General features: G+C 54.0%; 52 protein-coding genes and 4 tRNA genes. 20 read left to right on the top strand and 36 right to left on the bottom strand.

Annotated features, from left to right (window positions below):
• The first annotated feature begins 220 nt into the window (after positions 1-220).
• The 3 genes from AUQ43_RS05790 (at position 221) to AUQ43_RS05780 (ending at position 3,447) form a co-directional block, all read left to right on the top strand.
• Positions 221-1,015: a motility protein A gene (locus AUQ43_RS05790; protein ID WP_062955325.1), complete on the top strand. Its 795-nt coding sequence runs from the start codon at positions 221-223 to the stop codon at positions 1,013-1,015.
• 12 nt (positions 1,016-1,027) lie between these two features.
• A complete protein-coding gene (locus AUQ43_RS05785) occupies positions 1,028-1,720 on the top strand; it encodes a flagellar motor protein MotB (protein WP_062955324.1) in 693 nt (230 codons plus the stop codon).
• Between the two features lie 188 nt (positions 1,721-1,908).
• On the top strand, positions 1,909-3,447 hold the full coding sequence (locus AUQ43_RS05780) for an arylsulfatase (RefSeq protein WP_198157152.1): 1,539 nt from the start codon (positions 1,909-1,911) through the stop codon (positions 3,445-3,447).
• Between the two features lie 66 nt (positions 3,448-3,513).
• Here the strand turns inward: AUQ43_RS05780 and AUQ43_RS05775 are convergent, their stop codons facing one another.
• From AUQ43_RS05775 to AUQ43_RS05765, 3 genes are all read right to left on the bottom strand, one after another.
• A complete protein-coding gene (locus tag AUQ43_RS05775) occupies positions 3,514-4,338 on the bottom strand; it encodes an MBL fold metallo-hydrolase (protein WP_062955323.1) in 825 nt (274 codons plus the stop codon).
• 110 nt (positions 4,339-4,448) lie between these two features.
• On the bottom strand, positions 4,449-5,174 hold the full coding sequence (locus AUQ43_RS05770; RefSeq protein WP_062955322.1) for an S-adenosyl-l-methionine hydroxide adenosyltransferase family protein: 726 nt from the start codon (positions 5,172-5,174) through the stop codon (positions 4,449-4,451).
• A 119-nt stretch (positions 5,175-5,293) separates the two neighbouring features.
• The gene (locus AUQ43_RS05765; protein WP_062955321.1) at positions 5,294-6,682 is read right to left on the bottom strand and encodes an SPOR domain-containing protein; all 1,389 of its coding nucleotides are present in this window, start codon (positions 6,680-6,682) and stop codon (positions 5,294-5,296) included.
• Between the two features lie 334 nt (positions 6,683-7,016).
• Here AUQ43_RS05765 and AUQ43_RS05760 point away from each other — a divergent pair, with 334 nt between their 5' ends.
• The 3 genes from AUQ43_RS05760 (at position 7,017) to AUQ43_RS05750 (ending at position 11,297) form a co-directional block, all read left to right on the top strand.
• Positions 7,017-8,303 carry an EAL domain-containing protein gene (locus tag AUQ43_RS05760; protein ID WP_062955320.1) on the top strand — a complete coding sequence of 429 codons (1,287 nt, stop codon included), beginning with the start codon at positions 7,017-7,019 and terminating at the stop codon, positions 8,301-8,303.
• A gap of 110 nt (positions 8,304-8,413) precedes the next feature.
• A complete protein-coding gene (locus AUQ43_RS05755; RefSeq protein ID WP_062955319.1) occupies positions 8,414-9,781 on the top strand; it encodes a DNA polymerase IV in 1,368 nt (455 codons plus the stop codon).
• 139 nt (positions 9,782-9,920) lie between these two features.
• The gene (locus AUQ43_RS05750; protein WP_062955318.1) at positions 9,921-11,297 is read left to right on the top strand and encodes a sensor histidine kinase KdpD; all 1,377 of its coding nucleotides are present in this window, start codon (positions 9,921-9,923) and stop codon (positions 11,295-11,297) included.
• A 69-nt stretch (positions 11,298-11,366) separates the two neighbouring features.
• Here the strand turns inward: AUQ43_RS05750 and AUQ43_RS05745 are convergent.
• The 15 genes from AUQ43_RS05745 to AUQ43_RS05675 all read right to left on the bottom strand — a co-directional run bounded on the left by AUQ43_RS05745 (position 11,367) and on the right by AUQ43_RS05675 (position 26,913).
• Positions 11,367-11,442 (bottom strand) — tRNA-Glu (locus tag AUQ43_RS05745).
• A 44-nt stretch (positions 11,443-11,486) separates the two neighbouring features.
• Positions 11,487-11,562 (bottom strand) — tRNA-Glu (locus tag AUQ43_RS05740).
• A gap of 37 nt (positions 11,563-11,599) precedes the next feature.
• Positions 11,600-11,675, bottom strand: a tRNA-Glu gene (locus AUQ43_RS05735).
• A 230-nt stretch (positions 11,676-11,905) separates the two neighbouring features.
• Positions 11,906-13,156 carry an MFS transporter gene (locus tag AUQ43_RS05730; RefSeq protein ID WP_062955394.1) on the bottom strand — a complete coding sequence of 417 codons (1,251 nt, stop codon included), beginning with the start codon at positions 13,154-13,156 and terminating at the stop codon, positions 11,906-11,908.
• Between the two features lie 130 nt (positions 13,157-13,286).
• Positions 13,287-14,180, bottom strand: coding sequence for an ABC transporter substrate-binding protein (locus AUQ43_RS05725; RefSeq protein ID WP_181838547.1), 894 nt, complete (start codon positions 14,178-14,180; stop codon positions 13,287-13,289).
• A 150-nt stretch (positions 14,181-14,330) separates the two neighbouring features.
• Positions 14,331-16,121, bottom strand: a complete 1,791-nt coding sequence (recJ, locus tag AUQ43_RS05720) for a single-stranded-DNA-specific exonuclease RecJ (protein ID WP_062955316.1) — start codon at positions 16,119-16,121, stop codon at positions 14,331-14,333.
• An 83-nt stretch (positions 16,122-16,204) separates the two neighbouring features.
• On the bottom strand, positions 16,205-16,741 hold the full coding sequence (locus tag AUQ43_RS05715; protein ID WP_062955315.1) for a peroxiredoxin: 537 nt from the start codon (positions 16,739-16,741) through the stop codon (positions 16,205-16,207).
• A 164-nt stretch (positions 16,742-16,905) separates the two neighbouring features.
• Positions 16,906-17,811 carry a hypothetical protein gene (locus tag AUQ43_RS05710; protein WP_114129826.1) on the bottom strand — a complete coding sequence of 302 codons (906 nt, stop codon included), beginning with the start codon at positions 17,809-17,811 and terminating at the stop codon, positions 16,906-16,908.
• On the bottom strand, positions 17,786-19,333 hold the full coding sequence (locus AUQ43_RS05705) for an MBOAT family protein (RefSeq protein WP_062955313.1): 1,548 nt from the start codon (positions 19,331-19,333) through the stop codon (positions 17,786-17,788). The genes AUQ43_RS05710 and AUQ43_RS05705 overlap by 26 nt, the downstream gene beginning before the upstream one ends.
• A gap of 109 nt (positions 19,334-19,442) precedes the next feature.
• Positions 19,443-20,735, bottom strand: a complete 1,293-nt coding sequence (locus tag AUQ43_RS05700; protein WP_062955312.1) for an Hsp70 family protein — start codon at positions 20,733-20,735, stop codon at positions 19,443-19,445.
• Between the two features lie 78 nt (positions 20,736-20,813).
• Positions 20,814-21,206 carry a hypothetical protein gene (locus AUQ43_RS05695; RefSeq protein WP_062955311.1) on the bottom strand — a complete coding sequence of 131 codons (393 nt, stop codon included), beginning with the start codon at positions 21,204-21,206 and terminating at the stop codon, positions 20,814-20,816.
• 86 nt (positions 21,207-21,292) lie between these two features.
• Positions 21,293-22,252 carry a class II fructose-bisphosphatase gene (glpX, locus tag AUQ43_RS05690; protein WP_062955310.1) on the bottom strand — a complete coding sequence of 320 codons (960 nt, stop codon included), beginning with the start codon at positions 22,250-22,252 and terminating at the stop codon, positions 21,293-21,295.
• 406 nt (positions 22,253-22,658) lie between these two features.
• Positions 22,659-23,963 carry a homoserine dehydrogenase gene (locus AUQ43_RS05685; RefSeq protein ID WP_062955393.1) on the bottom strand — a complete coding sequence of 435 codons (1,305 nt, stop codon included), beginning with the start codon at positions 23,961-23,963 and terminating at the stop codon, positions 22,659-22,661.
• A 122-nt stretch (positions 23,964-24,085) separates the two neighbouring features.
• Positions 24,086-25,327, bottom strand: coding sequence for an LL-diaminopimelate aminotransferase (locus AUQ43_RS05680; protein WP_062955309.1), 1,242 nt, complete (start codon positions 25,325-25,327; stop codon positions 24,086-24,088).
• A 320-nt stretch (positions 25,328-25,647) separates the two neighbouring features.
• Entirely contained in the window at positions 25,648-26,913 is a 1,266-nt protein-coding gene (locus AUQ43_RS05675; protein WP_232310598.1) for an OmpA family protein, read from the bottom strand.
• A gap of 322 nt (positions 26,914-27,235) precedes the next feature.
• Between AUQ43_RS05675 and AUQ43_RS05670 the strand changes: the two genes are divergently transcribed.
• Together AUQ43_RS05670 and AUQ43_RS05665 are read left to right on the top strand one after the other, a co-directional pair.
• Complete coding sequence (locus AUQ43_RS05670) at positions 27,236-29,038, top strand: alpha/beta hydrolase (RefSeq protein ID WP_062955307.1); 1,803 nt, start codon at positions 27,236-27,238, stop codon at positions 29,036-29,038.
• Positions 29,039-29,151: 113 nt separating this feature from the next.
• Positions 29,152-30,024 carry an NAD(P)-dependent oxidoreductase gene (locus AUQ43_RS05665; RefSeq protein WP_062955306.1) on the top strand — a complete coding sequence of 291 codons (873 nt, stop codon included), beginning with the start codon at positions 29,152-29,154 and terminating at the stop codon, positions 30,022-30,024.
• Positions 30,025-30,027: 3 nt separating this feature from the next.
• On the opposite strand, the gene AUQ43_RS05660 is transcribed toward AUQ43_RS05665, so the two are convergent.
• From AUQ43_RS05660 to AUQ43_RS05650, 3 genes are all read right to left on the bottom strand, one after another.
• A complete protein-coding gene (locus AUQ43_RS05660) occupies positions 30,028-31,299 on the bottom strand; it encodes a cytochrome-c peroxidase (protein WP_232310597.1) in 1,272 nt (423 codons plus the stop codon).
• 154 nt (positions 31,300-31,453) lie between these two features.
• Positions 31,454-32,263 carry an ABC transporter substrate-binding protein gene (locus AUQ43_RS05655; RefSeq protein WP_062955305.1) on the bottom strand — a complete coding sequence of 270 codons (810 nt, stop codon included), beginning with the start codon at positions 32,261-32,263 and terminating at the stop codon, positions 31,454-31,456.
• A gap of 212 nt (positions 32,264-32,475) precedes the next feature.
• Positions 32,476-33,003: a gamma carbonic anhydrase family protein gene (locus tag AUQ43_RS05650; RefSeq protein WP_114129847.1), complete on the bottom strand. Its 528-nt coding sequence runs from the start codon at positions 33,001-33,003 to the stop codon at positions 32,476-32,478.
• Positions 33,004-33,122: 119 nt separating this feature from the next.
• On the opposite strand from AUQ43_RS05650, the gene AUQ43_RS05645 reads away from it, so the two are divergent.
• Entirely contained in the window at positions 33,123-33,992 is an 870-nt protein-coding gene (locus AUQ43_RS05645) for an ABC transporter substrate-binding protein (protein WP_062955304.1), read from the top strand.
• A gap of 102 nt (positions 33,993-34,094) precedes the next feature.
• Here the strand turns inward: AUQ43_RS05645 and argC are convergent, their stop codons facing one another.
• From argC to AUQ43_RS05625, 4 genes are all read right to left on the bottom strand, one after another.
• A complete protein-coding gene (gene argC, locus AUQ43_RS05640) occupies positions 34,095-35,141 on the bottom strand; it encodes an N-acetyl-gamma-glutamyl-phosphate reductase (RefSeq protein WP_062955303.1) in 1,047 nt (348 codons plus the stop codon).
• Positions 35,142-35,302: 161 nt separating this feature from the next.
• Positions 35,303-36,580, bottom strand: a complete 1,278-nt coding sequence (locus AUQ43_RS05635) for a hypothetical protein (protein WP_232310596.1) — start codon at positions 36,578-36,580, stop codon at positions 35,303-35,305.
• A 165-nt stretch (positions 36,581-36,745) separates the two neighbouring features.
• On the bottom strand, positions 36,746-37,519 hold the full coding sequence (locus tag AUQ43_RS05630; RefSeq protein ID WP_062955302.1) for a hypothetical protein: 774 nt from the start codon (positions 37,517-37,519) through the stop codon (positions 36,746-36,748).
• Between the two features lie 87 nt (positions 37,520-37,606).
• Positions 37,607-38,506: a GNAT family N-acetyltransferase gene (locus AUQ43_RS05625; RefSeq protein WP_062955301.1), complete on the bottom strand. Its 900-nt coding sequence runs from the start codon at positions 38,504-38,506 to the stop codon at positions 37,607-37,609.
• A gap of 381 nt (positions 38,507-38,887) precedes the next feature.
• Here AUQ43_RS05625 and AUQ43_RS05620 point away from each other — a divergent pair, with 381 nt between their 5' ends.
• Positions 38,888-40,051 (top strand): alpha-hydroxy acid oxidase, encoded by a 1,164-nt coding sequence (locus AUQ43_RS05620; protein ID WP_062955300.1) that lies wholly within the window; start codon positions 38,888-38,890, stop codon positions 40,049-40,051.
• Between the two features lie 174 nt (positions 40,052-40,225).
• On the opposite strand, the gene rpsI is transcribed toward AUQ43_RS05620, so the two are convergent.
• From rpsI to AUQ43_RS05595, 5 genes are all read right to left on the bottom strand, one after another.
• Complete coding sequence (gene rpsI / locus AUQ43_RS05615; RefSeq protein WP_114129829.1) at positions 40,226-40,717, bottom strand: 30S ribosomal protein S9; 492 nt, start codon at positions 40,715-40,717, stop codon at positions 40,226-40,228.
• Entirely contained in the window at positions 40,714-41,181 is a 468-nt protein-coding gene (gene rplM, locus AUQ43_RS05610) for a 50S ribosomal protein L13 (protein ID WP_062955298.1), read from the bottom strand. The genes rpsI and rplM overlap by 4 nt, the downstream gene beginning before the upstream one ends.
• A gap of 155 nt (positions 41,182-41,336) precedes the next feature.
• Positions 41,337-41,777 carry a PaaI family thioesterase gene (locus AUQ43_RS05605; protein WP_062955297.1) on the bottom strand — a complete coding sequence of 147 codons (441 nt, stop codon included), beginning with the start codon at positions 41,775-41,777 and terminating at the stop codon, positions 41,337-41,339.
• A 136-nt stretch (positions 41,778-41,913) separates the two neighbouring features.
• Positions 41,914-42,201: a hypothetical protein gene (locus AUQ43_RS05600; RefSeq protein ID WP_062955296.1), complete on the bottom strand. Its 288-nt coding sequence runs from the start codon at positions 42,199-42,201 to the stop codon at positions 41,914-41,916.
• A 255-nt stretch (positions 42,202-42,456) separates the two neighbouring features.
• Positions 42,457-43,419 carry a hypothetical protein gene (locus tag AUQ43_RS05595; protein ID WP_062955295.1) on the bottom strand — a complete coding sequence of 321 codons (963 nt, stop codon included), beginning with the start codon at positions 43,417-43,419 and terminating at the stop codon, positions 42,457-42,459.
• 170 nt (positions 43,420-43,589) lie between these two features.
• Here AUQ43_RS05595 and AUQ43_RS05590 point away from each other — a divergent pair, with 170 nt between their 5' ends.
• Positions 43,590-44,384, top strand: a complete 795-nt coding sequence (locus AUQ43_RS05590) for an enoyl-CoA hydratase (protein ID WP_062955294.1) — start codon at positions 43,590-43,592, stop codon at positions 44,382-44,384.
• Between the two features lie 97 nt (positions 44,385-44,481).
• Positions 44,482-45,117: a LysE family translocator gene (locus tag AUQ43_RS05585; RefSeq protein WP_062955293.1), complete on the top strand. Its 636-nt coding sequence runs from the start codon at positions 44,482-44,484 to the stop codon at positions 45,115-45,117.
• Here AUQ43_RS05585 and AUQ43_RS05580 read toward each other — a convergent pair.
• Positions 45,089-45,970: a sulfite oxidase heme-binding subunit YedZ gene (locus tag AUQ43_RS05580; RefSeq protein ID WP_062955292.1), complete on the bottom strand. Its 882-nt coding sequence runs from the start codon at positions 45,968-45,970 to the stop codon at positions 45,089-45,091. The two genes, AUQ43_RS05585 and AUQ43_RS05580, sit on opposite strands and share 29 nt — an antisense overlap.
• A gap of 213 nt (positions 45,971-46,183) precedes the next feature.
• Here AUQ43_RS05580 and AUQ43_RS05575 point away from each other — a divergent pair, with 213 nt between their 5' ends.
• A complete protein-coding gene (locus tag AUQ43_RS05575; protein ID WP_062955291.1) occupies positions 46,184-46,606 on the top strand; it encodes a CoA-binding protein in 423 nt (140 codons plus the stop codon).
• Between the two features lie 82 nt (positions 46,607-46,688).
• On the opposite strand, the gene AUQ43_RS05570 is transcribed toward AUQ43_RS05575, so the two are convergent.
• Both AUQ43_RS05570 and AUQ43_RS05565 read right to left on the bottom strand, forming a co-directional pair.
• Entirely contained in the window at positions 46,689-47,342 is a 654-nt protein-coding gene (locus AUQ43_RS05570; RefSeq protein ID WP_062955290.1) for a hypothetical protein, read from the bottom strand.
• Positions 47,343-47,512: 170 nt separating this feature from the next.
• Positions 47,513-48,412: an OmpA family protein gene (locus AUQ43_RS05565; RefSeq protein ID WP_062955289.1), complete on the bottom strand. Its 900-nt coding sequence runs from the start codon at positions 48,410-48,412 to the stop codon at positions 47,513-47,515.
• A 225-nt stretch (positions 48,413-48,637) separates the two neighbouring features.
• Between AUQ43_RS05565 and AUQ43_RS05560 the strand changes: the two genes are divergently transcribed.
• From AUQ43_RS05560 to AUQ43_RS05550, 3 genes are all read left to right on the top strand, one after another.
• Positions 48,638-49,606 carry a mechanosensitive ion channel family protein gene (locus AUQ43_RS05560; protein ID WP_062955288.1) on the top strand — a complete coding sequence of 323 codons (969 nt, stop codon included), beginning with the start codon at positions 48,638-48,640 and terminating at the stop codon, positions 49,604-49,606.
• Between the two features lie 194 nt (positions 49,607-49,800).
• Complete coding sequence (locus tag AUQ43_RS05555) at positions 49,801-50,382, top strand: DJ-1/PfpI family protein (protein WP_062955287.1); 582 nt, start codon at positions 49,801-49,803, stop codon at positions 50,380-50,382.
• 119 nt (positions 50,383-50,501) lie between these two features.
• Positions 50,502-50,816: a ribbon-helix-helix domain-containing protein gene (locus AUQ43_RS05550; protein WP_062955286.1), complete on the top strand. Its 315-nt coding sequence runs from the start codon at positions 50,502-50,504 to the stop codon at positions 50,814-50,816.
• Positions 50,817-50,852: 36 nt separating this feature from the next.
• On the opposite strand, the gene AUQ43_RS05545 is transcribed toward AUQ43_RS05550, so the two are convergent.
• The 3 genes from AUQ43_RS05545 to pyk all read right to left on the bottom strand — a co-directional run bounded on the left by AUQ43_RS05545 (position 50,853) and on the right by pyk (position 55,151).
• Positions 50,853-51,836, bottom strand: coding sequence for a hypothetical protein (locus AUQ43_RS05545; RefSeq protein ID WP_062955285.1), 984 nt, complete (start codon positions 51,834-51,836; stop codon positions 50,853-50,855).
• 5 nt (positions 51,837-51,841) lie between these two features.
• A complete protein-coding gene (locus tag AUQ43_RS05540) occupies positions 51,842-53,365 on the bottom strand; it encodes a DUF2336 domain-containing protein (protein ID WP_062955284.1) in 1,524 nt (507 codons plus the stop codon).
• 364 nt (positions 53,366-53,729) lie between these two features.
• On the bottom strand, positions 53,730-55,151 hold the full coding sequence (pyk, locus tag AUQ43_RS05535; RefSeq protein ID WP_062955283.1) for a pyruvate kinase: 1,422 nt from the start codon (positions 55,149-55,151) through the stop codon (positions 53,730-53,732).
• Positions 55,152-55,437: 286 nt separating this feature from the next.
• Here pyk and AUQ43_RS05530 point away from each other — a divergent pair, with 286 nt between their 5' ends.
• The 4 genes from AUQ43_RS05530 to AUQ43_RS05515 all read left to right on the top strand — a co-directional run bounded on the left by AUQ43_RS05530 (position 55,438) and on the right by AUQ43_RS05515 (position 57,666).
• Positions 55,438-55,911, top strand: a complete 474-nt coding sequence (locus tag AUQ43_RS05530) for a dCMP deaminase family protein (RefSeq protein WP_062955389.1) — start codon at positions 55,438-55,440, stop codon at positions 55,909-55,911.
• 285 nt (positions 55,912-56,196) lie between these two features.
• Positions 56,197-56,691, top strand: a complete 495-nt coding sequence (locus tag AUQ43_RS05525) for a response regulator (protein ID WP_062955282.1) — start codon at positions 56,197-56,199, stop codon at positions 56,689-56,691.
• Positions 56,688-57,242, top strand: a complete 555-nt coding sequence (locus AUQ43_RS05520) for a hypothetical protein (RefSeq protein WP_062955281.1) — start codon at positions 56,688-56,690, stop codon at positions 57,240-57,242. The genes AUQ43_RS05525 and AUQ43_RS05520 overlap by 4 nt, the downstream gene beginning before the upstream one ends.
• Before the next feature lie 347 nt (positions 57,243-57,589).
• Positions 57,590-57,666, top strand: a tRNA-Asp gene (locus tag AUQ43_RS05515).
• Positions 57,667-57,671: the final 5 nt, after the last annotated feature.

Below are 57,671 nucleotides of genomic sequence, written 5' to 3'. Positions count from 1 at the left end.
CAGGTCGAGATAAAAAATGAAGCCCTATAGCTTTATGGCTACAGATCGCTGTAAGTGTCCGCATTCAAGACATTTGATTACGTGGCAATTGAACAAAATTAGCTTCAAAACAACTGATAACATGCCTATTCTTACGTAAAAAATAATACGATTACGTCTAATATTTGGTAGTTCTACTGCTACAAGCGCCGTTTTGGCGCCCCGGGGGATTGTGGGGACAATGTCGTTTACGACGATTTTAGGCATTATGGTCGGCCTTGGCCTGTTTATTGGGTCAATCTTTATCTCGACTGATAACTATCTGGTATTCTTAAGCCTTTCGAGCGCGCTGATGGTGGTTGGTGGCACTCTGGCTGCAACCTTTATCGCCTATGAGGCGCGCTATGTGCTGCTTGCACTCAAACTGATTTTCAAGATTTTTCGTGCCCCGCAAATGGGCCGTGGCCAGCTGACTGGCGAGGTTGGCCGTGTGGTTAAATGGGGCTATCTGCTGCAGAAAAAGGGCATCAACGCCTTGGAACAGGAAGCCGAACGGGTTGGCAAGGACGAACCGTTTCTTGGCTGGGCGATGGAAGTCATCATAACCGGCTATGACGGCGAGGAAACCGCCGAAATGCTTCATAATGCCATCGACAATGCCTTTAGCCGCAACCTTGTCCCGGTCGCTATCCTCAAGAGTATGGCTGCTGCTGCACCTGCCTTCGGGATGATCGGTACGCTTGTCGGGCTTGTCATCATGCTTGATAAAATGGCGGATGACCCGACGTCCCTTGGTGCCGGTCTTGCCATCGCGCTGATCACCACCCTTTACGGAATTGTCGCGGCCCGGTTCTTTTTCCTGCCCGCAGCCAGCAAAATCCAGCAGCGTGAAGAAATCATGCGTTTTCGCAATTACCTGATTGCCGAAGGCTTGATCATGCTAGCCGACCGCAAAGGCCCGCGCGCCATTCAGGACCGGATGAATTCCTTCCTCGATCCGGCAATTCACTTTAATATCGATAAATCTTCGAAATAAGGGATATCCGAAATGGCCCGCGGCAAAAGACGCATGCAGCACATAGAGGAAGAACCAGTCAACGAAGATTGGCTTGCGACCTATGCCGATGCCATCACGCTTTTGATGGCCTTCTTTGTCATGCTGGTCAGCTTTTCCAAAGTTGAAATCCCGATCTTCGAAAAGGTACAGGCCGGTATTGCGGAAGAAATCGGCAAGCGCGAAGTCGTTCGCCCTACCCAGGTACTTGAAACCGATCTGCGTGATGTCGTTTTCAACATGGCAATGGACAGCGCGGTCAGTGTTTCGACCGACGACGAAGGCATTTTGATGGAAATGGGCAGCGGGTCCTTCTTCCAACCCGGCTCTGCGAACCTCACCAACGATGCGGTTCTGTTCCTCAAGGATGTGGGTGATCTGCTACAGGAGCCCCGCTATCTTGGTTTTCAGGTCGAAGTCGCCGGTCATACCGATGACAGCCCAATCGGCTCCCCGCGCTTTCCGACAAACTGGGACCTTGCCGCTGGTCGGGCCATTGCTGTTGTCCGCTTCTTTGGTGCCCTTGGTGTTGATCCCGACAGCAAGCGCATGCGTGCGATCTCCTATGGTGATACCAAACCAAAACTGCCCAACCGCGATGATTTCGGAAACCCAATCCCCGAAAACCGTCAAGCCAACCGCCGGATCGAAATTCGCATCTTCCCGAAGTATTCACGCGTGTTCTAATCTCGGCCCCAATGCGTTGCCATAACTCTATAACTTGACCGCAAAACCGCGCAGCAATACCATTTCCGGGTGCGCAACCAGGAAATATGTTCTCCTGCTGGTTTTCTCCGGGCTCAGTCTTCTTTCCTTTTGGCTCGGTCAGACGCCCAAGTGGTTTGCGCTGACACGACAAACAGGAAGGTAGCAAAATGAAACTGCCCCGAATTCTTCAAACGCTTGCCGCCGTGATGGCCCTGCCCTGCGCTGCTGTTGCGCAGACCTCGGAAACGGCTGATCGCCCCAACATCCTTGTCATCTGGGGTGACGATATCGGCATGTGGAATATCAGCGCCTATCACCGCGGCATGATGGGGGGCAGCACCCCCAACATCGACCGTATCGCCAATGACGGCATGCTGTTCATGGATCACTACGCGCAGGCATCCTGCACGGCTGGTCGGGCGGCATTCCTGACAGGTCAATATCCGATGCGTCTCGGACTAAGCACCGTTGGTATTCCAGGATCCCCCATTGGCTTGCAGGAAGAAGACCCTACCCTTGCAGAAATGCTAAAAGAACACGGCTATGCCAACGGACAATTCGGCAAGAACCACCTTGGCGACCGGGACGAACACCTGCCGACCAACCACGGGTTCGACGAATTCTATGGCATTTTGTATCACCTCAATGCCGGGGAATATGTGGAACAATATGACTATCCCACCGGCAGCAAAGTCGCCGAACAAATAGCCCAACGTGGCGTTATCCATTCCGTGCATCAGGAAGACGGTTCGCAGGCGATTGAAGACCTTGGTGATTTCGGGCGCGAACGCCAAAGGACACTTGATCAGGAAGTCCTTGAGAAATCAAAACGCTTCATCCGCGATGCTGTCTCAGAGGACAAACCGTTCTTTGTCTGGCACAACACCACGCGCATGCATTACCGAACCAACCTGAGCGACGAATATGAAGGTGTCACCGGTTACGGCCTTTATGCTGATGGCATGAAGGAACTTGATGACGATGTTGGCGAACTTCTTGACCTTCTTGATGAACTTGGTGTGGCAGACAACACCATGGTCATGTTCTCGACCGATAATGGGGCCGCGTCCAACAGCTGGCCGGATGGCGGCAACCAGCCGTTCCGCGGTGAAAAAGGTGTTGGCGGTTATGAAGGCGGGTTCAGGGTTCCAATGGCAGTCAAATGGCCCGGCGTTGTGCCCCCCGGCACCACTACCGGCGAATTCATGACCATGGAAGACTGGGTACCAACCATCATGTCGCAGTTGGGTGAGAAGGATCTCAAGGAAAAGCTGCTTGATGGTCACAAGATTGGAGATCGCAAATACCGTGTCCATCTGGACGGTTATGATCAAACCGATATTCTGACCCAGGATGGCCCAACCAAACGCAAGGAGTTCTTCTATTTCACGGAAACGAAGTTCCACGGCTTGCGCTATGGCGATTGGAAATTCCTGTTTACCGAACAGGACCAATGGTTCAATGGGGTTACCAACAACCTGACCACGCCATTGATCACCAACCTGAAACTTGATCCGTTCGAACGGTTCCACGACGCACGCGGTTTTGATGAATGGCAGGAAAACCGTTCATGGACCCTTGCGCCGGCCATTGGTGTGGTAAACAAGTTCTTCCAGTCGTTTGAGGAATATCCCCCACGTCAGGCCAGCTTCACGGTCGATGTTGATGAAATTGTCCAGGACATGCAAAGGGGCAATTCGCGCTAAAAACAAAGCGTCCCCGAAAACCAACCCTTCGGGGACGCGTTCTTATCTTGCTTCCACACAAGTCGCCTATTCGATCTGCAGCACCATTTCATCACGCGCCGCAAAGGCGCCTGACCAGGTGGCGCGTGCCTTTTGTTCAATGACGGTCATTGTCGCATCGTCATGGTCCGGGTCATGATGGAAAAGTGCCAACTGTCTGGCATTGGCGGCCCGGCAAAGCCGAATGCCTTCCTGCCATGTCGAATGCCCCCACCCGACTTTCTGCGGGAATTCCTCGTCAGTGTAGGTACTGTCATAGATCACCAGATCAGCATCCTTGATAAAATCAAGAATGACCTGATCGGGTTTGCCAAGTTCATGTTCGGTATCGGTGACATAACAAACTGAATGGCCACCATATTCCACGCGAAACGCTGTCGCCCCATTGGGATGACGCAGTGGTGCAGTCTTGATCAAGATATCCGCCGCCGGGCGGAGTTCGTCACCGACATTGAAATCCTCGAATGTCAGCTTTGATTTCATGGCCGAAAGTGGCACAGGGAAAGTCGGGTCTGCCATCTGGGCCGAAAACACCCGTTCCACACCCCCCTGATTGGTCAGATGCCCCGCCATAACCCGAAAGGACGCGTTCGGGTTATAGGCCGGAACAAAGAATGGAAAGCCGTTAATGTGATCCCAATGTGTATGGGTCAGAAAGATATTGGCCTCGGTGACATTTCGCCGGATCAGGTCCTTGCCCAGATTTCGGATGCCGGTACCCGCATCAAAGATCAGAACCGTGTCGCCGACCGTCATCTCAACGCAACTGGTATTGCCACCGTAAACAACATGATCCGGTGATGGACAGGCAATGCTGCCTCGAACGCCCCAGAATTTAACCTTGATTGCCATTCACCAAATCCTGTCCAAGGATTGCCTGTTGATCGTCATACCCGGTTTTCACACTTTGAAACGATAACATCACACCACCATAAACCAATCATTGATTGCATCAGTTGCTGTCAATTCGCGTCGACCCTGGTGCCGATTGCAGCCCCCATCATCTGATCGGCACGCCCGCAATTAACCGCGACTTCACATAACCCGACCGAGTTATCGTAATGAAACGCCGTTCCTGACGGCACATCTGAAAATGTCCGGGCACCCGACAGTACATGTTTATTGATCGTGATTTTTTCATCCTTTGATCGTGCGAAAAGTCCGGTCATCAGATTGCCGTAAGGATCGACATAGATCACCTCGGCAAGTTCATCTGGCCATTCCTTTGCCGGGCCGAACCGTTGATCAAGCGGAATGCCGTGCGCGTCAAATTCCTGATTTGTTGCCAGCCACGATGCCACAGGGCCGAATATATCGCGCCCATGAAAACTTGCCGATGCACCATCGGGCATCCAGTCGATCACCTTGAGCGTCACGTTTTTCGCCCGGCGGATCACCATCTCAAACAACCCGTTATCCGGCCCGACAAAACAAACGCCATCCGCTTCGACAACAACCCCGTTGCGCGCGCTGCCCACACCGGGATCAACAACGGCCAAAACCACGTCGCCTTCCTGGAATTCGCGGCACAGCGCCGCAAGCAGGTAACTTGCCGCCTTTGGGTTTCGGTCCGGGGCATCGCACATCAGATCGCATACAGGCACATCAGGCGCATGTCGCATCACCACCGAACGCATTGTCCCGCTATATGGCCCATTCACACCAAAATCACTAAAGACAAAGATCATGGCTGATACTCAGGTCGTCGGTTGAAATTCAGATTTCCGGAAATGACAACGCCGGTGGCAACGTTTTGATCCCACCGGCGTTGTCATTAATTCGAATATGGGTCGAACAACGTGATCTGCTACTTAACTTCGCAGAATTGACCGCGTCGTTTCAGCTCCGCACAAAGCGAGTTGGCCGCACTGTCACTCAGGCCCGTGGCCATCAGACGATAATACGTACCTTTGCCCGGAATATTGGCGCGCGTGACGCCATGCTGCATCGAGGCAAGCTGCCGATAGCGCCCAGTCAGAATCTGCCAGCCACGTTCGGCCTGCGCTTCATTGCGATAAGATGCCAGATGCACCGATTTCGAACCGGTTGCAGCGGGTGCGGCTTTGGACATTTCCTCGCCGGCCTGAACCGGGCGGCTGTCCCCGGTTGCGACCCGGCGGACCGGTTCACCGGAGTTAAGCGTCATCGCCGTACCCTGTGCCGGTTCGACAATGGCGGCCTCAATCGCATCACGTTCACGTTTGAATTCATCAGGTGTGACCAGTTTCATCTGCTGCAGGTCTTCAATGCGCGCGATTTGGCGCGCAGCATCCATCAACCCTTGCGGTGCCGGTGGCGGTGTAGCGCGCTGACGCGGCTGGGCCGGCAACAACGCATCAAGAATGGCGGTGCGTTCCGCAACATGTTCCTGCACGGTGATTGCCCCGATCTGAAGCGCACGGTTTAGCTGGTTAAGACGCTGTTCGACCTGCGCACCTTCGGGCGGCGGATTATTCAAGAACGCAGATGGTGCCGGCTGGCTCATCGGCAACAGCGCACCAAGGTTGGCTGAACGGCGTGCGGAATATTCTTCGGGCGTGACAAGTCCGGTTGCCTGCAGGTTACGCAAGATGGCAAACCGCTTGGCAATCGCTTCGTCACCTGCCGACAATGCCGCCCCTGCCGGAATATCCATCGGCTTTGTCGCGCCGCTGGTCATTGTCGGAGACGGGCTTACAGGACGCCCGGCCGCAACCGCGGCGGCCCCATTGCCAAGTCCCGAAGGCCCACTGATGATTTGATCATTGATGCTAAGCGACCCTGGAAGACCACGTTCGAGCCGCGACAAATTGAACTCTGCCGCATCACGCAAGGGGCGCGGCTGTGTACCCGTCGCCGACGACATCAGGACCGTACCGGGCGGGTTCATCGCAATCAGCGTTTCATAGCCATCCTGCGCCCGATCCGGACGGTTGGTGTTTTGATAAAGGACCGATCGCCACAGCATTGCGTGACCATCCTGGGGATTCTTGCGCAATGCTTCGTCAAACAGTTTTTCCGCAGAAGCATAATCACCACTTGCCAGTTGCTGCAGACCAAGTGCGGTATAATTGTCATCTGCAAAGGACGTTGCTTCGTCCCAGAAATCCTGATCCAGCAGCGGCGCACAGGCCGACACCCATGAAACCATACCGATCACAGCAATGCTTTTGCCGATCTTCAGCCAGTTCCCGGTCCGCTTTGCAGATACCTGCATGGCGCCAATCCCCTATTCCTTAAATCCCGTTATCAGAAACCATGCTGTATTGCCGTAGAATATTCCAGCAAAACCCAGCATGAACTTCCCCCATACAGCATTGATTTTGCACCCTGCTTGCCAACAATTCGTTAAAGCATTTTCGACACTGCTTTTGACGCGGCACTTGTACTGCCATACGTATAGTTTCTATAAATAGAATAGTCTTAGAGTCTGGACCCAGACCATTAACCAGACCTTCAGAACATTATGATTTGATCAGACTTGGGTCTTCGGTGTATTCAACCGGCCAATAACGAGCCAAAAAAAACGTTCTCTCTTTCAGGGGTTTCGCGTGATTGAACCGCAGCAATATGGCCAGCAGGCCCTTCAGGAATACCTGTTGCTGGATTATGTGCAACGACTGGAGACCCGAAAATACGGGCACCGGGCGGTACATATTCACCTGTCGCGCCTAAAGCCGTTCCACCGCCGCGATTATCATATCCGCGTTGCGACCAATACCTTTGAAAGCTATGTAAAACTCTATGTCGGTCGTATTTTTGTTCTGACCAACAATGACCTGATCTTTGTCTGGAAAGACAAATCAATCGCCGATGTCGAACCGGCTGTTGATACCTTGCGCTATCTGTTCCGCGATGATCCGCTGTCGCAGGATGACAGCGAAGAAACCGGTTTCTGCACGTGGTTCAACCTGAACACCGAGTTTCAGGAATTCCTGCTGCTGTGTCAGCACCTTGATGATCGCGCCAAAAAGCTTCAGAAAAGCTTGAACATGCGCAGCGCCGTCCAGCGTGAAAAAGACAACAACACCCTGGGCCCGATCACCGCTGAAAACCTGGCCGAGCTTGAAGAAACCATCCACACCGCTGATCTGTCCGAACATATCCGGCAACAACCGGTGTGTGTCTTTGCCCATGGCGGGTCCAAGGAACTGCATCCGGTCTTTGACGAGTTCTTTGTCTCGATTGCCGATCTGCGCAATGCGCTGATGCCCAATATCGATCTGGCGTCCAACCGCTGGCTGTTCCAGCACATGACAGAGACGCTCGACAAACGCATGCTCAATTACCTGTGCAAGCGAACCTTCAAGACGCATGCGAGCTCGTTCTCGATCAACCTCAACCTTGGAACCCTGACGTCAAAGGATTTTGACAAGTTTGATGAAAACGTGCGCCGCAACTGGCCGGGGAACGTCATTATCGAGCTTAATCAGGTTGATCTGTTTTCGAACCTGGAGACCTATCTCAGTGTCCGCGATGACTTCCATCAACGCGGCTATCGTATCCTGATCGATAACCTGACTGTCGAGGCCCTGTCCTTTGTTGATCGCAAACGCCTGAAAGCAGACTTCATCAAGGTCGCCTGGCGCGAAGAGATGACCGATAACGTCATCCGCAAAAAGTACTCCGAGATGGACAACCTCGTGAAGAATTCTGGCCGCGAACGCGTGATCCTGTGCCGCTGCGATTCACCAACCGCGATCAAATTCGGCCAGTCGCTTGGCATTACCCTGTTCCAGGGCCGCTATATCGACAACATGATCGCTCGCCAGCGCCGTGCCAAACGCGATGGCGCCAAACCGGTCAAGCCCGCTGCCAAGAAACCAGCCCCCAGATAAATTCCAAACAATCGCCATCTCCTGACAAATTGGTCAGGAGGGGCGATGACGCATCACAAAGCTTCATTTCATCTCTTGGCAAGTTCGGAACAAAAGCAGTACAAATAAGCATGCTGTATGCGCTGTGCCCGGACTGCCATCACAAATGGCGACTGCATCTTGATCGACCGCTTCCCAAAAGCGGTGGCGGATCATACGTGCCCTGCCCGGTTTGCTCCTGCAAGCGCGCCATTGCCCATCCCGAACTCCCCGATCTTGCCATCGGTCACCTTGATTGCGATGCCTTTTATGCCTCGATCGAAAAGCGTGATCGACCGGAACTGATTGATCAGCCCGTGATTATCGGTGGCGGTCATCGCGGTGTTGTCGCAACCTGCTGTTATGTCGCGCGCAAATATGGTGTGCGTTCCGCCATGCCCGCCTTCAAGGCACGCGAACTTTGCCCGGATGCTGTGTTTCTGAAATCAGACATGAAGAAATATCAGCGAGAAGGCTATCGTATCCGTGACATGATGCGCGAATTAACGCCCGACATCGAGCCGCTGTCGATTGACGAGGCCTTCATGGACCTGTCCGGCGCCGCTGAAACCCACGGCAAGTCAGCGGCAGAATGTTTGGCCGACCTTCAGGCAACGATCAAACGCGAAGTCGGGATTACGGTCTCTATCGGGCTTTCCTATAACAAGTTCCTCGCCAAGATCTCGTCTGACCTCAACAAGCCGTTCGGCTTTTCCATGATCGGACGGCGCGAGGCGGTTGATTTCCTGGCCGACAAGCCAGTGCGCATGATGTGGGGTGTGGGGCCTGCTATGGAACGCAAACTGCACACAGACGGCATTACAACCATCGGCCAGCTGCAGGAAATGGATATCCACGCCCTGCAAGGTCGATATGGCAGTATCGGCAAGCGGTTCTTTTACTTTTCACGCGGCGAAGACAACCGGCGGGTTGAACAAAGTACGGAACGCAAAAGCCTGTCTTCGGAAACCACCTTTAACGAAGATATCGCAAGCCTGTCCGAGCTTTCCGAAATCGCCACCCGGCTTACGTCGCGGGTTGCAAGCGATCTCGCGCGCAAGGAAATCGCAGGCCACACGGTTGTGCTCAAGCTCAAATCATCGGATTTCAAAATCCGTACCCGCAACATGCGCCTGACCTATCCGACCTTGCGCGAAGAGGTCATTCTTGATGCTGCGCTGACCCTGCTTAAAAAGGAAACTGATGGCACGCGCTATCGCCTGCTTGGGGTCGGCGTTGCCGATCTGTATGCCGCCGATATGGCCGACCCGGTTGATCTTTTTGCCGGGGATGGTGCCACCGGCACAGATGATGACGCGGAAATGGAGTCTTCTCTGTCAGATGCCGTACGCAAGGTCATCGACCTGCCGCGCCCCACGGCAGAACAGCTTCGCGAAAGCCTGACACGGCGTTATCGCCAGCACAAAGGCAAAGCAAAACAACGGCGTTTTCCTTTCTAGGGACCTTGTGACCGGGATGCATCATTCCAATGTAATATTCCCGTTGCATTACCTCCCGGAACGGCTAAAAAACCCAAAAGTATAGTTACGGCGTTATAGAACACCTCCGCGCCCCGAAGACCGTCGAATGGGAGACCCAATGTTTGGCGTAGAACTTGATATCCGGACACTGGCATTTGTTGCGACATTGTCAGCCATCATTCAGGCACTGACCTTTTCGTCGCTTTGGATGGTGTCTCGCCGGGATAACGCGACCACACTTTGGGCCGTTGGTGGCATCGCCAATGCGATCGGATTTATTCTTTTGGGATTGCGGGGATTTATCCCCGACCTGGCATCAGTGGTGGCCGCCAATACGTTAATCGCGGCGGGTCACGCGTTCTATCTGTTCGGGCTTCAGGTATACACCAACAAGAAACCAAGCTATCGGATTGTCGGAATCGCGCTTGCGATTTATGCTGCACTGTTTGTCTATTTCAGCGTGTTTGTGCCGAATTTCGCCATGCGGGTCGTCGTCATTTCCGTGACGATCTCGGCCGTGTCGTTGGCAAGCTGCCTTGTCCTGGCGCAATCAAGGTGCCGGAAATTGACCGCGCCGGAGATCCTGATGGCGATCACCTTTGCCGCGCACTGCCTTTTCCATCTGGCGCGCGGTATCGTCGCCCTTGTTGATGATCAGGCGATGACCAAGCTGATGTCGGCCTCAACCATTCACATGCTGGCGTTTCTTGATGTGATTGTGTTCCTGCTGCTGACTGCCGTCGGGTTTACGGCGATGATCATTATCTCGCTCAACCTGTCACTGCGTGCAGAGGCACGCGCCAAGAACCGCCTGTTTACCGTTCTTGCCCATGACCTAAGAACACCGTTCCACGGGCTTGCCGGCCTGTCACTGATGGCGCAGCAGGATCTGGTGGCGGGCAATCCGGCGCAGGCGCTTGGCAATATCCGCAAACTGCATTCCTCGACCTCGGAAACCATGCGCTTTCTCGATGATCTTCTGGTTTGGGGACGCACCCTGTTTGACGAAGGCAAACCCGAACGGAGCGCCATCGACCTTGATGAACTGGTCGACAACACCATCAAGGTGTCACGCCCGCTTCTTGAAACCAAGTCGGTCCGGGTGATCAGCGAGGTGAGTGAACACACCGCCTATGGCATCGCACCGCATGCGGAAATGATCCTGCGCAACCTTCTGGTCAACGCTATCAAGTATTCCAACCCGCATGGCTCGATCACGATTGCAACGCAAAAGGCGGATGGCAAAGTCAGATTACAGGTTATCGACCGCGGTGTCGGCGCATCCGATGACATGATCGCTTCCTTTGCAGCCAGCTTGACCAGCTATGGCTCCAAGGACGGCACCAATGGCGAAATCGGTTCCGGCGTCGGGCTGTCGCTATGCCGGGATCTATGCCGCGAGGATGGCGAGGATATCTGGCTTGAACACAATCCCGAAGGCGGACTGATCGCGACCTTCACCCTGTCGCCCTTGCCAGACGAAAAAGCGGCCTGAATCAAAAAACGCCCGCCGAACCATCAGACGAGCATTTCAACATAACAGAATGTTATTTCCGAAAAAATATGGCGTCCCCTAGGGGATTCGAACCCCTGTTGCCGCCGTGAAAGGGCGGTGTCCTAGGCCTCTAGACGAAGGGGACACAAGCACAATAGAATTTGCGCGAATGTCGTGACGTTCGGTTGGTGGCGTCCCCTAGGGGATTCGAACCCCTGTTGCCGCCGTGAAAGGGCGGTGTCCTAGGCCTCTAGACGAAGGGGACACATACGCACCAATCGAAGTCAGTCTATGTTAACGAGTGGCGTCCCCTAGGGGATTCGAACCCCTGTTGCCGCCGTGAAAGGGCGGTGTCCTAGGCCTCTAGACGAAGGGGACGCAGCGCGTTAACGAGGCCGGTTTTTAGCGATTGGGTGGGGTCAGGTCAAGCGGCTTTTTCGCCCCTGTGACGTTTTTTTTAATCCCCTGCCGGAAATGATGCCATTCCCGACCAAATACTGAAAAACCCTGCCACCTTGTTTAACCAGACGGTTTATTCGCTTTCCTTCCGGCCCTGGACGGACAGATGAGGCTTCACCCACCCTCCGACAAGGGCCGATTACATTTCTTTATTGCGACCGGCGCCGCGTTCCGAACCAGAAACAACCGCCCGCCAATGCAAGGCCGCAACCAAGGAACACGAACATCGCCTTGTATCCGGTATCCGGGTCGGCCTCATAGTGGCCGACAATCAATCCGGCGATCCCCTGCAAAACGAAAAGCCCGCCAAAGGTCGCAAGATTGATCGTGGTCAGTGCACGGCCAATCTGATGTTCGGCCACAGCCTTGCGCGATGCGGCGTAGTTAAGCGTCGCACTGCTGCCCAGGAACCCGTGCAGCAACATCAACACCATGGCAACACCCGTTCCCAGCGGCCCGACAAAGGCCTGCAACAAGCAGGCAACCGCCCCAACCAGAACAGCAAAGGTGATCAGGCCACGGGTATTTTCGGGCATCATGCGCGACAATTGCCCATAGGTTGGCGGACCAATGATCATACCGATTGTCATCACCAGCAGGATATTACCGACCTCGACCGCGCCAAGATCAAATACATCATGCAAATACGGCCCGCCCCAAAGCCCGCGCACGGTCAAAATTGTCGGATAGCTGAAAAACGCGACGCCTGAAAGCAACCAGACCTGCCGGTTCGACCAGACCGACATCATGCCACGCAAGACGTCCATGACGCTCTCGCCGCGCTGAGCATGGGCAGCATGGCCCGGCGGGTTGTCGCGCACCAGAATGAAATCAAGCACGACCGCAATCAGCGCAATACCGGCAAGGCCATAATAAACTGTCCGCCAGCCATAGGCCTCCACCAGTGTTGCAAGCGGGGTGGCCGATGCCAGAACCCCCATCAGACTGAAGGACACAATCAGCCCGGATGCCGCGGCAAATTTTTCTGGCGCGGTCCAGCGCGCCGCCAGAACAAGCGCAGACATGAAAGCCGCCGAACAGCCAATACCAATCACCGCCTGCCCGGTCATCAGACCCAGCACACTTTGTGCATTGGCAAAGACAAACACGCCGATCACGCTAATAACCGTCAGGAAACCGTTGGTGAGCCGCGGCCCATACCGGTCCAGCAACACCCCGACCGGGATCTGCATCAGGGCAAAGGCGAAATGGAAACTGCCCGAAATCAGACCAAGCTGTTCGGGCGTCACGGCAAGTTCCTCGCGCAACGGCCCGGCCAACAAGGCCTGGGCAGAACGGAAAAACTGACTAAGTGAAAAAGCCAGCATGATCGGCATCAGAACGATCAGAAACGTTCCGATCCCGTGCGGCGTATGTGTGGGGCTTGGATTTTTTGTCATGGTGCTATCTGGCTTAATGCCAAGACGCCAAAGCGGCAAGCTTTTGCGTGACATGGCAAACATGCACACATGCCCCGAAATCAGATACCATCACGCCGAAAAGTCGCCAGCAGCAGCTTAATCCACCGCCCTACTGGCTTAGTAGCAGGCCACGTTCAATCCTTGGGGACTGGTTCATGATAACACCATATTGCGACACAATCCGGTCAAACTGGCCGTCTTTGACAATTTCGTCATAGGCATGCTGCCAGACTCTGACGATCTCGGGCGATGTCTGCGCAGAGAAAGCCAAATAAAGATCAGCACTCGAAAACGCATAAACCATCTCGACATCATCACGCTCAAGCGTGCTGTTTTTAAGCTGCTCGTACAACTCGATATCTGATGACACAATAAGATCGATCCGACCTTTTTCGAGCATGCCCACAACGCCGCCGGAATGATGGATGGGTTCAAGGTTTTCAAACCCATAGGAGCGCAAGGCCAATTCAGCAGCACCGCCTGCCTGCACACCGATCAGACCGGCCTGACGCAGGTCTTCGATGTCGTGCACCGGACTTGCTGAGTCGGCACGCTGAAAAATTCCCGCATTGATCGGCACAACCGGCCCGACCCACTGATAGGACTCTTCACGTTGCGGCGTTCTGGTCATCGAGAAAACGCCAACATTCGCCTCGCCATCAATACGCAGAAGAACACGCTTCCATGGCAAGACATCAATATCCTTGCCATAGCCCAGCCGGGTTGCCATGGCCTGCACGACTTCGGCACCGATGCCGCGCAGGTGGCCTTGGTCATCAAGGAAATTGAACGGTGGGTATTCTTCTGTAAGCAGGGTTACGCCCAACGCATCGACAAGATGGCTCGGATCTGCCTTTTCCAACGCATGCGCCTGTGCATTCCCCGCGACGATAACCGTCGCAAGAAGAACAAAAAATGCCTGAACCAGCAGCACAAAGCGGTGTGCGCACAGCTTGTCACGATTGCGCGCACATGCCTGATCGGGTCCATCTATTGCGAACATGCTGTGGCGCTTGTCATACGTTTCTGGCGGGTAATGCAACCAATACACCTGTGGGAAAGCCATGCGGATCAAAGAAGCAATTAAATCATCATACCAATAATGAAATTTGCTATCAATCCAAAGACCACACTTTCGTATAGACCACGTCCGTCAAACGGGTAATGCCACATCATCAATGATCAGCTGCACACCATCACGCCCCTGCCAGCTATCGCGGCGCAAATGCCCCAGAACATGCAACGGGCGTCCACCATGCTTGATCAGGGTCTGGCCCATATCATTATCTAGGCATCTGAACGCAATCGCCTTGAGCCGTCCCTGCCCGTTTGACCCGGTCAGGATGCAACGCACATGATCCTGCCCGACAACGTCGGCCTTGACCGCCCGGCAATCAACAAAGGCAAATCGGGGCTCGGCATTGCCCGCACCAAAAGGCCCCAGCTTTTCAAGTGAGTCGATAAGATCAAGTGTCGCGCCCTTGGCGTGAAGCGCCCCATCGACCGTGATGGTCGGGCGGATGTCATTTTCGGCGATGATCTTGGCAAAGCGCTCTTCAAGAAACGCTTCAAACGCTTCAAGCTTTTCGGGATCAAGGGTAAAGCCCGCCGCCATATGGTGCCCGCCACCATTGATCAGAAGCCCGGCCTGACGCGCCGCAATGATCGCATCGCCAAGGTCAATACCCCGCACAGATCGCGCAGAGCCCTTATAGACCCCGTCAACCATCCCCATCACAAGCGACGGCACGTGATATCGATCCTTAAGCCTGCTTGCGACAATACCGATTACGCCGGGGTGCCAGTCTTCGCCACCAACCAGCACCATGGAGCCGACCTTTGACCTGCCCTCGACCGCACTGATCGCCTGATCAAGGACGATATCCTCAATCGCCTTGCGCTCTCGGTTATAGTCATCAAGTCTGCGGGCGATATCCTGCGCCTCTGCGGCGTTCTCGCCCGAAAGCAGGGTGGTGCCCAGAAAACTCTCGCCAACGCGCCCACCGGCATTCACACGCGGCCCAAGGACATAACCAAGGTGATAGGCACTGGGCACTTCGTTGACCCCGGCAATATCGGCAAGCGATGTAATGCCAATGTTGCTGCGATGCTTCATCACCTTAAGGCCCTGGGTCACGAATGCCCGGTTCAACCCGCGCAGCGGCACCACATCGCACACTGTGCCAAGGGCAACCAGATCAAGCCAGTTGCGCAAATCGGGTGCGCGAACGCTCTGCTTTTCAAGCCAGCCGCGATTGCGCAATTCACGCAGCAACGCGACACAAACCAGAAACGCCACACCCGCCGCACAGAGATGCCCAAGTCCGCTTTCATCATCCAGCCGGTTGGGGTTCACGACCGCGACCGCAGGCGGCAATTCCGGCTCTGCCGCGTGGTGGTCGACAACGATGATCTCGATCCCGGCATCGCGGGCTTCTTGCAGCGGCGCATAGGCCGTTACCCCGCAATCGACCGTCAGGATCAGCTTGGCACCCTTGCGCTGCAGCTCCAGAAGGGCTGGCGCATTCGGGCCATAGCCCTCTTTCATGCGATCGGGAATATGGACAGGAACATCAACACCAATGGCGCGGAAAAAGCGTTTCAGAAGAGCCGTACTGGTCGCGCCATCAACGTCATAGTCGCCAAAAACAGCAATCCCCTCGCCCGCCTCGATGGCGTCGGCAATGCGTGTGGCTGCCTTGTCCATATCCTGCAAGGTCGATGGATCGGGCATCAAATCGCGTAGTGTCGGTGACAGGAAACTTTCGGCGTCATCAAGGTCAATGCCGCGCGCGGCCATCACCCGGCCCACAATCTCGGGTACGCCAAAACGCTGGGCTATCGTGGTTGCCAGTCGCTCGTTATTTGCGCGTTCCCGCCACCATTTTCCGGTGACGGATCGCTCAATACCCATAAAGGTCGTTTCGTCTGCATGCTCTGTCATGCCCTATGGAATAGCGCAATCTCGGGCGGTCTGAAACCGGATATTTTGCCAATCGATCAAACCGCGCCAAGACATGGCAACCCCTAGTCGACCCGGTTTTCCCCACACCATTTCAAAACGTTCTCGGCGTCTGCGGCCGGGTCATCAACGGGATAGAACACCTTGGTGATCTTGCCGTCATCAATGACCATGGTCAGACGCTTGAACAGGCGCATGCCATCGGCTTCGAAATCCGGCATCGCCATGGCTTCCTTGAAGCGATGATCGGCGTCTGACAGCAACGAAAATGGCAGATGAAGACGCTCGGCCGCATCTTTCTGGTAATCAGTCGTCTGGCTTGAAAGCCCGAACAGGTTGGCGACACCAACCGCACGAAATTCGGCCGCATGATCGCGGAATGAGCAGGATTGCGGTGTGCAGCCCTTCGCCCCGGGAATTTCATCCCAACCTTCGGGCGACGGCACACCGGGCTCCGCTGTGCGTGGATAGACATAGACAACCGTGCGGCCCGTCAATGTCGTCAAATCAACCGATGTGTCATTGGTTGCTGACAACCCCATCGCAGGCAGGATCTGCCCCGTCAGCCGCACAATTACGTGCACATCACTCTCGCCATCCATTCGAATTTCTCCCGAAGAAAATAGAACTTTTTAAGTCCATAAGGTCTTCAGGATAGTTAGGATTTAAAAAGTAGAAAAGAAGAGGCGTTTGCACATTGTGGAAACATCATTTCCCAATGCGCCTGTCACCACTGAATGCATTTAATCAAAGTCGAAGTTCGGGCTCAGGGCGTATGGATTTTGCATCGATCCCGTACCAGCTCTGTAACCCGCTCCATTGCGGTGTCTGGAACGTGGTCCGGATCATCATAGATCTCGTTTGGCAGAACATTGGACAAATCGACATGTGGAATATCAAGGCTTGAAGCCAATGACTTGAAAAATTTCTCAGCACTTCTAAAGCCATCCAATGCTTGCGCAGCCTGCAGGTAATCATGGGAAACCGGGTATCTCACAAGGCAAACGGCTGCACCTTGTGCCTTCACTTGCTCAACCATGTTTCTATATTGGTCTGCTGCAGGCAATTCGGAAACATTTGGAACCGGAGTATGTAATTGTACGCGTATCGCGACAGTTCGATCCCAATCCCCTTCCTCTGATTGCCCATCATTATGTCGGGTATCTCCCTTTTGACCTTTGAGCATCTCGAGAGGTTTTCCAAGCAGAGTCCAAAACATTCGTTTGAGATACTGGCGATAGCGTGGATCCAGAATAAGCAAACGAATTGCCGGTTCTGACTTTAAAGCATCAATTCTGCCTGTTTGATTAGCTGACAAACGATAGAAAGAGAATATTTGCGGATCTGCTGGCAGTATTATCCCCTGCACTCCTCCCCGCTCCAATCGCAAGGATACCTTCCCACTTATGGCTTCAAGATTGTCAGAGGCTTGACCTAAGTTGTCCAACCAATCAGACGACAATAATCCGCCTTCGACATGAGAATCTCCGAAGGCGACCCACGGTGCACTCCCATTCAGGAATCTATCACGATAAGCTTGATCGTTCGCAGCATCAGTTGCTTGCGAACGCAGAAATATTTCCAAGCTGAGAAGGATTATCGCAAGAAGAAAACTTCCACCGAGGAAGGCTGTTTTCAAGAACAGTTTAGAATTGGAAGTAGATAAACTCACCAGCTTTTCCTTGCATACCCAACATCCAAAGATAGGCGCTTAGTACTGCAATCACACAGCCAGTAGCAACAGAAGGCCTCCAGCACATCCACAGAGCGACCGGCTCGGCCCGCTTATCTAGCACCACATCATACCGTCCCATGATTTGTTGCGTATTAGGCAGCAACCAAACAAACAACAGTAGCAAGCTAAGCTGCAAGAGCTGCATACCACCACCATAAACAGACAAAGAACCAAACTTCACCCCAATCGACGCCAGAGTATCTCCAAACGCACTTGGCAAAAGTCCTTTATAGTGCACAGGCAACACAACTCCGTTCAATCCAATCATGCCCTTGAAAACCAGAACAGACGCGTCCCACGTTTGCGCTCTGAATGGAACCCAAGCAAAGACCACTGCCAGAAATGTTATCAAGAACCCTAAAACTTTCGGAAATTCGAACAGCTTTAGTGCCCGCCAAAGATGATTTACGAGCAAATATCCACCATGCAACCCCCCCCACAGAACGAACTGCCAACTTGCTCCGTGCCACAGCCCTGCAAGCAACATCACAATAGTAAGATTTAGATATCGTCGTGAAGGACCTTTCCTATTCCCGCCCAACGGGATGTAGAGATAGTCCCTCAAGAAACTTGAAAGCGTAATATGCCAGCGCCGCCAGAAATCAATAATCGAAGTTGCCTTGTAGGGAGAATTAAAGTTCTCCGGCAGTCGGATTCCCAACATTTTCGACAGCCCGATTGCCATATCAGAGTATGATGAAAAATCAAAATAAATCAAAAGAGTAAATGAAATAGCTCCAACCCAACTATCGATCATACTTGGTGCAATTCCGTTTACAGCACCGTTGAATACGGAGTCAGACCAGTAAACAACAAAATCAGCTAGGACGAGCTTTTTAAACAGTCCTATCACAAAGATGGTAAAGCCTACCGCGAGGTTCTCGGAAACATTGGTCATCTTGTCCGAAAACTGCCTTATCAGGCTGCGATGATGAACCAACGGGCCAGCAATCAGATGCGGGAAAAACGTCACGAAAAGAAAGTATGGCGCAAATTCATCCTTGCTGGTTTCGCCTTTTGCCGCGTCTACGATATATGCGATTTGTAGAAACGTAAAAAATGATACGCCCAAAGGTAGTTCAAGTGAAGGCGCATCTAGTTCTACCGAAAAAGCCTCGCCAACAACTCCCGCAATAAAACCAAGATATTTAAAGCTGATTAGCACCAGCAGATTTGCCGACACACCAAAAAATAGGGCGACCTTGCGGCGTCGAACATTTTTACACTGAACAAGGTAGTTTCCAAGAAAGTAATTGAAAACAATTGATGCCACGAGAAGCGGGACAAAATCTGGATTCCACCATCCATAAAAGACAAGCGAAGCCACACACAAGAAATAAATGAAGAAAGTCTTGCTGTCTTTTCGACCTGCCCATATCGCGATCGACATTGTCACAGGCATGAACAAGTACAAGAACGCAAGTTCATGAAAAAGCAAAGCCAGCCCCTCTGTCTTCAAACAAGCAATTATTCCTTTTCAGACCGCTGTATGCGTTTCCTGATTTTGTTCGGAATTTTTCTTGGATTAAACCAGAATTCGTACAAAGTCTACACACACGCTTCCAACATCAAACAATCCCCTCATCCGCCGCAATCAACGCCAAGCCATGTGCAACTGACAGGAACGGCTGGCCAATTTCAATGCGGTCCTTGCCAAAGCGGTCTTCGAACAGCTTGCGCACCGCCGGGACATAGGATGTGCCGCCGGTCATGAAGACGCGCGAGACATCACGCGCATCGACGCCAGCCTGATCAAGGCAGTTCTTGGCCGCCAGTTCGATCTCGGCCATGTCTGGCGCAATTGCGGCTTCGACATCGGCACGGGTCAGCTTTTCTTCGATCTCCACCCCGCCATGGGCGAATTGCAAAATGGTGCTGTCCTTTTCAGAAAGCTCTGCCTTGGCCTTCGAGACCGTCTGATACAGGTGGAAGCCCATTTCATCCTCGATGATGGTGACCAGATCCTCGATATCATCGGGCTTGGTGGCGGATCTGATCAGGCTTTTGATTTCGTTGATGGTTTTGGGCTGGTTCATCATGGCAAGTTCGTGCCAGCGCGAGAACGCCGTGTAATATTGCCGCGGGACCGGCAGGGTCGCGCCCATGGATTTATATTCGGAGCCAAAGCCCAGACGCGGCCACACGGCCTTCTGGATGATGCGATAATCAAACCGGTCGCCTGCAACGCCAAGACCTGTGTGCGAGAGCGGCTGCACCCCGCGAATGCCCAATCCCGGCGTAAAGCGGATCAGCGAAAAGTCACTGGTACCACCGCCAAAGTCAGCGACCAGAACGGTTTCCGGTTTATCGAGCTCTCGCCCGTAATAATAGGATGCCGCCAGCGGTTCGAACACCATGGCCTCGACATCAAAACCGGCCTGTTCATACGCTGCACGCAGGCGCCTTTCAGCAAAGTCGTTGTCCGGATTATTGCCCGCAAACGCCACAGGACGCCCGGAAATCACCCGCTGGCCAAGCCAGCCAAGGCTGTGCTGCGCGAAGTGATGGATTTGTGTCAGAAACGTACCCACAAGGTCTTCGATGGAATAGGTCGTCCCGAAGATATCCGTCCCTTCAAAGTCCTTGGCCGCCAGATAAGACTTCATCGACTGGATCAGGCGGCAGTCATGACTTTCCTTAAGGTATTCCTCAATCGCGAACGGACCGGAACAGCTTTTGGTATGGGTCGGCGCATTCGGCGCCGTCAGATCCTGATCTTCCCAGAAATACAGAATGGTCCGATAGGTATCAAAGCTGTTGGCACCCACTTCGAACTTTGCCGATTGCACATTGCCTGCGCTGTCTGCCACGGCAAGGACAGAGTTCGTCGTTCCGAAATCGAGGGCAATAATTTCAGACATCAGGCAGCCTCCGGCACTGGGTCAATGAATTGGGCCGCAGGGTTTAGCGCAACGCAGACCGGTATACAAGCAGCAAACTCACATCGCCTTTGATAAGCCGAAGAATTTACGCATCGCCAGCATTGTCCCCAAGCCAAGACCATACAGCAGCACCCAGTATGCAAAACCGTTAAAAAAATACAGGGACCAAGAAAACTGAAACAGTACCTTGGTAACAAGAATGGCGAGCCCCCACATCAAAGCCAAATCTGCGGCGACAAAGAGTACGGTACTTATTGCAAACAGCCAAAAATCCAGAACAGAGATAGCTATCAAAGCTATCACTACATAGGAAATCCCCAACATGACGCCTTTTGGAACATCTGCACCGGCCAGCCCCCAAGAATAATGCGCAAAAATAATGACGCTGGGCAGGAATCTAACCGCATGTAATGCGGACATCCCGAGATATATTGCAATCTTCGCAATCATGTCAGCACCAAAGAAAAAGTCCCCGACTGAGCGGGGACTTTAAACATAGAAAACATATGCGCAACATAAACCTTTGGTTGCGCAGCTTATTTGTACCAGATCTTGCGGCTGAAATCGTGCACGGCGCGGACATAGCGCACGGTACCCGACTGGGAGCGCATCACGATGCTTTCGGTCTCCGCACCATTGGCAAAGCGGCGCACGCCACGCAGCATCGCGCCATCGGTCACACCGGTTGCCGCAAACATGACGTTGCCGCTGGCAAGTTCGCCCAGTTTATATTTGCGGGTCAGGTCTGCGATGCCCCATTTTTTCGCGCGTGCGATTTCATCATCGTTGCGGAAAACAAGGCGGCCCTGGAACTGACCCCCGATGCAACGAAGGGCTGCTGCTGCCAGAACACCTTCCGGTGCGCCACCTGTCCCCATGTAAAGATCAATGCCCGACGTTTTCTGCGAAGTTGCGATCACACCGGCAACATCGCCATCCCCGATCAGCATGATGCGCGCACCTGCTTCGCGGGTCTTGGCAATGATGTCCTGATGGCGCGGGCGATCAAGGATGCAAACAACCAGATCAGCAACATCGCAGCCCTTGGCTTTGGCAAGGCTTTTAAGGTTTTCGGCCGGGCTGGCGTCAAGATCAACAACATCATCGGGAAGACCACCACCAACGGCAATCTTGTCCATATAGGTGTCCGGCGCGTTCAGGAAGCCACCCTTTTCGGCCATGGCAACAACAGCCAAAGAGTTCGGACCACCGGTCGCACAAATGGTCGTCCCTTCAAGCGGATCAAGCGCAATGTCGATTTCCGGGCCTTCGCCGGAGCCAACTTCTTCGCCGATAAACAGCATCGGGGCTTCGTCGCGTTCGCCTTCGCCAATCACGACCGTGCCTTTGATGTCCATGCTGTTGAGCGCATTGCGCATGGCGTCCACGGCGGCCTGATCGGCTGCCTTTTCGTCGCCGCGTCCCATCAGGCCAGAGCACGCAAGTGCTGCCGCCTCGGTCACGCGAACCGTTTCAAGCGCAAGATTTCGATCCATATCTTCTTCCTCGTATTGCTGATGTGGGGTCTGGGGGCCCCATCTCATTGTTGTCTTTTTATTTTTACGCTCGGTTTTATGCCCGAACTATACAACAGCGCCCCGCATCATGACAGATGAGGGGCGCGTAGGGTCAGGACCTGAGCAATATAATAGAATTGGCCGTTGAGAAACTTGTGAAATTTAAGAAAAACGTTGAAGAGCGGGTCGCAATCCCGGTCAAGACGTTTGACGTCAAAGTTCGCAAGTTTCTCAACTGTCCTTCGGATCGATCAGATTTGCACGGGCTATTTTGTCGCAAAAACTTGAAAGATATGGATCTTCCTGCGTTTTTGCTCCGCGTATCCGCACAAATCTGATCGACCAATTCTGTCATATTGCTCAGGTCCTGACCCTGTTCATTTTGTTAAGATGCGAAGCTTTCAATCCGCATCAGCACCGGCGGCTGTGAATTGCTTTCAAAAGCTGCAATATCATTCACCGCACCCGACATGGCGGACTCAGTCGTTTCGTGAGCCACGATCACCACAGGCACAACGCCGCCTTCGGTTTCGGCCCGGCCATGCTGAATCATGGACGCCATCGACACCCCGTGCTTGGCAAGGGTTGCGGTAACCTCGGCCATGACACCCGGGCGATCCCATACCATCAGACGCAGGTAATAGGCGCCAATATGCTTTTCGAGCGACGCACGCACGTTTTTCTTCAGGCGATCTGCCGGCACGCCAAAGACGGGTGCGGCACGGCCGGCGGCGATATCAACGATATCAGCGACCACTGCTGATGCGGTCGGGCGTTCACCCGCCCCACGGCCCTGAAGCACCACCGGCCCGACATAGTCGCCTTCAAGGGCAACCGCGTTAAACACGCCTTCGACCTTGGAAATCTGGGTCGCACGATCCACCATGACCGGGGACACGCGCTGTTCAATTCCTTCGGCGGTCTGTTTGGCAATGCCAAGCAGCTTGATACGATAACCAAGTTCTTCGGCAAGCTGGATATCAAGGGCTGAAACACTGCGAATGCCTTCAACCGCGACTGCGTCAAAGTCCACCTCGACGCCAAAGGCAAGGCTTGCCAGGATCGCAAGCTTGTGCGCGGCATCAATACCATCGACATCAAAGGTCGGATCGGCTTCGGCATAGCCAAGTTTCTGTGCCTCTGCCAGAACATCGGCAAAGTCGCGCCCCTGCTCGCGCATGGTGGTCAGGATAAAGTTGCACGTGCCGTTCAGAATACCGGTCACACGCGAAATTTCGTTACCTGCCAGACCTTCACGCAGCGCCTTGACCACCGGTATCCCACCGGCAACCGCCGCCTCATAGGCGATGGTGACATTGTTGGCATCGGCAACCTGGGCCAGTTCCGCGCCCTTAAGTGCGATCAGCGCCTTGTTGGCGGTCACAACATGCTTGCCGTTTTCAAGGGCCGCCTTGCAGGTGTCATAGGCAATGCCATCCGATCCACCAATCAGCTCGACAAGAATGTCGATATCCTTGTCCGCGGCAAGATCACGGGCATCGTCGTACCAGGTCAGACCTTCGGTCGAAAAACCACGGTCCCGAGTTCGATCACGCGCCGATACCGCTGTGACGACGATCTGGCGACCCGAACGGTCGGTCAGAAGGTCGCGATGTTCACTCAGCAGTTTAACGGTTCCGGCACCGACCGTACCCAGGCCTGCCACACCGATTTTGACGACGTCTTTCACGATAACTCCTTGTCGCGTGGTTGCATTTTTGGTTTCACCCGTGACCAAAAAAGATCACAGAGCCCTGATAGCAGAACGCCCGGGACATGTCCCGGGCGAAACACAGAATGCTTTATGAGATATCAGACGGATTTCTTCAACAGTTCACGTGCAGATTCTGCATCGGGGCACTTAGCAAAGAACTGTTTGATGTTGCGGTTGGCCTGACGAATGCGGTGCTTGTTTTCCACAAGCGCAATACGCACATGGCGATCGCCATATTCCCCAAAGCCAAGACCCGGTGCCACCGCAACGCCTGCTTCCTGCAAAAGCAGTTTGGAAAAATCAAGTGACCCAAGCTCGGCAAAGGCTTCGGGGATCGGCGCCCAGGCAAACATCGTTGCCGCAGGGCTTGGAATTTCCCAACCCGCACTTTGCGCCCCTTCGATAAAGATATCGCGGCGTTCACGATACAGGTTGCGGAACTCCTCAACGCAGTCCTGCGGGCCATTAAGGGCCGCGGTTGCGGCCACCTGAACCGGGGTAAATGCGCCATAATCCAAATAGGATTTAATGCGGGTCAGCGCATTGATCAGCTTCTTGTTGCCCGTCGCAAACCCGATACGCCAGCCCGCCATCGAATAGGTTTTCGACAGCGAATAGAATTCAACGGCGATATCCTTTGCCCCCTTGCATTGCAAGATCGAGGGCGGCGGGTTGCCATCAAAATAGATCTCGGAATAGGCAATATCTGACAGAACATAGATTTCATGCTTGCGGCAGAAATCGACAACTTCCTGATAAAACGCCAGATCGACAACAAGGGCCGTCGGATTGGCCGGGAAGTTCAGCACCACTGCACTGGGTTTCGGGACCGAGTGTTTCACCGCGCGATGGAGCTGCTCCATAAAGCTTTCGGTATTGAACGTACCCTGATCATCATGGCCAATCGGAATATGGCGCAGTGCTGCGCCTGCAATGATGAAACCAAAAGCATGGATCGGATAAGACGGGTTGGGCACCAAAAAGATATCACCAGGGCTGGTGATCGCCGCAGCAAGGTTTGCCAAACCTTCCTTCGAACCAAGAGTGACCACAGTTTCGGTTTCGGGATCAATATCCACACCAAAGCGACGGTCGTAATAGGCCGCCAGCGCCTTGCGCAGGCCGGGAATGCCGCGCGACATCGAATAGCCGTGTGTGCGGGGGTTCTGGACCGTCTCAACCAGCTTGTCGACAATATGCTGCGGTGTGGCTGGGTCCGGGTTGCCCATGCCGAAATCGATAATGTCCTCCCCCGCTCGACGTGCAGCCGCCTTCATCGCATTTACTTCTGCGAATACATAAGGCGGAAGACGTTTTATGCGGTGGAACTCCTGAGACATTATCCTGTTTCCTCGTCAAATTACCGAAATTCGAATTTTATGCGAAAAGCATATCCTCGATTTCTCGAAAGTTGCGTTTAGACCCCATATTTGGGTCATGAATAGCGTACAATTCGAAGGATGTACCGTTTCTTGAAATCCGACACAACGAATTAATGCGCGGAAAATACGCATAAACGCGATTTGCGGCATGGTCAGGACGGATTGAGAGCACAAACCCGACCATTTTCGCGCAACCCCGGCCAGAAACACAAAAAACGCGGAAGGATTTCTCCCTCCGCGTTTTGCTGTTGCGCTCTGAAAATATCTGATCGGCGCGATCAGTAATCCAGATAAATTTCCACACGGCGGTTGCCCGCCTCACCGGCCGGAACACCCTCGTAATAGCGCGGATCGGCAGAACCATCTGCACCGACAAAGATCGCATCCGGACTGACACCAAGCGACAGCAGACGTGATACCACCGCCGCAGCCCGGCCTTCGGATACGCGACGGTTTACCGCCATGTGCTGTTCAAGCGACATATTGCCGGTACGCATAGATGCATGACCAATCACACGGATAAAGCCGCTGGTCTGCTGCCAGGTCGCTGCCACCTGTTCAAGTACGTTGTAATCGGAACCACCAAGCTTGGTCGAACCATGTCCGAACTGGATCTGGGCGATTTGAACTTCATTGACCGCCGGGCCGACCTGATCAATTGAACGCACACCAAGGCGCGCTGCCAGTGCATCATTGGTCGCGGTCATGTCAACCGATACGGAGTCGCCGTACATCGGCTCCGAACCACCAAACTGGCTTTCATCGACAATCACCGAACCATTGTCGGAATACATCGAGTAATCAAATTGCTCTGTAGCTGCCGGTTCGTTGGCGAAGACACCCTGCCCTTCGGCAAGGCGGCGCTGATATTGATCCATTACCGGATCGCTGCCAGATGATCCGGGCATCCCTGCATTGGCCGCCTGTGCGGCTTCATAGGCAGCAAGCTGTTGCTGACGTGCTTCGTCCTCTGACAATGCAGCACTCGGCGCTGCCGGCGCGGCTTCTGGCGTTGGAACCGGGCCGCTGACCGGCGCCTTGGCGTTCCATTCGTCCGCAATCGAAGAGCCGCTTGGTGCCGAGGTCACAGCACTGGTGGTGGCCGTGGCTGTTGCCGCAGTACCGGCATCTGCCATGGAGCTGCTCGTAACCGGCGTCGTCGGTGCCGGGTTGATGGCCGGCTCTGACGCCGGTGCTTCCGGCGCACTCTGCAGTGCGTTTACCGGTGGGCTGCTTTGACGGCGACCACTCTGGGTATATTGTGCGTTCTGGCGATCAGCTGCCAGACCGGCAACCAGCGCATCACGTTCTGCATCACCGGTCACGACCGGTTTGGCCGGGGTATCTGCAAGGCTTGGGTATTCGCCGTCTTCGCCGGGAATGGCCTCGTCGGATTTGACGGCGGCTTCTTCATCGTCACCATCAAACATGTCACCGACGGATTTGCCCCACTCGACCGGATTAACCGCATCCGGAACAGAAGAACATGCGCCAAGTGCCAGCACCACCGCCAACGCAGAACCCGTCTGCAGCAGTCCCCGCAACTTCCCCCTTGCAGTCTCCTGCCACGACCCCTGCGCAGTCGTCGATTTCAGAACGCCCATTTGTTTTCGCTGCTCCAAATTCAGTTGGACGACGTTTGCTGCAAACATGTTCCGCAAAAACGTCACCTTATAATTCTTGTACTACCCCTAAACGACGCGCTAGGCTAAGGCCATGATAAGCTTGGGATCAAGCAAAGTTTCAACCCGGAGCGTCAATCAGATGCCCGTAGCATAGAACGTTAAAAGTCTTGCGATATCGCAAAGACGTTAAAACGTTCCGAAGTTACGAGGTATCTGCGGCGGTATCATAAGGGAATGCCCCATGAGCGATCAACAGGCCATCGAAACTGAAAACAATCACCCGGATCCCGAAAAACTCTCTGCAGCAATGGCTGAAATCGCCGAAAGAAGTCAACGACTTGTCTCGGAATTCCTTGCAAAACAGGCAGAAGACCCGGAAATTTCGGACCCGGATCCACTCAATATCGGCTCTGCCTTTGCCGAATTGACCAGCCACATGATGCAAAACCCGGCCAAGCTGGTCGAAGCGCAGATGGAACTCTGGCAACAATATTATACGCTGTGGCACAACACGACCTTGCGAATGTTTGGCGAAGAAGCCGAACCCGTCGCCTCCCCCCAAAAGGGCGATCGTCGTTTTCGTGACGAGGCATGGGAAAACAACGAGCTGTTTGATTTCATCAAGCAGTCATATTTGCTGTCCTCGCAATGGATGCAAAATGTTGTCCATGATGTTGATGGTCTGGATGACAAAACCGCCCAGAAAGTCGAATTCTATACCCGCCAGTTCGTCGATGCGATTTCGCCGACAAACTTCCTGATGACCAATCCGGAAGTGCTGCGCACCACGATTGAATCTGGTGGCGAGAACCTGCTTAAAGGTCTGCAAAACCTTCTGGACGACCTTGAGCGCGGCAAGGGAAAACTTCAAATCCGCATGACAGACCTTGATGCCTTCAAGGTCGGCGAAAACGTTGCCACCACCGAAGGATCGGTGATCGGCAAGACCCCCCTGATGGAGCTTTTGCAATACAAGCCCAGCACGGACAAGGTCGCCAAGCGCCCGCTGATGATCGTGCCGCCATGGATCAACAAATACTACATTCTTGATCTGCGCCCGGAAAACTCCTTCATCAAATGGGCCGTCGATCAGGGCCACACGGTGTTTGTCCTGTCCTGGGTTAACCCCGACAGCGAACTTGCCGAAAAATCGTTTGAAGACTACGCCAAGGACGGCGTACTTGCGGCACTCGACATGATCGAACAGGCCACTGGCGAGAAAGAAGTCAATGCCATCGGCTATTGCCTTGGTGGCACCCTTCTGTCCTCAACTCTGGCTTACATGGCGAAAACCGGGGATGACCGGGTCAAATCCGCGACTTTCCTGACCACGTTGACCGACTTTGAAAAGTCGGGCGAGCTTTCGGTCTTTGTTGATGACGAACAGATCAAAAGCCTTGAAAACAAGATGTCCAAAGAGGGCTACCTTGACGGGCGCGATATGTCGATGTCGTTTAACATGCTGCGCGCCAATGACCTGATCTGGTCATTTGTGGTGTCCAACTACATGCTGGGCAAGGATCCCTTCCCGTTTGATTTGCTGTACTGGAATTCCGATTCCACGCGCATGCCCAAAGCCATGCACAGTTTTTATCTGCGCAACATGTATAACAAGAATCTGCTGCGCGAACCGGGCGGCATTACATTGTTTGGCGAACCGATTGACCTGCGCGACATCAAGATCCCGGTCTATTTCCTGTCCACCCGCGAAGACCATATCGCACCGTGGCAGGCAACCTATGCTGGCACCCAGCTGATGTCGGGACAGGTAAAGTTCGTGCTCTCGGCGTCCGGTCACATTGCCGGTGTGGTCAACCCGCCTGCAGCCAATAAATATTGCTACTGGACCTATAACCGTAATCCGGCCAATCCAGAAGACTGGATGGCGAAGGCCGTCCAGCATGACGGTTCCTGGTGGACCGACTGGCAAAACTGGGTCAGCCGCAGGGCTGGCGGCAAGGTCGATGCCCGCAAACCGGGCGATGGCAAGCTTGAAGTGCTTGGCCCGGCACCGGGCGAATATGTCAAAGTCAGACTCAGTTGATTTGTGACGCGTAATTCATTCTAATGCGGCCTGCCATCATATGGCAGGCCGTATTCTTTTATCAAAAACAAGCAATTCCCGACCCAAACGGGAATGCCAGGAGACAAATCAAGATGACACAGACAATCGGTTTTCTCGGTGCGGGCCGCATGGCTGCTGCAATGATCAAACGCCTGCTTTCAAAGGGCTATGAGATCAAAGTCTGGAACAGAAACCAGGCCAAGATCGAACCGCTTGCCGCCATTGGTGCCACTGGTTACAGCACCCCGGCCGCAGCAGCGCAAAATTGCGACATCGTCATTTCCTTTATGGCTGATGACAGCGCCTCCGAAGCTGTGTGGCTGGGTGATAACGGCGCGCTTGCTGCAATGGGCAAAGGTGCGCTTGCGATTGAATGTTCCACCCTTTCGCACGCCTTTGTCTTGGATCTTGCCCAAAAGATCGAGGCTGCCGGTTGCCGATATATCGACGCACCCGTTACAGGCGTCCCCGCCGATGTCGAAGCAGGCAACACTGTGTTCTTGATTGGTGCCGAAACCAGTGATCTGGAACGCGCCCGCCCGCTCATGGAAGCCACCGGCAAGAAAATCGTTCATTTCGGCACAGTTGGCGCGGGGACGGTCTATAAACTGATGCACAATCTTTTGGGCGCAGTTCACATTGCCGCCGCCGCCGAACTGGTTGCTGTTGCGCAAAAGGCCGGGCTGGATGGCAACAAGGTCGCCGAGACCTTTGAAATTGGTGCCAATGCAAGTCCGACCGGCCTGATGGTTTTGCCGGGTCTGATCGGCGGCAACCACAACGAAGGCATTCATTTCACAACCGGCCTGCGCACCAAAGACGCAGGCTATGCCATGCTATTGGCCAAGGAATACGGCCTTACCCTTCCGGTGGGACAGGCCGCGCATGGCGTGTTTGAAAATGCAACGGCCGAAGGCTTGGGCGATCTGGCGCAAAGTGCGGTGATCGAACCGCTCAAACGCTAGCGGCTAGTCGTTGCTTGCCGTTTCGTGATCGGCAAGCAACGGCTCATAGCGCGCGTCGGTCAGTGTCTTGAGGAAGGCGACAATGGCATCAATGCGCTTGTCATCAAGGGCATCGCCCTGCTCAAGCTCCTTGATCGAAATCGTGTCCGCGACTTCCGGCTCCCCCCACGGCTTGCCGGTTTCAGGGTTGGTCTGGTTGACCTCGGCCTTGCTGTTATATTTGTTATAAAACCTGACCACGGTTTCCAAGTCCGCAAAGACGCCGTTATGCATATAGGGCCCTGTCACGGCAACATTGCGCAGTGACGGGGTTTTGTATTTGCCACGATAGGCCGGGTCTTCAATGGCGGCGTTATCAAGCAACCCGTTATCGGTAAAACCGACATCCTTGTCAGTGGCATCACGCGTCGCAACATTGCGCGGCACGCCGATATTGTGGAACTCGTAATTGGTAAAGGTCTCGCCCTCTGCCGTCGGGCTGGTTTTCAGCATGTGGCAGGTATTGCAATTGGTAAATTGCTGCGAAAAGAACAGGACACGACCAAGCTCTTCCTGCGGCGTCATCTTGTATTCGCCACGCAGGAAACGGTCATATTTGCTGTCAAACGGTGCGAACTGATCACTTTCTTCAAAGGCCGCAATCGCCTTGGTCATTGCGCCATATGCCTGATCGCTATCAGACCAGACATCATCGCCAAACAGCGCCTTGAAGCCCGCAACATAATCTTCGTCCTCGCGCAGGCGTTTCACCACACTGGCCTTGTCCGGCATGCCCATTTCAATCGGATTTAGCGGCGGGCCACCGGCCTGCTCCGCCAGATCCATTGCGCGACCATCCCAGAACTGCCCGCCAACAGCGACACCGTCGTCGCGGACATGAAATGGTGGGGAAAACCTGGCATAACTTGCGGTCGGCGCATTGCGATCACCAAGGCTTTTGCCATCATCCCCCAATGAAAACGCCCCATCTGCGACATCAATTCTGGGGTCACGAAACGCCGTCGAAGGATCATGACATGTCGCACACGACATCGTGCGATTGGCTGAGAGATTTGTATCGAAATAAAGCGCCTCGCCCAGCTGGGCCAGATTGGCGAAAGGCGTCTCCTTTGCGGATGCCACCGCAATTTCAGAAACCTTTGCACTGTGGTTTTGCGCATCAACAGCCAAACGACGCAGCATCGCAGACGCATCTTCTTCGGCCACCGCAGGTGCTGCCATGCCCCCACCAAACACGGCAACCAGAACGGCAAAACGCAACGAAGAACGGATCATACAGGACATCGGCAATACTTTACTTCAACAGGTCCAGGAATGCGGAGCGCAGAACACTCAATCGCGAACGCTATTCATTTACACCTACACAGTTGCCTTCTGCCTTGATGAAAGTCAACGCTTGCATCAGTATCCCGAAACCAGGTTGCCATACCTAGTTCAGGTCAACACCCTGGTTGCCATACAAAACCTTATATTCTGCGGTTTGGGTTTCTCTTAGGATCGCGTCACTGATCTTGCGCGCCAGTTCCGGGGCGATGGTCTTTGCCGAAAACATCAGACGCACCGGTTCACGCGCCAGAATGAAGGGATGCCCCTCCACACTATGTCCATGCCCTTGCTGTTCGGCCTGTGCAACATAGGCCGCCGGTATCCCCAACAGCAAATCCACCCGGTTGGCTAACAGCAATTGCAGCCCATGCGGACCAAGCGGCACGTCGCTTACGTGCCTTGCCCCTTCGGGACTGTTCATGAAGTTCTCGAACGCCTCGCCGCGATAAGCACCCCGCACATGTCCGATCACAAGACCCTGTGCGATCACATCTTTCAGACTGGAAAGCCCAATACGCCCGGCATCGCCGTTACGGACGACAAAACCGATCACGTCATCTCGGTAGGGAACGGAAAACAAACCGTATTTTGCCCGCTCCGCGGTAAGGGAGGCCGATGGCAGAATATCGACATTCCCCTGCTTTATTGCATAAAGCGAACGTTTCCATGGCATGAAGGCAAACCGAACATCACAGCCAACTGATTTCAAAACCTTGGAAATGAAGGCGTTGTCGATTCCAATAGCGAAACCGTTTTCATCCTTCATACTGAACGGACTGTATGTTTCCGACGCGCGAACAAGCAGCGGTCGCGAACAGTCATCCATTGGCTTTGCCTGCCCTGACTGCATCCCCAAAAGCAACAGAACAAACAAACAGACGACGGCGCATGGCACAAAACGCCAGGCAGTCATATGGTTAATCCCCGCACCCAGTTTCTGATCTGCACACCTGATTTTTTGTCGTTTTCTTGCGTTTTTCGCGGGTGTGTCTATCGAACTTTATTCATCAGACAAGACGTATTGTTCCCCTCATACGATATGATGATGCCTGAAAACATTCTGCGGTGAAAGCCTTCTCAGGCTGTTGCAGATGGTTTGATTTTTGTGACGGGCGCGAATGACGGTTACGCCAGATCCTCGGGGATTGATTTGACATATTCCTGCGCCAGATCAGCATAGCGATCCGCAGAAACCTTGAAAAACTCGATTTCTTCTTGTGTCAGGTCGCGCACTTTGCGTGCTGGCACACCGGCCCACAGCTCGCCCGCGGGAATACGTTTTCCCGGCGCCAGAAGCGCATTGGCACCAAGCATGCCGCCCTGCTCGATCACGCAACCATCCATGACGGTCGCGCCCATACCGACAAAACTTCGATCTTCAAGCGTACAGGCGTGAATGATGGCCGAATGCCCGATGGTGACGTCATCGCCGATATAGGTCCCAAACTTCCCCTTGGCGACATGTACCATGGTCAGGTCCTGAATATTGGTACGCGAACCGATGCGGATTTCATGCACATCGCCACGAACTACACATCCAAACCAGATACCCGTCTCTGCCCCGATTTCGACATCCCCAATGATGGTCGCATTCGGGGCAATAAACGCGGTTTCATCAATGGTGGGTTTTACCCCGCGATAGGACAAACGCATGATGATGGGACCTTTCATATTCAACAGTTCGGGGATGCATCCACGACGCAGCACATCTTGTTTTTCAAGTTTAAGGCCTAACATGTCAAAAAGGAAACTCATCGAAAAGAAAGATGCTCATGCCATCGCCCACAAAGGCGCGCATCAATGTCAAAGGCCAGACAGACAACTGGTTACGCGGTTGCACAATATCGGCTTTTGCCCTTGTCTTATGTCTGCTTTCCACCGTTTCGCATGGCCATATGCTAAGCGAAAACCACGATCATGCCCGCGGGGTGTTGCGTGTGACGTTCTCGGTTTGGGAACCATTTGCGATCGAAGACCGCAACGGCAAACAGCACGGTATTGATCGCGCCATCATGAAAGAGGTGGCCAAGCGTCTTGGTCTTGAATTGCAACCCCATACTTGCCCGTGGCGGCGGTGCCTGAAGATGCTTGAAACCGGTGATATTGATATCATGACCAGCATCGCCTACACCCAGGAACGGGCCACATATGCCCGTTTCATCAAACCGGCCTATAGTCGTGTCACCCCTGTTTTCTACTATAATCGCAAAAACCCGGTGACAATTTCCGCCTATTCAGACCTCTATCAACTCACCTTGGGGGCTGTGGTGGATTCCCGCTATTTCGAACCGTTTGACAGTGACGACAGACTTGAAAAAGTCGAAGCCAACAGTGAAATCCTTTTGCTCAGGATGCTGGCGGCCAAACGGGTCGATGCGATGGTCGGTTCCGATGCCAATGCAGATTATCAAATTCGACGTGCCGGCCTTGGCAATATCATCGCCAAGGCCCCCTATCGTACCAATCACAGCAACGATATTCATCTTGCTGTATCGCGCAACTCATCGCTTATGACCCGACTGGACCAGATCAGCCAGATCATGACCGACCTCCATGCCGAAGGCTTCATCGCCCGCGTGCATCAGGAATACTGGCCTGCCGCCGATCTTGCCGAAATCAACCCGACGGGGGAGCTCAACTAACACAGGTCGGACTGGCCGGACCAGCAAGCACCGGGCGCAGGCAATAAAAAAGGGTGCCATTCGGTAATGACGCCCTTTTTTTATTGCCTTTGCCGCACACCGTTACGGGAACAGCGGCTCGATCTCAAGCCCCATGGTTTCAGGCAGGCCCAGCATCACATTCATGTTCTGAACCGCCTGGCCTGATGCACCCTTCACAAGGTTGTCTTCAACCGCAACAATGATCACACGGCCAGGCACACGGTCCTTGACCACCCCCATCAGAACATAGTTCGAACCGCGCACATGACGGGTCTGGGGGGTAACACCAAACGGCAGAATACGGACAAACGGCTCGTCCGCGTAACGCTTTTCAAGGGCGGCCTGAATGTCTTCGGGCGTCGTGCCATCGGTCATTTTGACATAGATGGACTCCAGGATACCGCGGCTCATCGGCATCAAGTGCGGTGAAAAGTTCACCACAACATCAATGCCACTCGCCCAGGCAAGGCCCTGCTCGATTTCGGGTGCGTGGCGGTGCCCGCCGGTGCCATAGGCATGAATGCCTTCGGTCACTTCGGCAAACAGGGTCATTTCCTTGGGCGAACGCCCTGCCCCGGTCACACCGGATTTGGCATCAATAATGATGTCTTCGGCATGCACCATCTTGCCTTCAAGAAGCGGTGTCAGCGCCAGTTGCACCGGGGTCGGATAGCACCCCGGATTGGCAACCACGCGGGCCGACTTGATCTTTTCACGGTGCAGTTCGGTCAGGCCATAGGCCACTTCCTTCTGCAGGTCCTGTGCCGCATGGTCCGCGCCATACCATTCCTTGTAGGTCGACGGATCAAACAGGCGGAAGTCTGCTGACAGATCAACAACCTTCACATGGCTCGGCAAACCGGCAATGACTTCCTGTGTCGTGCCATGCGGCAGCGCGCAGAAAATCAGGTCCACAGTCGACCAGTCCGCGTCATCGATCTTGATCATGGTTGGCAGATCAATATGGGCAAGATGCGGGAAAACTTCCCCGAACGGACGTCCGGCGCGTCGGTCTGCGGTCAACAGGGTAATTTCCGAAGCTGGATGATGCGCAAGAATGCGAACCAGTTCCGCCCCGGTATAGCCACTGGCACCGAGAATTCCGACTTTGACCTTAACGTCGCTCATATCAAATCTTGCTCCAAGTTAGGCACCCGCCATTTGCGGGTATTGATAACGCGCGGATGTTGGCAAACAAGGCCCGCAGATGCAAGCAATTAGGCGGCAAATATCCCTGATAATCTGCAACATTCCCATGCGGCCTGATCATGGCAGCAGGTCATCAAAGCCTATTTTTTGCGCGCACGGCGCACTGTGTCCGGACAGGCGCGCGCATCTTCGGGCCGTACGGTGTAAAACTTCTCGATCTTCTCGTATCCGGTTGGGCTTGCTACGGGATAGCTTGCAACGTATCGCGCGTCGGAAAGCCCGAAGTCGCTGGCTTTCAATCCGGATCGCTGCAACCACATGCGCCGATGGGCATCCGATAACACCACATCCGCGTCATCAATCAGAAAAATGGCATCACGCGCCAGTCGGTCATTATATTTGTGGTGGGTCGGCAACCATGCGGCCAGTTGTTTACGAAGCGTGCCCGGGCTTGGCACATCGCGTGTGCGGGTCGCAAATTTTGTCATCCTTTCGACAAGCGAACTGATATCACCCGGCGGCACTGATCCATGGGTTGCACGGTCGATAAAGAATGCCAGATCAATCTCGCTGGGGTCGCGTCCGATGACTGGTTTAAGGGCGGCATACAGCTTGAAAAATCGCGCTATTTTTCCGCCATCGGCATTGGCTGCATCATAGACCCGATGATAGGCCGCCTGCACTTCGGGTCTTGCGCCATAGGCGGCAAAACGTTTCTTAAATGCATTACGTTTTGCGTCATCGACCCATATTGCACACAACACATCAAAGGCCGCGTCATTATTGCCAAGGGCAAGCCTGTGCATGTCCTCGGTAAACGGGCCAAACACGTTTTGCAGCAATCCCGGATTGGCCCGTTCTGCCGCAAACAGGATCTGCTGAATTTCCGCCCCCGCCCCGGCTGTCGCCCCGCGCGGCCCCCATGTCAGATAGGCACGCGGATCATTGGTGTGGCAGTACGGATCTCCCTCCAGAAAGGTCTTTCCGCTGCGGGGATTTTTTGACTGACAGAAATTGAACTGGATCACGTCATAATCCGTGCCTTCCAACGCAAACGTCAGATGGTTGGCCCGTGTGATCGCATCAGGCGGCGGTAACTGTGCTGGCATCAACAACCGCCAAAGACCGACCGTGATCGCCCCGTAACTCTCGGCCCCGACCGCTGCGCGCACAGACGCATTCAGGCAAGGCTGCAAATCAACAATCGCCTGACGCGTCTTCGCCCCGACAATCCCATCGGCCGAGCCATAATTGCTGGCGGACTTACCCGCACAATTCCCCGCCCGCGCAAAAAGACGCTCCTGAAAAACGGCCACCGCACCATAACGCCCAAGCGTAAGCGCGCGATTTTCGAAGCGATAGAGAACTTGTGAAAGATCAAGCGCATCATCTTGCGCACGTGCAACCTCAATGCGCATGCCACACACGAAAGACGCGGCAAGCACCAAAAACAAGTTCAAGCTAAACTGACAAAGCAGGCGACGGGTCAAGACCGGCCTCGTTATATGTTTAGGGCATCAAAGAAACGATCCACGTTTTAGTTACGCCCCAAAGCGCCAAGCATCGTTGCCACCCGAACCGTATCAGGCATCAAAAGTGAAGCCACCGTTGATGGCTTCACTTGCAATCTTGCTACTGTCAAAGCTGATCTTGCTGATAATGTCCGAAACCTGATCAACAAGCTGCTGGGGCGGCTTTGCCTTGTTGGCATTCTTCTTGGGCGGCATGATGCAGTCACCGTCAATGCCAAGGTCTTTAAGGAAGGCTTTCGCACCCTCTTCCTTGATAGCATCATCAAGAGTGACATCAATCATCTCGATCTGGTCAGAATATTTCTGGCGGTAGTACTCCTGACGGGCCTGCATTTCGTAACAATACCAAAGCGGCATGCCCAATCCGCCCAACTGGGCAAAAGGCTGGAAATTGACCAGCTTCTTTTGATAGGACGGGTGCAGATACCACTGCCAAGCCAGCGTGATATTACCAAAATCACTTCGAACAAGGTAACTCACGCACTGTTTGACGATGTCGCGCTTCAGAATGATCAGTGTCGTGAAATCTGTCCGGTCACTTTCGGCAAGGTTTTCCAGTAAGCCGCATTTGCACAGGGTATGGTTGGTCTCGGCATATATACCGTCTGGAATGCTGTCAAACTTGCGGGTCCAGAAATCTTTGACGAATGCATTGTTACCGTAGTTGTTGAAATTCCGCATGGTACGGATATCGGGCATGCGGACGCCAAAATCATCTATACCAAGCGGTTCGTGTATCGCGTCTATTTTCAGATTTTCAGAAAGGAAATCCGCCAACCAGGCAGAGCCCGTGCGACCGGCGGTAATGACAAAATAGTTCTTCATAACTTTCCTTTCTGGCACCTTGAACGGCACGATACATGATCGCGTCAGGATGTGTTTTCATCTGCCCACATTGTGCCAGCCGACCCTTTAAGCAAGTTTAACCTGCTCAAAACCGACTGAAACGGTCGACTTCAACAAAGCCAACCGGTAATGCCCGACCTTTTTAAAACCAAGCGCTTCATAGGCCTTTGCCGCCGCTTCGCTATCGGTTGAGAGGATGGCGCGCTTAACGCCACGGGCACGCACAGCCAGAAGCGTCTTGGCAACCAGAATACGGGCATATCCATTCGAGCGTTCTTCGGGCGGCGTCCACACGGGGCCAACCTGGACCATATCGGGCAAGGTTGCGTTGAAGCCCGAAAGCGACACTGCCTTGCCATCAACGATCAGCCCCCACATCGTCCGTGCATCAAGCGCATGGACAAGGCGTGAGGCGATCTTGCTGTCCAGGCTCGGGGTGTCTGCCGCCCCCAAGGCCTCGATCTCATAGGCGCGCAACCAGCGCAGCAAGGTATTGCGTTCGATCTTTTCTGCATCGACCATCTGAAAATCATCAGCACGTGCATTTTGCGGCACGATCAGGCTTTCCAGATCAAGCTCGTAAAGCACATCCGATGCATTGATCGCATAGGACGCATCCTTTAACCCAAGTTGGCACAGCATGTCTTGCGCCGGGGCAGCATCACCAAAGACACCCGCCACCGGTTTAAGCGGATCAGACACAAATACCTCTGTCAAAGCAGCCGGAACCGTATCTTGATCCCCCGCCTCGACAAAAACATTGCCATTGGCAAACTGCGCAACAATCGCACTGATGCTGCCATCGCTGGCAACTTCCCCGAACCAGTTTCCAGAAAGCGGATGACGACGTCGTTCGATACCGGCAGTGCGCATGTTCCCGCGCAGCACCATGCAAGTCGCAGCATGGTTGGCAAGGAATGCGGTTGCGGCATCAAAATCGGCGTCGTGCAGCTTTCTGTACTGCATATCAGGGGTCCCTTTCTTTGGGGTTCAGGTCATTGCCAACCAATCAAATTGGCATAAAAAAAGACCGCTCCATTAGCGGCCCTTCATACATCACAAGGTCATCCAACAGAGGTTCAAACAATTATGTTTTGAAAACTCGTCGCATCGTTCCAACCATTGGATCACACCTTAAATTCAGAAAATTATCGCGTCAGAGGAGTGTTATTATCACACCCTTGCGAATTTTCGATCCCTCTTTTTAAAATTCTTTGATGACAACAACATCGCCCGAATTCTGGCAGCCGATAGTCACAAATCAAAAACTGAACCTCAATTCGGTTTGCTGCGATGTCGGAAACTGGTATTACCAATACAAGGCACATTTTATTCGGAGTTGAGCTCATGCCAGTGATTACCTGCGTCGAAGACCTGAAACGTATCTATAAACGACGCACACCGCGGATGTTTTATGATTACGCAGAATCCGGAAGCTGGACCGAGCAGACATTCCGTGAAAACACCACGGATTTTCAGGAAATTCACCTGCGTCAGCGCGTCGCAATCGACATGGCCGGACGCTCCACCAAAAGCCAGATGATCGGTCAGGATGTGAGCATGCCCGTCGCCCTTGCCCCGGTCGGACTGACCGGGATGCAAAGTGCTGATGGCGAGATCAAGGCCGCCCGCGCCGCAGAGAAGTTCGGCGTCCCCTATACGCTGTCGACCATGTCGATCTGCTCGATCGAGGACGTCGCCGAAAACACTTCCAAGCCATTCTGGTTGCAAGTCTACACGCTCAAAGACGATGACTTCATGCAGCGCCTGTTTGACCGCGCCAAAGCCGCCAAATGTTCGGCCGCGGTCATCACGGTGGATCTTCAGATGCTGGGCCAGCGCCACAAGGATCTCAAAAATGGCCTGTCCGCCCCGCCCAAGCTGACGTTCAAATCGGTCACCAACATGATGACCAAGGTACAATGGGGCCTTGGCATGCTCGGCACCAAGCGGCGCTTCTTTGGCAACATTGTCGGCCATGCCAAGGGGGTTGCCGATGCGTCATCGCTGAGCACCTGGACGGCCGAGGCGTTTGATGTATCGCTTGATTGGAATCGTATTCGCGAATTCCGCAAGATGTGGGACGGGCCGCTGATCATCAAGGGGATCATGGATCCGCGCGATGCGCTCGAGGCGCTGAATGTCGGCGCAGATGCCATCATCGTTTCCAACCATGGCGGTCGCCAGCTTGATGGTGCCCTGTCCTCTATTCGCGCACTGCCAGCGATCATGGATGCCGTCGGGGACAAGATCGAAGTCCACCTTGATAGCGGGATCCGTTCTGGTCAGGACGTGTTGAAGGCCCTGGCGCTTGGTGCCAAGGGCACCTATATCGGCCGTGCTTATGTCTATGGCCTGGGTGCGATGGGTGAAGCGGGTGTGACCAAAACGCTGGAGCTCATTCACAAGGAGCTTGAAGTTTCCATGGCGCTTTGCGGGCATACCGACATTACCAAGGTGGATCGCGATATTCTGATGATCCCGCGCGATTTCTCGGACCGCTGGCAATAGGCAACAGACACGTCTTGATACGAAACAAAAAAGCGGCGTCCTTCAATGTAAGGACGCCGCTTTTTTATCTGAAATGCAAATCTAGGCCCGATAGCAAAACCGCAAAAAGAAAAAGCGCCACCCGAAGGTGACGCTTTTCCAAACAGTATCGCGAGCCGTGTGCCCGAAAACGACTTAACGTTTCGAGAACTGGAAGCTACGACGAGCTTTGGCGCGACCGTATTTTTTACGTTCAACAGCACGCGAGTCACGGGTGAGGAACCCACCAGCTTTGAGTGACGGACGCAGTGCCGGCTCGAACATGGTCAGCGCACGGGAGATACCGTGACGAACGGCACCGGCCTGACCGGAAAGACCGCCACCGGTTACGGTGCAGACAACGTCGAACTGATCTTTGCGATCGGTTGCGCCGAACGGCTGGTTGATCACCATGCGCAGAACCGGACGTGCGAAGTACTCTTCGAATTCGCGGCCATTGACGGTGACTTTACCCGAGCCCGGTTTGATCCAGACACGTGCAATTGCGTTCTTACGACGGCCGGTTGCATAGGAACGGCCCTGTGCGTCGATCTTCGGCTCCGGCAGGGTGCCTTCTGCAGCTGCAGCAACTTCGCCGCCCTGTGCCAGATCCTTGAGATCTTCAAGAGTTTTGGTGTCGGCCATTATTTAGCACTCCGCTTGTTCTTTTCGTTCATAGCCGCTACGTCGAGGACTTCCGGCTTCTGAGCTTCGTGCGGATGCTCGGTACCAGCATAGACGTGCAGTTTGGAAAGAACCTGGCTGCGCAGCGGGCCACGGGTCATCATACGCTCAACAGCTTTGATGATAACGCGTTCCGGGTGCTCACCGTTCAGGAGCTTGTCCATGGTGCGTTCTTTGATGCCGCCCGGATAACCGGTGTGCCAGTAGAACTTCTTGTTCTGAAGTTTACGGCCAGTAAGTTTGACTTTTTCGGCATTGACGATGACGATGTGATCGCCACAATCCATGTGCGGGGTAAACATCGCTTTGTGTTTACCACGAAGACGGTTGGCAACAACGGCTGCAAGGCGGCCAAGGACGACGTCTTCTGCGTCGACCACGAACCATTTGCGCTCGATGTCGCTCGGTGTCGCAGTGAAGGTTTTCATTATTTCTATACTCGAAAACTGGGTTCCACGGAGGGATTGTTCCCTCGTTGAAAGTCGGCGCATTATGCCAGCATTCAACAGGAAAACAACAGGAATATTTCGTTTCAAATCAATGCTTTATGATGCGCGGTATTATTTTACCACACATAATTGCATTATTTTTCGGCCGGTGGCATGGCATATGTCCCGATGACATGGGCGCACAAACTGTCATCAACTGCGGATCGAATATGACATTCTGCAATCAAAAGCCGCCTGCCAGCCTTGAGGATTTTGGCCTCTGCGATCAAATCCCCCGGCTTCGCGCCTGACAGGAAGTGAACCGTGGCTTCTGTCGTTACCGCCAGATCAGCCTTGGGAACCACAAGCCAAGCAACCGCATAAAGCGCAATGTCGGCCAATGCAAAGATGGCAGGCCCTGTTACCACATTGCCCGGGCGCAAGTAACGTTCGTTAAATGGCAAACGCAGAATGGCCGTGTCTTCAGACAGGCTTTCTGTTACCACCCCCATATCGCCGACAAACGGTACCTTTTGGCGCATGATGGCGTCAAAGTCGGCCGGCGTTACCCCGGTTCGGGTTTCGGAACTGTTCATGACTTGGTTGGTCTCCCCGTTATGACTGATTCTGGTACAGTCATTTTATTACCGGAAGACAGCCTGACATAACGTTTACGTTAACGTCAATAATTTGCGCCACCAAACATGCTTCTTTGCCGCATTAGCGCAACATCTAGCGGGTCAAAATCCCCACTACATCGGTATAAATCGCCACCACCACACACAGAATGACAATCGCGACAATCGCCGTTGCCCCGATCCCGGGCAGGTTTTGCGTCATCCATTCACTCATGGACATGCCCTGTGCATTATCGGTTTTGCGCTTGAACCGTGCACGGACGGGACCGCGCGAAAGATCATGCAGCGGCTTGGGTACTTCGTTATTGGATGCCCAGTGATGTCGGTTCTCGGGCAAATAAACAGGCTGGCGGTCTTCCTGACCGGTTTCGTCATACATCATGTGACTTCACAGCGTCATTCGCTGGCTCCTGCAACAAGGGTGAACTCTCATTTCCCCACCTTGATCCCGGCACTTGTTACGTCATGCCATGATCGCGGTGCCCCCGCCTCGGATTATGTCGCTCTGCGTTCCCCCGAACCTTCGCCTTTTCTGTTTGGCAATGCCCGACCAAAATGTCTTGGGCATCACGTCATTAATTACCTGTCTGGTATATGGGGATTAAGGCAATCATTCGGCAATAGTTTGGTAACTGTGTTATCTGCCGATAATTGCCGAGAACTCGTTAACTGTCAGAACCAGTACATACCCAACAGCCACAGCCGCAATCATATAGGCTGCCAACCGAGCAATCATCTTGTTCCAGCTCAGTGGTTCTCCGGACTGTTTGCGTCCCCTGGGTGCCCGCCCCTTCGACTTTTCCTGCTTTTGCAAAATCGCGCGGCGCTTGGCATCAAGGTCTTCTTGCATCGCCCAGTTCGACTCACTGTCAGGCAGGTTGATGCGTGACTGGCGAACTTCGGCTTCCTTAAGGTCATCCACCCGGCCTGTAATATCACCCTGGCCGCCACTGCCCGCGCCATCATCTCGCTCGCGTGCGCGATCCAGCAGCGTTTTCCCGCCATTCAGGCTTTCGATATACTCGTCATATGCACTCCGCTCCTCGGCAATGGCGGCTTGCTGGGCAGCGGCATGGGCCGCAGGGTCCTGACGGGTCGTTTGGGCAATGCCAGACGGGTTGGACGACGTCATGGTCTGCCGGGCATCGTGCGGCAAGAACATCGATACCAGCCCGCTCGTCTTGTTCTGAACGTAGACATGGCGACGCGGTTTGGTTTTGGCTTCCAAAACTCGCTCGGTCTTGGCATCCGCAAGTGCCGCACTGCTGACCAAAAGCGTCGGTTTCGGTCCTGACAAAGCCGGCGGGTTCAAATCATCCTCGATCACTGGATCGGGGATATCATCGCCCTCTTCTTCGTCTGGCTCAACTTTGGGTTTGGGCATCAGAAAGGCCGGGATATCAAAGCCGTTCCTTAAAAGTCGCGCACGTGCCTCTGCGCGATACTTTTCAAGATCGCGTTCCATCATGTCCTTGCGGTCAAAACGCTTGATGGGCGTTTCACGCACAGGCTTTGTCACTCTGACGGCTTCCCGGACTTTGCGGGTCGGTACAAAACGACCCGGCGCACGTCCGCGCCGACGCGGTAAGTCTTCGCTCATCCACAACCACTTGCCGAATGAATTTTATCTATCGCGCACAGACACTAGAAAATTCGGCTCATCTCCAGGGTTTTATTTTTAACCCGTTACGTGCAATTCTACTACGGGTTACCGTAATTTAAAAATCAAAAAAAAACATCACGTTCATACGTTTCGCCGGGAGAAACACGATGCCTGATACCGCAACCGATATGCCGCTTGTCGCCAGCACAGACCATGATGGGTTTGTCACGATCACCATGAACAACCCGTCACGTCGCAATGCCTTGTCAGGCGCGATGATGACTGCCCTTCAGAAAGCGTTTGAACAGATCGCCAATGAAACCGATATCCGATGTGTCATTCTTGCGGCAGAAGGCCCGGTTTTTTGTGCTGGCCACGATCTTAAGGAAATGCGCGGCATCACCGAATGCGATCAACATGCCAGCCTGTTCAACCAGTGCAGCGAATTGATGATGACAATTGTCAGCCTGCCGCAACCCGTCATCGCGCGGGTGCGCGGCATGGCAACCGCTGCCGGCTGCCAGCTGGTCGCCAGTTGCGATTTGGCGGTTGCCGCAAGCACAGCCAGGTTCGCGACGCCCGGTGTGAATATCGGCCTGTTCTGCTCCACGCCGATGGTTGCACTTAGCCGCAATATCGCGCGCAAACACGCCATGCGCATGCTTTTGACCGGCGACCCGATCAATGCCGAAACAGCCTTTTCCATGGGGCTGGTGTCTGATGTCGTCGAAGATGATGATCTTGAAACACGGACCAATGAACTGGCCACCGGAATCGCCGCCCGATCGGGCATGACCGTGCGACTTGGCAAACAGGCCTTCTACAAACAGATCGAAATGCCGCTTTCGCAGGCCTATTCCTATGCATCCGATGTGATGACAGCGAACATGCAAAAGCACGATGCCCGCGAAGGGATCGGTGCTTTTGTTGAAAAGCGCCATCCAAGCTGGCGTCACGAATAACCTGCCCCAAACCGCGCCTGAGAATGCATGACCGCATTTGCATTTGATCCGCGATCAGGCATTCTAATCAAAGATACCTCAGCTTGGAGATCGTCCCATGTCGTTTGAAATCTGGCTTGCCTTCGCTTTTGCTTGCGCCATTGTTTTGGCCATTCCCGGCCCGACCATCATGCTTGTCGTCAGCTATGCCTTGGGCAAGGGCAAACAAACCGCGTGGGCGACTGTCCCGGGCGTCGCCCTGGGCGATCTTACAGCAATGACGATCTCGCTGGCCGGTGCCGGGGCGCTGCTTGCCGCCTCGGCAGAGGCGTTTACGGTTCTGAAACTCGTTGGAGCGGCTTATCTGATCTATCTCGGGATCAAGATGTGGCGCGAGAAACCCGAAGCCCTGCACGACAATCCCGATGCCAAGCGCAACCGTCCGTCGCGCATGTTCCTGCAGGCCTATGTCGTCACTGCGCTTAATCCCAAGGGCATCGTATTCTTCATCGCCTTTGTGCCGCAGTTCGTCACTGCCAGCGACCCGCTTTTGCCGCAGTTCATCATCATGACGGCAACCTTTGTCATTCTGGCAGCAATCAATGTGGCGATCTGGGCAATTATGGCCAGTGCTTTGCGTGAACGGTTCCGCCATCCAGCCGCATTGCGTCGCCTGACCCGTATTGGTGGTGGGGTGATGATCGGCGCTGGCTTGCTAACCGCCCTTACCCGCCGCGCGAGTGCTGCGGCCTAAGGCGTCTTACAGCCATCAGATTGGCGAAGAACACACGCATCGTGCCGTCCTTGCCAAACGGCAGGATCACGACCATGAACATCCCTGCCAGAAACACGTTCCATGCCGGACGCAGCGGCCACATCCATTCAAGATTGGCCGCCACCACCCGTTCGGCCGGAATGCCGGTCGCAAGCGCATACCATGCATACTCAATTCCGACCGTGACCGCCCCGGCCACCACAGCAACAACTGACAACGTCACCGCAGATCGAAGCGACCAGCCACGCCAATGGGCAAAACGATACAGCATCAAACCGACAAACAGTCCCGCCATCAGCGTCGCTTCACTGACGTCGACTTTTGACTGCAAAAAGAAATGCACCACGCCAAGGACGGCAATCGGATAGACCAGCTTGTGCAGACGCCCCCATTTCGCGCCCAATTTGCGCATTGCTGATTTGGTCGAGGTCGCGGTCAATACAGCAAGCCCGACAACTGCAACAAAACCGATCGTCAGATAAATCCGCAATGCGATCTCGCTTGCGATCCGGACCGGATCAAGATTCTGACTGATCGCATACAGCGCAAAATGCACCATGACATAGCAAAACGCCGCCACCCCGATTTGACGACGCACCTGTACCAGTTTTGAAAACCGCGTTATCCGGCGAAGCGGTGTGACCAAAAGCGTGATCAGCAAAATCCGGATGGTCCATTCACCGCTTTCAAGAATGGCTTCCTTGACCGGGATGGTTGCCCCGCCCTCGGCAATCACCGGCCACAACAACACAATGCCCGGCACCAGAAGCGCGATGAAAACCGCCAGTTTGAAAACTGAAAATCGTCCGGAAGGATCAAGCCATGGATACATTCGAAGCGAACCTGTCAGATTTTATCAATCCCCAAGTCAAAGCGCATCTGCAAGCAACCGTCACCTAAATTGCCATCAACTTTCCGCGAGTAGAAAGGGCTCAGCATCAGAAACCAGCGCCCTAACAGGTCCGATGACGCATATCAAAGTTGCGACATGGCCCGGACCATATAACTATCATATGCAGTGACCACCAAAAGCGGATGAAACCGAATGGCCGAATTTACAAATCCTACCGATGCGGAAATCAAGGACCTGCTCGACACGACCAGGACAATCGCCCTTGTCGGTGCCAGCCCAAAACCCGAACGCCCGTCAAACCGTGTGATGAAGTTCCTGCTTGATCATGGCTACAAGGTCATCCCGGTCAATCCAGGTCAGGCGGGCGGCACCATTCATGGTCAGACCGTTGTGGCACAACTGTCTGATATAACCGGACCTGTTGATATGGTTGATGTTTTCCGCAACAGCAACGACGCGGCCGGGGTTGTCGATGATGCGATTGCCATTGGCGCCAAATCTGTCTGGATGCAGCTTGGGGTCATTAATCCCGACGCTTTCGCAAAGGCCAAGGCCAATGGCATGGTCGCGGTGATGGATCGCTGCCCCGCTATCGAACTACCTCGCCTGTCGTAAGCTTCAGCGTCATCAGCGTCATCTCATAAAAAAAGCACCGGATGCCCGGTGCTTTTGTTCTTTTTGCGCTGCCGTAGCGGTTTTAGCCGCGTCGGCACTGCGACATCAGATCCGGAACAAGCCCCTGATTGCCGATAAAGACCGGCTGCACGGCGCTGGTCACGGCATACGCCTTTGTCTGTTCGCCAACAATCGAGTCAAAATGACCCGCCGTTTCAAGAACAAGCGACATCACACCGTCTGATTTAAGGCGAAGAGCGGCAAACCCGTTTGCATATTCGGTGCGTGCGCATTCATGACCCAGAATGGTGTCGAAACGCTCGACCAGTACATAGCGTGGATTTTCCACCAAGTCGCTGCGGCCAGACACCGCACTTGGTTTCACACCGCGCTTGGGCACATATTTTGAGAAATGGGTCTGCGACTGAACGATATAGCCATCCGGGAAATACACTGCGACATCCTCTGCCAGCAGAATACGATCCCCGATCACCTGACCGGACCGCAGAAGTTCCTTGATTCGTTTACCCGGAATTTCGCCCGAAAACGCATTAAAGCGCAGGGTTTTTCCATCACCGCGCAAGTCGGCGTAATAACGTTCGAACGGAACAATGGGTGTTTTGTCCGCCGCACGGGCTGCGGACAAAACGGCGGTGGTCATGACCGCCAGTGTCGCAACTGCAAGAGAAACGCCCCCCGAGCGCTTCGAAAAGACCGACTTGATGGCCCTTAGCATATGTCCCCGCCTCTCACTTAAATCAGGAATACAATCCAGAGATTATTCACATTAATCCCAAATTCAACACCTGTTTCCGCGAAAAATCGCGGCATGGTCAAAAGCACATATAAAAACAACGAGGTGGCATAATGCCACCTCGTTGCCAAAGATTTGGTAAATGTCGGTGATTAGTCGACCGAGATCGTCACACGACGGTTACGCGGCTCACGAACACCATCCGGAGTCGGGATCAGAAGATCGCCTTCACCAACGGCGTCGGTTTCGACCATGTCACGTTTAATACCACGCTCGGTCAGCTCACTAAGCGCAGCTGATGCACGGCGTTCGGACAGACCCAGGTTATAAGCGGCTGAACCCGCTGCGTCGGCGTGACCGACAACAGAGATATCGCCCATCGAGGACGCCCACTGTTCTGCAGCAGCATCAAGAACACGCTCGGAAACCGGGGTGATCGCAGCGCTGTCAAAATCGAAGAAGATGGTGAACAAACGCGGCTCAACAACAGCAACCGGTGCCGCCATCGGCTCCGGCTCTACCGCACGAAGTTCGGCCATTGCTGCTTCAAAGTCTTTCCAGCACTGGCTGATCAGTTCGGTCTGCCAGCCTTCTTCGCTTTCTTCGACCCAGCAGTCATAGCGGGCCTGCGCGACAGCGGCGACAGCCGGCTTTTCTTCGCGCTTGCCATCATCAAGAAGCGCCAGGAGTTCGTCACGAACGACGCGCTTCTGGGCAATTTCTTCATCTGAAAAACGCCAGTTTGCCGGGTCTTCCGGAAGTACAATGGTATCACCGCTCACGCGACCGGCTTTCTTCGCAAAGAAGTCGGCATCAAAGTAGTCATACCATTCATCAGCTTCACGCTGCGCATAGGCGAGATACTCTTCCTTAAGTGCCATGCCGAAGTCCGTGGTCGGTGCTTCGGAGGAAACCGCAGAAGAAACCGAACTGCTGTAGGTCAGCGGGTTACCGCCATATGGAACAGCAGTGCCAGCGTTATCGACTGTGCTACATGCACTCAGAAGCGCAACGCCCCCAAGAGCAACAAGAATTTTCGGACGAATCTGCATGTCTTACCCCTGTCTTTAGGTTGTTCTTCGAATAACACTTTAACACCAATAATGGTGATATTATGGTCCTTAACGAACGAAAACTTGGTTTGTTCCATACACCTACAAAGAGTTGGTGATTGCATCGTGCTTTTCAAGCACGCTCAAACCTGTAATGCTAATTGTCTCATACAGATGTATGGTTTGCAATCAACACAATTATGACACTGAGCAGACGAGGATCTCATGATCGAAACCGATGTCGCGACCATAACCGAAATGCTGAAAGGGTTTGCCTTGGGCTTTGGCCTCGACCTTCTTGGCGCTGTCCTCATACTTGTTATCGGCTGGTGGATTGCCGGTCGGACTGCGGCTTTGGTCCGCCACTCCCTTAAAAATGCAAAATTCGTCGACTCGACTCTGAAACCGTTGGCAGCAAGCATTGCGCGCTATGCCGTACTGATCTTTGTCATCATCGCCGTGCTCTCGAACTTCGGCGTTGAAACCACCAGCATCATCGCCGTCCTCGGTGCCGCCGGTCTGGCCATTGGCCTCGCGCTTCAAGGTACGCTGTCCAATATCGCGGCTGGTGTCATGATCCTGATCCTGCGCCCGCTCAAGGTCGACGAATTTGTCGAAGCGGGTTCGGTATCGGGTACCGTTGTCGAAATCACGCTGTTTACCACCCTGCTTAAGACGCCGGATGGTGTCTTTATCTCGGCACCGAATTCACAAATCTGGAACAGCGCGATCAAAAACTACTCGCGCAACCCGACCCGTCGTCTCGATATCAAGGTTGGTATTGCCTATGATGATGATGTCGATGCGGCGCTTGAGTTCCTCAAAAACCTGGTCGCCTCTGATGAACGTGTTCTCAAGGATCCGGAACCCATGAGCTTCGTCGCCAACCTTGGCGAAAGCTCGGTCGATCTGACGGCACGTGGCTGGGTCGCCACCAGCGAATTCTGGCCGACCTTCTTCGATCTTACCCGCAAATCAAAAACAGAACTCGAAGCCGCCGGCTTCTCTATTCCGTTCCCGCAGCGCGACCTGCACGTTATCGAAAATGCAGAAACCGCCAGCATTGCAAAACCGGCGGCAAAGGCAGCAACCAAACCCGCAGCAAAAACGGCGGCCAAAAAACCGGCCACCCGTGCGCGGTCAACGGCTGCAAAATCGACGACTGCGAAAAAGACTCCCGCCACCAAAAGCTGATCTTTTTACCAACAACCATCATCTGCAAAGAGGCCCGGTCGGGCCTCTTTTTTTGTCTGCAAGTTCGATCACCTTGTTCCGTGCGGTTGTCTTCTTTGCACGTAGTACCCCGCTGTTACCCGCCAGACTTGCATCAGGCGTATAGTTCCTGCCTTGCCCAAAGGCGGCAAAACAAAACAATCGGGAGGATAAATATGTCTGCGAAAAAAATTCTGATGATCACCGGCGACTATGCCGAAGATTACGAAACCATGGTGCCATTTCAGACGCTTCTGGCGGTTGGCCATCAGGTCGATGCCGTCTGCCCGGATAAAAAGGCCGGCGATACGGTGGCGACCGCGATCCATGATTTCGAAGGTGATCAGACCTATAGCGAAAAGCGCGGCCACAACTTTGCGCTGAACGCCGATTTTGCGACGGCACGCGCGGAAAACTATGACGCGCTGGTCATCCCGGGTGGCCGGGCACCGGAATATCTGCGCCTGAACGAAGATGTCATTCGACTGGTCCGCGACTTCCACGACGCCAACAAGCCGATTGCGGCCGTCTGCCATGGCGCACAGCTTCTTGCAGCGGCTGATATCATCCGGGATCGCAAAGTCTCGGCCTATCCGGCATGTGCACCGGAAGTCAAACTGGGTGGCGGCACCTATGCCGATATTGCCATTGATGAAGCCTGCATCGACGGCAATCTGGTGACGGCTCCGGCATGGCCTGCACATCCGAAATGGATGGCCGCCTTCCTTAAGGTTCTGGGCACTGAAATCAATCTGTAATGCTCAGGCGCCCAAACGTTCATTGCGTTTGGGCGCTATTTGTTTGACCATTGCGCCAAACCAAAAAGAAGACCGCTGGACATCTTGTAACAGTGGCACCAACAGGAAAGGCCGTCCAAATGTGTCAGATCTATTCCGGAACTGCCCCCGAACTTTATCAATCTGTCAGTCGATCTGTACGGATCAATGGCGTGGTAACCAGCCTGCGTCTTGAATTGCGCTTTTGGCAGATTCTGGATGAAATCGCCGCAGGCGAAGGTTTCACCACACCACAATTTCTGGGCAAAATTCACGATGAAGTCGTCGCAAAGCGCGGCGACATCCCCAATTTTGCGTCACTTGTCCGTGTGATTTGCACCGTCTATCTGGAAAAACAGGCCGGCTTGCATGTGCATGTGCCAGACAATGCTGCAACATCAGCGATGCACAACTAGGCCGCTGTCAGGGCTGATTGGTAGCACAGACTGGTTCTAGTTCAGCCAGGATGAAAGTTCACGCGTACTGAACCCGCCACTGGTCATGATGTTCGGGCTGGTATTGCGCTTTAGGGTAGGCTCGGCCGGCTTGATGATGCTGTTGCGGCGATGCATGCCCGCAGCAGCCCCGAAATCGATCTGCGAACGCCCGACAAGATCGGCCGCCTTGATCTGCGGTCCGGGCGATTTTACCGAGCCGGATGCATTGATCGGCGTTTGCGCAGCTTGGGGCAATTGCTGTTTCTGCTTTGCCTCGTAAATCCAGCGCAGTTCCTGCTTCAGGGTCTGGTATTCCGGCGTATCGGGTGCGGAATTGACCTCATTGACGATCTGAAGCTTTACCATCTGCGGGAAACGATCAAGCCGTTCAAGCAGCATGAATTTCACACTCGGCCGTACCGCGTCGGACCGCATCAGCTTCATCACCAGACGACGATAAATGTCGATACGCAGATTGCCGTTCGAGGCCAGTTCAATAAATTCCTCGACGAATTCGCGGGCTTCCATTTTGCCATCAAGCAATGCACGCAGGTTATCGCCCATCGCCCGGCGATAGGCCTCGCGGATTTCGACCACGTGGTTGGACGCACGCGTGCGCACCAGATGGAAGGCTTCGGGGCTAAAGGCGTTTTTGGTCAGAAGATTGGCGCAATCGGCGACCAGTTCGTGCTTGGTTGCCTCGGATACGACTTCAAAGACCCCGGTGATCAATTCCTTGCATTTTGCATGCGGCCCCATGCGAATGGCCGCTGCCAGCGCCATCGGGCTTTCCGGGTCTCTGGTTGCAATCACGGCCAGCGCCAGCGGATCGTCATATTGCATCAGGGCAAGATCATTGCTGAGCAAATGTTCCGGCATCAAAAGACGCTGTTGCTTGGCCGCCCCCATGACAGTAAGCGGCTCGCCCGATAGATAGCTTTCCTTGATGGTAAGGGCATGTTTCAACCCTTCATATGAGATGCCGTGATTGCTGCTCATGGCACTCAATCCTCTTTACGGCCCTTGGATCGCCGGTCCGAGACCAAGCCTTCAAGCCCGCTGCTGTTGCGCCCGGCCCGTGGACGGATACCATGACTGCGTCCTGGGTTCCGTGCGGTCGGCTTCTTCTGCTGTGCGGGGGTCGGTTCACTTTCTTTTTCGGCTTTCGCGCGTGAAACCACCGGCTTCATGTCACTAAAGAAGTCGATATACCAGTCCATATCAGCTGCGGCCATCGCATAGCGGCCACCAACTGCCGGGCTTTCGATCGCCGATTCCGGAATGCCGTTGCTGATCTGCAAGACAACAGCTGCCGGCGCGGTCATGCCTGCGCGCCATGCAAGGGCGGTGATCGCCCGGGCACTGCCGGAATCAAGAATTTTGGAAACGGCATTGGCGCGAATTTGCGCATACTGGGCCAGGGCCTGTACCACCAGCGCATCGTCGTTGCGCGACAGCGCATCAAGCACATACTGGTCCATCGTCATATTGGCATCGCTGGCCTCTACGACATCGTTCTCGACCATTTCGTTATCGGCAATTTCGATGTCCATCTCGCCATCGCGTGCGGGCATGTGCATCCGGTTTTCGAAACGGGCTTTTTCAATCCGTTGGCGCACAGATTGGCGAAGCGCACGGGCAACCTCGGTGCGCATTCGGCCCTGTTCGACCAGCGTGTCAAACAGCGACGCCATAATGAAATGGGCGACACGGCGTTGTGCCTGTCGGGAAATGCGGTTCTGGCCACCCAGAATGTCGTTCTCCGGCACTTTCGGCTTCGCCACCTTGTTCTCGGACAGATGCGGCGTCATCGGCACAACGTTTCGCGGCGCATCATCAGACGACAGCAACCGGTTAAGCAACCCGCCCTTTTCCTTTTCGGCCTGCTGCTCGATCAGGCGCGCTTTGGCTGCGGCCTCAAGCTCGGCACGTTCGCGCTCGGCGGCGGTCTGCACAAACTCACTGCGACCACGCATGATATCAAGGAAATCGGCGTCGCTCAGAAGTTCGATATAATCGGCAATCGACACACGACCAATCGCCTGAATGTCCTGGCGCAGCCGTGTCGCGGCTTGACGCGTCATATAAGGGGTATGGCCCAGTTCCTGCTCGATCAGGGCAATCACCTGCGGGCGATAACAATCCCCCATATTGGCAATGGCAGCGACGAACTCGTCAACCATTTCCAGACGTTCCGACGGGCTAAGGTCGGTCAAATGACGGCGCAAACGCCGCGCGACATCCATGCGCACATCGCTGTCAAAGTCCGGGGCGTCCTCGGCTTCGTCAAGCGCATCCAATTCGGATGACAGGCGTGCTGCGTGTTCAAGACCCGCCGCATCAGCATTGTTTTCAGAGATATGTTTTCGGGGAATCGCGCGCCCCTGAGCGCGACCTGTTTCAGATCCAAACGTCTCAGGTGCGATGGTACGGACCGTATCGGCAAGATCACGCAGCTTTTCCGAGGCTTTGTCCTCAAGCCCCCCATTGCCCGCATTTTTCTGCCGATTGAACATCCAACTCAGCATTATCGCAGCTATTCCCCTGATCCCATGCCTGGTGGCAGCTCGGCACCAACCCTGTGGCACCTTATTTTTGTGTTTTGTCAGAATAACTTAAACGAAACTGACAACGAAGCGCAACCAGACAAGGCGTCTAAATTTTATAACCCAACTTCAAGACCCACATCCTTGGACAAAGCCTTGATTACAGACTGACTATCGACGCAAAGACTCAAAAAAACATTAACGTTACAGGGTGCTGTGCCTGCACCTGCCCCTTACGCGTGAAATATCCATCATTCACCTGTCCAGTCTGCACAAAACCCGAACGAAAACGGGCGCCCCAAAAGGACGCCCGTCAACCAAAACTCTTGATGTCTTGCGAATTGCCTTAGTTATTACTGACCCACGCAATACGCAGAATGTTTGTCGCACCCGGCGTACCGAACGGCACACCTGCCGTAATGACAAGCGAGTCACCCGGACCAGCAAATTCTTCGCGCTTTGCCACTTCGGTGGCAATCCCCACCATTTCGGCAAAGTTGGTGGCATCACGGGTAAAGACCGGATGCACGCCCCAGCAAAGAGCAAGCCGACGAGCAGTCTGAATACGCGGTGTCAGACCAAGAATGGGAACTTCCGGACGTTCGCGCGCGGCACGGAAGGCCGTTGACCCGGACGATGTATAGTTCACAACCGCTTTGGCACCAATCGTCGTCGCCACCTGACGTGCTGCCGCACTGATCGCATCCGGGGCATTGTGCTCCGGATCCGGGCGGTTGGCATCGCGCATCCGGTAATAAAGCTCGTCCTGCTCGACGCGCACCAGAATCCGGTTCATGATCGACACGGTTTCAATCGGATATTTACCGACCGCACTTTCGGCCGAAAGCATCACGGCATCGGCACCATCATAGATCGCCGTTGCAACGTCTGATGCCTCTGCACGGGTCGGTGCCGGGTTGGAAACCATCGAATCAAGCATCTGGGTCGCAACGATCACCGGCTTGCCCGCTTCGCGGCATGACTTGATGATCCGCTTCTGCAGAATCGGCACATCTTCTGGCGGGCATTCAACGCCAAGGTCACCACGGGCCACCATGATCATGTCCGACAGATCGACAATCTCATCAAGATGATCAATCGCCTGCGGTTTTTCGAGTTTCGAAACAATGGCCGCACGGCCCTGAATGATTTTGCGTGCTTCGGCGACATCTTCTGGACGCTGCACGAACGACAGCGCCACGAAATCAACACCCATTTCCAGACCGTAATCAAGGTCTGCACGGTCCTTGTCGGTCAGGGGTGAAAGCGGCAACATCACGTCGGGCAGATTGACACCCTTGCGGTTTGACAGGGGCCCACCGGTGATGACGGTGCATTCTGCGGACTTGTCGTCGCATTTCTCGACACGCATGCGAAGCTTGCCATCATCAAGCAGCAGGTTCGCACCGGGCTTGATCGCGGCATATACTTCCGGATGCGGAAGCGAAACACGTTTTTTGTCGCCCGGCGTTTTGTCCATGTCGAATTTGAACTTGTCGCCCGCGGCAAGCACGACCTCATCGTCGGCAAACGTGCCAACACGGATTTTCGGCCCCTGAAGGTCCATCAAAATACCGATTGGGCGCCCGATTTTCTCTTCGACGGCGCGGATCGCTTCAAAACGGGCCAGATGTTCTGAGTGTTCCCCATGCGAGAAATTCAGGCGGAATACATCCACGCCTGTCTCGACAATTTTCTCGAGGACTTCCGGCTTTGAACTTGCTGGCCCCAGTGTCGCGATGATCTTCGCCTTACGTTGACGGCGCATCGGCTACTACCTCTTGTTATTCGGTTTACACATGAGCCTTCCCGCTTCGGCCTGCATCTGCGGCGAGACGAAAAGGCATCCTGATCTTTTTCTGGGGGTATCCCCTTAATAATCAATCAGCCCCTATTTGAACAGGGACTTTTCATTAAATGCCTTTACAAAAATGTGATTTTTCGCTGGACAATTACAAGAAGCCCCTTCTTTAAAGGAGCCATATCGATAAAACATGCCGGTCATATTCGAGCCTCCGGCCGACCGACCCCTTGGCGCAGACAGGACCCTTTTCATGAGCAAATGGCACCACCGTTTTCTTGGACTTGCAGCCCATATTGCAGACTGGTCAAAAGACCGCAGCACGCAGGTCGGTGCGGTTGTCATCGGCCCGAAAAAGGAAATTCGCGCGGTCGGCTATAACGGTTTTCCGCGCGGGGTCGATGACGAAATCGAAAGCCGCCACCAGCGCCCGGAAAAATACGCCTATACCGAACATGCCGAACGCAACGCGATTTATAACGCCAGCTATACCGGCACGTCGCTTGATGGCTGCGCACTCTATGTCACGCACTTCCCATGCTGCGATTGCGCGCGCGCCATCATTCAGGCTGGCATCGCAGAGGTCTATGTCGACAAGTCCAAGCTGACTGCAGACTTCCTCGAACGCTGGGAACAGGATATGAAAATATCCACCGAAATGTTCGAGGAATCGGGTGTCGCCGTTAAGGTGATTGACGACGAGGGCAACACCAAGCCTATGAAATAAAAACGATCTTCCTCTTTACTCTTGGAAAAAATGCCCAATATTGGGTGTGTTCACACCGGACACGAGCAACAAAAACAAGAAGACGCAAACGTCGTCTGTTTCATATTCCACGCTGGCCCGGGGTCAGTATTTGTCAGATTTCCAGAACCCAACCTTTGCGGTTTGGTCTTGCTGGGAACCAGACAAAGGTATAAGGATTTACAAGTCAGCAACGGGGTATGATTTGCTGCTGTATTCTCCTGAACAGCGACGCATTTCGTGATGATGCTCAGGAACCGAGGCCGGATGAACGCGAAAATAGACTTTAGTAAGATTAGTTTTCTGATCGTTGACGGGGACAAGATTTCAGCTCAGGTGGTCTATGACACGCTCGCCTATTTGGGTGCCAGTCATATACAACGTGTAAAAGCGCCAAACGATGCGTTTGACGTTTTGCGCACTGAGAAGATTGATATTGTGATCTGTGAATGGCGCTTGCGCGGCATGGATGGTCTGGAGTTTCTCGACGTGATGCGCAACTCGACCAATTCACCAAACAGGTTTATTCCGGTGATCATGCTGACGGCACATTCCGAGATGCGCTATGTGACGACGGCACGCGACCTTGGCATAACAGAATTTCTTGCCAAACCCTTCAATGCTAAGGCACTTTATAGTCGTTTGGTGTCGGTCATCACGCGTCCACGTGTCTTTGTAAACACGGGAACGTATTTTGGTCCGGATAGACGTCGCAGACAGGTCCAGTTTGATGGTCCTGATCGGAGGAGCCCAGACGAATGACCCATTTTGATTGGGGAAGCGGAGCTGTCGTGAAACCTGAAGAACCAAAGAAAAAAAAGAACGTCCAAATTATCCCCGCCCAAACGGATCTTAAGCGCCGTGCTGTAAATTTCATCAAGGGCTTTGACATCAACCTGTCGCCCGAGCAACTCGAAGAGCTTGAAAAAGTTGTTCAGAAAAGCTCGGAAACCTTTGTCCGTGATATTGGCACCGAGTTGATGGAATGCCGCAAAACCATCATCACCGCCCTTAACGACAAATCCAAACGTCCTGCTGCTGTCGAAGCAGCCGCCGACCTCGCTTATTCGGTAAAGGCGCTGGGTGGTACGTTCCAGTATCCGCTGATGACCCAAATCGCCAAGTCGATGGAAACCTTCATGGCGGACCGAACAACGGCAAACGAAAAGCAGTTGTTGGTCGCACAGCTTCATATCGACTCGCTTTATGTCATTTTGGCTGGTCGCGTCACCGGTTTTGGCTCAAGCGTCGAACAGGCAACTGTCGCCGCCCTTACCAAACTGACCGAACGCTACGAATCCCCGCGCGAATAGCTGCTCACTACGCATATTCTGCCGACAAGGCCGCCCGACATAACCAACGGGCTGGGTAACGGTATTGTTGTTGCCAACGTTATGCCGAACAAAACCACCAAGTCAGCTGGCGCATCCCATCAAGCTGACATCTGCGGCAACCCAACTGAACCTTCCCCTACCGATCCGTTCGAGGCGAAATCCATCGCCCTCGTGCCTCTGATCCATGCCAGCGCCCCGGAACCTTGACGCACCCAAAGCACCCTTGGTTTCTACCGGCAGAGGAATGATTTCGAAAATTGAATTTCGGGGTCAAAAACCGCTTGCGCCACCTGTATGCGACTGCTAAAAACCGCGCCACGCACCATGCGGGTGTAGCTCAGTTGGTTAGAGCGCCGGCCTGTCACGCCGGAGGCCGCGAGTTCAAGTCTCGTCACTCGCGCCATTCCC

Source organism: Thalassospira sp. MCCC 1A01148 (assembly GCF_001613795.1).
Lineage (GTDB): Bacteria > Pseudomonadota > Alphaproteobacteria > Rhodospirillales > Thalassospiraceae > Thalassospira.
The sequence above is the reverse complement of the archived record's forward strand: the minus strand, read 5'-3'. Positions and strand labels throughout refer to the sequence as shown.

What these genes read in the sequence shown, in the direction of transcription:
- AUQ43_RS05665 (WP_062955306.1), top strand. Translation starts at nt 29,152, where the DNA reads ATGACACAGACAATCGGTTTTCTCGGTGCGGGCCGCATGGCTGCTGCA.
- AUQ43_RS05575 (WP_062955291.1), top strand. Translation starts at nt 46,184, where the DNA reads ATGGCCGAATTTACAAATCCTACCGATGCGGAAATCAAGGACCTGCTC.
- AUQ43_RS05765 (WP_062955321.1), bottom strand. Translation starts at nt 6,682, where the DNA reads ATGCAGGTATCTGCAAAGCGGACCGGGAACTGGCTGAAGATCGGCAAA.
- AUQ43_RS05725 (WP_181838547.1), bottom strand. Translation starts at nt 14,180, where the DNA reads ATGTTCGCAATAGATGGACCCGATCAGGCATGTGCGCGCAATCGTGAC.
- AUQ43_RS05590 (WP_062955294.1), top strand. Translation starts at nt 43,590, where the DNA reads ATGCCTGATACCGCAACCGATATGCCGCTTGTCGCCAGCACAGACCAT.
- recJ (WP_062955316.1), bottom strand. Translation starts at nt 16,121, where the DNA reads ATGACAGAGCATGCAGACGAAACGACCTTTATGGGTATTGAGCGATCC.
- AUQ43_RS05595 (WP_062955295.1), bottom strand. Translation starts at nt 43,419, where the DNA reads ATGAGCGAAGACTTACCGCGTCGGCGCGGACGTGCGCCGGGTCGTTTT.
- AUQ43_RS05785 (WP_062955324.1), top strand. Translation starts at nt 1,028, where the DNA reads ATGGCCCGCGGCAAAAGACGCATGCAGCACATAGAGGAAGAACCAGTC.
- AUQ43_RS05525 (WP_062955282.1), top strand. Translation starts at nt 56,197, where the DNA reads ATGAACGCGAAAATAGACTTTAGTAAGATTAGTTTTCTGATCGTTGAC.
- argC (WP_062955303.1), bottom strand. Translation starts at nt 35,141, where the DNA reads ATGAGCGACGTTAAGGTCAAAGTCGGAATTCTCGGTGCCAGTGGCTAT.
- AUQ43_RS05570 (WP_062955290.1), bottom strand. Translation starts at nt 47,342, where the DNA reads ATGCTAAGGGCCATCAAGTCGGTCTTTTCGAAGCGCTCGGGGGGCGTT.
- AUQ43_RS05600 (WP_062955296.1), bottom strand. Translation starts at nt 42,201, where the DNA reads ATGATGTATGACGAAACCGGTCAGGAAGACCGCCAGCCTGTTTATTTG.
- AUQ43_RS05645 (WP_062955304.1), top strand. Translation starts at nt 33,123, where the DNA reads ATGCCATCGCCCACAAAGGCGCGCATCAATGTCAAAGGCCAGACAGAC.
- glpX (WP_062955310.1), bottom strand. Translation starts at nt 22,252, where the DNA reads ATGGATCGAAATCTTGCGCTTGAAACGGTTCGCGTGACCGAGGCGGCA.
- AUQ43_RS05650 (WP_114129847.1), bottom strand. Translation starts at nt 33,003, where the DNA reads ATGCGTTTGTCCTATCGCGGGGTAAAACCCACCATTGATGAAACCGCG.
- AUQ43_RS05555 (WP_062955287.1), top strand. Translation starts at nt 49,801, where the DNA reads ATGTCTGCGAAAAAAATTCTGATGATCACCGGCGACTATGCCGAAGAT.
- AUQ43_RS05680 (WP_062955309.1), bottom strand. Translation starts at nt 25,327, where the DNA reads ATGTCTCAGGAGTTCCACCGCATAAAACGTCTTCCGCCTTATGTATTC.
- AUQ43_RS05545 (WP_062955285.1), bottom strand. Translation starts at nt 51,836, where the DNA reads ATGAGCAGCAATCACGGCATCTCATATGAAGGGTTGAAACATGCCCTT.
- AUQ43_RS05660 (WP_232310597.1), bottom strand. Translation starts at nt 31,299, where the DNA reads ATGATCCGTTCTTCGTTGCGTTTTGCCGTTCTGGTTGCCGTGTTTGGT.
- AUQ43_RS05715 (WP_062955315.1), bottom strand. Translation starts at nt 16,741, where the DNA reads ATGGATGGCGAGAGTGATGTGCACGTAATTGTGCGGCTGACGGGGCAG.
- rplM (WP_062955298.1), bottom strand. Translation starts at nt 41,181, where the DNA reads ATGAAAACCTTCACTGCGACACCGAGCGACATCGAGCGCAAATGGTTC.
- AUQ43_RS05695 (WP_062955311.1), bottom strand. Translation starts at nt 21,206, where the DNA reads ATGATTGCGAAGATTGCAATATATCTCGGGATGTCCGCATTACATGCG.
- AUQ43_RS05655 (WP_062955305.1), bottom strand. Translation starts at nt 32,263, where the DNA reads ATGACTGCCTGGCGTTTTGTGCCATGCGCCGTCGTCTGTTTGTTTGTT.
- AUQ43_RS05755 (WP_062955319.1), top strand. Translation starts at nt 8,414, where the DNA reads ATGCTGTATGCGCTGTGCCCGGACTGCCATCACAAATGGCGACTGCAT.
- AUQ43_RS05565 (WP_062955289.1), bottom strand. Translation starts at nt 48,412, where the DNA reads ATGCAGATTCGTCCGAAAATTCTTGTTGCTCTTGGGGGCGTTGCGCTT.
- AUQ43_RS05670 (WP_062955307.1), top strand. Translation starts at nt 27,236, where the DNA reads ATGAGCGATCAACAGGCCATCGAAACTGAAAACAATCACCCGGATCCC.
- AUQ43_RS05750 (WP_062955318.1), top strand. Translation starts at nt 9,921, where the DNA reads ATGTTTGGCGTAGAACTTGATATCCGGACACTGGCATTTGTTGCGACA.
- AUQ43_RS05730 (WP_062955394.1), bottom strand. Translation starts at nt 13,156, where the DNA reads ATGACAAAAAATCCAAGCCCCACACATACGCCGCACGGGATCGGAACG.
- AUQ43_RS05550 (WP_062955286.1), top strand. Translation starts at nt 50,502, where the DNA reads ATGTGTCAGATCTATTCCGGAACTGCCCCCGAACTTTATCAATCTGTC.
- AUQ43_RS05560 (WP_062955288.1), top strand. Translation starts at nt 48,638, where the DNA reads ATGATCGAAACCGATGTCGCGACCATAACCGAAATGCTGAAAGGGTTT.
- AUQ43_RS05700 (WP_062955312.1), bottom strand. Translation starts at nt 20,735, where the DNA reads ATGTCTGAAATTATTGCCCTCGATTTCGGAACGACGAACTCTGTCCTT.
- AUQ43_RS05620 (WP_062955300.1), top strand. Translation starts at nt 38,888, where the DNA reads ATGCCAGTGATTACCTGCGTCGAAGACCTGAAACGTATCTATAAACGA.
- AUQ43_RS05530 (WP_062955389.1), top strand. Translation starts at nt 55,438, where the DNA reads ATGAGCAAATGGCACCACCGTTTTCTTGGACTTGCAGCCCATATTGCA.
- AUQ43_RS05635 (WP_232310596.1), bottom strand. Translation starts at nt 36,580, where the DNA reads ATGCGCATTGAGGTTGCACGTGCGCAAGATGATGCGCTTGATCTTTCA.
- AUQ43_RS05770 (WP_062955322.1), bottom strand. Translation starts at nt 5,174, where the DNA reads ATGATCTTTGTCTTTAGTGATTTTGGTGTGAATGGGCCATATAGCGGG.
- AUQ43_RS05585 (WP_062955293.1), top strand. Translation starts at nt 44,482, where the DNA reads ATGTCGTTTGAAATCTGGCTTGCCTTCGCTTTTGCTTGCGCCATTGTT.
- AUQ43_RS05520 (WP_062955281.1), top strand. Translation starts at nt 56,688, where the DNA reads ATGACCCATTTTGATTGGGGAAGCGGAGCTGTCGTGAAACCTGAAGAA.
- AUQ43_RS05780 (WP_198157152.1), top strand. Translation starts at nt 1,909, where the DNA reads ATGAAACTGCCCCGAATTCTTCAAACGCTTGCCGCCGTGATGGCCCTG.
- AUQ43_RS05605 (WP_062955297.1), bottom strand. Translation starts at nt 41,777, where the DNA reads ATGAACAGTTCCGAAACCCGAACCGGGGTAACGCCGGCCGACTTTGAC.
- AUQ43_RS05540 (WP_062955284.1), bottom strand. Translation starts at nt 53,365, where the DNA reads ATGCTGAGTTGGATGTTCAATCGGCAGAAAAATGCGGGCAATGGGGGG.
- AUQ43_RS05790 (WP_062955325.1), top strand. Translation starts at nt 221, where the DNA reads ATGTCGTTTACGACGATTTTAGGCATTATGGTCGGCCTTGGCCTGTTT.
- AUQ43_RS05580 (WP_062955292.1), bottom strand. Translation starts at nt 45,970, where the DNA reads ATGTATCCATGGCTTGATCCTTCCGGACGATTTTCAGTTTTCAAACTG.
- AUQ43_RS05625 (WP_062955301.1), bottom strand. Translation starts at nt 38,506, where the DNA reads ATGCAGTACAGAAAGCTGCACGACGCCGATTTTGATGCCGCAACCGCA.
- AUQ43_RS05630 (WP_062955302.1), bottom strand. Translation starts at nt 37,519, where the DNA reads ATGAAGAACTATTTTGTCATTACCGCCGGTCGCACGGGCTCTGCCTGG.
- AUQ43_RS05775 (WP_062955323.1), bottom strand. Translation starts at nt 4,338, where the DNA reads ATGGCAATCAAGGTTAAATTCTGGGGCGTTCGAGGCAGCATTGCCTGT.
- pyk (WP_062955283.1), bottom strand. Translation starts at nt 55,151, where the DNA reads ATGCGCCGTCAACGTAAGGCGAAGATCATCGCGACACTGGGGCCAGCA.